The following is a 57,671-nucleotide window of genomic DNA, read 5'->3' on the forward strand; positions in this document are numbered from 1 at the left end:
GACGACCATCCCGGCCTCGAACTTCTTGACTTGGCGAACCTGCGTCGCCTGATCTTCGATCGAAAGATTTTTGTGGATGATGCCAAGGCCACCGGCCTGCGCCATGGCGATAGCCATCGCGGATTCGGTCACGGTATCCATGGCCGAGGACAAAAGCGGGATACCGAGCTCGATCTCGCGTGTCAGACGCGTGCGGATATCGACGCTGCCTGGCAGCACCTCGGAATAACCGGGTTCCAGTAGGACGTCGTCGAAGGTGAGCGCTGTCTCGATTTCGGCTGCCGACATCGGACTTTGCCGGTCGATCCTCAGCTCGTTGCTCGTGCTCGTCATGCGCACCCACCCATCCCAACTCAGATTTGGAGTGCGCTGCGATATAACCCAGGCGTCATCACAGCGCAAAAGACTTCCATGGATGGCTGCCATCCATGGAACTGTTCGACTAATGCGAACAGGTCTAAGAAGTGACCCATAAACGAGTTTAATGCGCTTCCCAGGAGGCTTTTAAAGTGTCGGACGGCAAGAAACGGCTGCGCTCGCAGGATTGGTGGCTCGATTATCACGAGCCCGATATGACCGCCCTTTATCTGGAGCGATATCTCAATTTCGGGCTGACGCGCGAGGAATTGCAGTCCGGCCGCCCAATCATCGGGATCGCCCAGACCGGATCGGACTTGGCACCTTGTAATCGTCACCATATCGACCTTGCCCACCGGGTCAGGGACGGCATTCGTGACGCTGGCGGCATTCCCTTCGAATTTCCGTGCCACCCGGTGCAGGAGACCGGCAAGCGGCCGACGGCCATGCTGGATCGTAACCTGCAATATCTGGCGCTCGTCGAGGTGCTCTATGGCTATCCCCTGGATGGCGTGGTTCTGACGACCGGCTGCGACAAGACCGTGGGTGCGCTCGTCATGGCGGCCGCCACGGTCGATCTACCAGCGATTGTCCTCTCAGGCGGGCCGATGCTGAACGGCTACCATAAAGGTGGCCTTGCCGGCTCGGGCACGATCGTCTGGCATGCAAGGCAGCTTCTGGCCAAGGAAGAGATCGACCTTGCCGAGTTCATGGACATGGTCTGTGCCTCGGCCCCGTCGGTTGGCCACTGCAATACGATGGGCACGGCGAGTTCGATGAATGCCATGGCCGAGGCGCTGGGCATGAGTCTTCCGGGCTGCTCGGCAATTCCAGCCCCCTATCGCGAGCGGCCGCAGATGGCCTATCTCACAGGCAAGCGCATCGTCGACATGGTGCGTGAGGATCTGAAGCCCTCGAAGATCCTGACCCGCAAGGCTTTCGAGAACGCGATCAGCGTCGCCGCCGCCGCCGGCGCCTCGACCAACTGCCCCCCACACGTGATTGGCATCGCCCGTCACATGGGCGTCGAGCTCGACATCAAGGACTGGGAGATGGGACGCGACATCCCGCTCCTCGTCAACATGCAGCCGGCCGGCGAGTATCTGGGCGAGGAATTCCATCGTGCGGGCGGCGTACCTGCCGTAATCAAGGAACTGATCAAGGCAGGCCGCTTCCATACCGATGCCCTGACATGCACGGGCAAGACGATGGGCGAGAACCATGAGGCGATCCCCTTCTCGGCCGACCGCAACGTCATCCGTCCCTACGAGGATCCGCTGAAACCGGAAGCCGGCTTCGTCATCATGAGCGGCAACATTTTCGATTCGGCCGTCATGAAGACCTCGGTCATCACGCCCGAGTTCAAGGCGAAATATCTCGAGCACTCGGATCATCCGGGCCTTTTCGAGGGCCGGGCGGTCGTCTTCGAAGGGCCGGAGGATTATCATAACCGCATCGACAGCGACGAGATCGACATTGACGAGGACTGCTTCCTCTTCATCCGCAATGTCGGCCCGGTCGGCTATCCGGGTGCACCCGAGGTGGTCAACATGCGGCCGCCCGCCAAGCTGATCGAGAAGGGCATCAAGGCGCTGCCGACGATCGGCGATGGCCGGCAGTCGGGGACATCGGAGAGCCCCTCGATCCTGAACGCCTCGCCGGAATCGGCCGTGGGCGGCAATCTCGCCATCATCCAGACGGGCGACAAGGTCCGCCTAGACATGGAGAAAGGCCGGCTTGACGTACTGATCGATGCCGAGGAGATCGAACGCCGCAAAGAGGCATGGCGGCGCAATCCGCCCAAGATGCCGCCTTCACAGACCCCCTGGCAGGAGATCTACCGCCGCGATGTCGGCCAACTGGCGACCGGCGCATGCCTGGAGCCGGCCGTTCTCCATCTCAAGGTGATTGAGACCCACGGTACGCCAAGGCGCAACCACTGATGAGCAAGGTTGCGATCGTCACCGGCGCATCCGCAGGGATTGGCCGGGCCGCGGCCGTCAAGCTGGCCAAGGCGGGGTGGTCGGTCGTCCTCAGCGGCCGTCGTCAGGCCGAGCTCGAGGCCACCGCCGCCGAAGCCGGCGGCACGACGCTGGTAGTGGCCGGCGACCTTGCCGACCCGGAGGCGGTGGAAACCCTCTTTGCCAGGACCAAGGCGGCTTTCGACCGCCTGGACCTGCTCTTCAACAATGCGGGCATGGGCGCCCCAGGCATCCCGCTCGAGGATCTGACGCTGGCCCAGTGGCAGGCGGTCGTGAACATCAATCTCACGGCCCCCTTCCTCTGCACCCAGGCCGCTTTCAGGATCATGAAGGACCAAGATCCTCGCGGCGGCCGGATCATCAATAACGGCTCCATCTCGGCGCATGCGCCAAGGCCGCTCTCGTCGCCCTACACGGCAACCAAGCACGCGATCACGGGGCTGACGAAATCGACGGCGCTGGATGGGCGCGCCTATGACATCGCCTGTGGCCAGATCGACATCGGCAATGCCGACACGTCCATGGGCGGCAAGATGAAGGATGGCGTGCCGCAAGCGGACGGCAGCAACCGCCCCGAGCCGGTAATGGATGTGCAGCACGTGGCCGATGCCGTCCTGCACATGGCAAGCCTGCCACTGGATGCCAACATCCTCTTCATGACGGTGATGGCTACCAAGATGCCGCTCGTCGGCCGCGGCTGATATGGTGCTCCGGGACGGGCGGCGCTGCCCGCCCGGGCCCTATTTCTCCTAGGCGGGAAAATCGGTATCCACGCCGACTTGGCGCCAGCGCTCGATCTGGTCGAGAGATGCTTTCAGTTTGCTGGTGACCGCGTCGACGCCGAAGGCACCCAGGACAAGATGAAGCGGCGTCTCCTCGCCCACAACCGCATCGATGATCGCCTGCGAGGCGCGCACCGGATCGCCGGCCTGCTTGCCGCTGATTCCAGCCGTCGCCGCCATGCGCGCGGCCGCTGTGTCCTTGTAGTCCTCTATCTTTGAGAGGGTCTGCTTCAGCGAGCGCCCGGCCCAGTCGGTCCGGAAGGGGCCGGGCTCGACGCACATGACCTTGATGCCCAATGGCGAGACTTCCTTGTCCAGGGCGTCGGAGATGGCGTTCACGGCATGCTTGCTGGCGGCGTAATAGCCAGAACCGGGAAAGCCGATGAAGCCAGCCACCGACGAGATGTTCACGACATGGCCCTGACGTCGCTCGCGCATGCCGGGCAGGACGGCCCGCGTCATGGCGGCCAGCCCAAAGACGTTGGCATCGAACATCGCCTTGATCTCATCGGCGATGCCTTCCTCGATCGAGGACTGGTAGCCATAGCCGGCATTGTTGACGAGAACGTCAAGCCGGCCGAAGCGAGCTTCGGTGGCCGTCACAGCGGCATCGACCTGATCCTGCTTCGTGACGTCCAGGGCAAGAGCGAGCGCGTTGTCCTTGCCATCGACCAGGGGCTTCAGCTTGCCGACATCGCGCGCCGTGACGACGGTCGGATAGCCTGCATCGATGAGCAGCCGGCCGAGCTCGAAGCCAAAGCCGGTCGAACAGCCGGTAATGAACCATACGGGCGGGGTTGCGTAGGCCATGAGATCTCCAGAGAACTGCGAGTCGCGTACGGGCTACTGCCGGCGACGAGGTGAGAAAGGGGTTATATCCCGATCGTCAGGTCGCCAACCCGAAATGTTCGACGAACGCCGATTAATGCTACGGCGCCAATCATCGCGCCATCCGCCTCGATCACGCCGGCTGGGCTGACGGGAAACCTTAGTGGGACGGCGGTGGTTGCGATCGAACCCTAGCGCCCGGCCTTGAGCGCCTCGGCCCGGATCTCGCTGAGGCTGGCACGCGGTGTCAGCGCATCCGGGTCGAGCTTGAGCTCGATCAGGCATGGCTGGCCGGAGGCCAATGCCGCCTCGAAAGCGGGCGCGAAATCGTCCGTTTGCGTCACCGTCCAGCCATTTGCCCCATAAGCGCGGGCAAGGGCGGCGAAGTCCGGATTGCACAGGTCGGTGCCGGATACGCGAGTTGGGAACTCACGCTCCTGATGCATGCGGATCGTGCCGTACATGCCATTATTGACGACGATGACAATGAGCGCCACCTCGTGCTGCACGGCCGTGGCCAACTCCTGCCCCGTCATCATGAAGCACCCATCGCCAGCAAAGCAGACGACCGCTCGGTCCGGATGGACGAGCTTGGCCGCCAGCGCTGCCGGCAACCCATAGCCCATCGACCCGGAAGTCGGCGCGAGCTGACTCCTAAATTGCCGATAGCTGTAGCCGCGATTGACCCAAACGCAGTAATTGCCGGCGCCGTTGGTGACGATCGCGTCAGCGGGCAGCGTCGTACGCAAGTAGCGAACGATCTCGGCCATCTGCACGTGGCCGGGCCCCGGCCTTGGATCCCGCCAGGCCAGATAGCTCGCGCGCTGAGCCGCATTCAGGGACGCCCAGGGACGGTTGGCGACGGTTAGGCGCGCCAAGCCTGCGGCGATCGCGGGCATCGTTGCATGAATGGGCAGATCGGCCTCATAGACGCGTCCCAGTTCGGCCACGTCATTGTGGATATGAACAAAGTGCTGGGCGGGACGCGGGATATCGAAGAGCGCGTAGCCTTGCGTCGTCATCTCCGAGAGACGGGTGCCGATGGCGACGACCAGGTCGGCCTCCTTAATCCGCCGCACGAGGTCGGGATTGGGACCGATCGCGATATCGCCCATGTAGAGCGGATGCTCGTTGTCGAGGAGATCCTGGCGCCTGAAGCCACAGGCGACCGGCAGGTCGTTCGCCTCGACGAAATGGCGGATGGCCTGCACCGCCTCCGGGGTCCAGCCGCCGCCGCCCAGGATGACGAAAGGACGGCGGGCGCGCGACAGATAGGCCTCGAGCCTGGCCAGATCCGCCGGGTCGGGATGGCTCTCGACACGCCGCCAGGGCCGGGCATCCACGACCTCGCTCCGTCGCAGCAGCATGTCCTCCGGCAGTGCCAGGACGACCGGGCCCGGACGCCCGCTCGTGGCCGTCATGAAGGCGCGATGCACGAATTCTGGAATACGCGCGGCTTCCTCGATCTCGGCCACCCACTTGGCCATGCCGCCAAACATCTGCCGGTAGTCGACCTCCTGGAACGCGTCCCGCTCACGCGTGGCGCTGGCGATCTGGCCGACGAAGAGGATGAGCGGCGTCGAATCCTGCTGGGCCACATGAACGCCGGACGCGGCGTTCGTCGCCCCCGGGCCACGGGTCACGAAGGCGATGCCGGGCCGGCCGGTCAGCTTGCCATAGGCCTCGGCCGCCATCGCCACCCCGCCTTCCTGGCGGCAAATGACGTAACGCAGATCTTCCTGGTCGTAGAACGCATCGAGGACGGCCAGATAGCTTTCGCCCGGGACACCGAAGCAGAGCTCGACACCATGCAGGCGCAGCTGGTCGACCAGGATCTGGCCGCCCGTTCGAGTATTGGCCAAAGCGCCCTCCCTGTCCTTGCTCAACGGCCGCATTTATGCCGGCCGGAATGCCCCGGACGGCAAGCTAGGCGCAAGGATGGCCGGCCTTCAACCCCGCCCGTCCGTCCAGCGCCAGGGATGAGCATGGGCCGACCCTGTCAAGGTTGCGCAAACGGGCTAGAATGGGCCGGCAAGGCATGAGGAACAGAGCGCATGACGACCATCGATCTCCTCTACGGCAAGGGGACTAAACGGGTAACCCCCCCGCCCCAGGCCCGTCCCTACGTCATCAAGAAGCGGCAAATGCCCATCCTAGAGGATCCGGTCCTGGCCATTCGCCAGGCGCTCGAGGCTCCCTTGGGCGCGCCGCCGCTGGAGACGCTGGCAAGGGGCCGTGCCACCGCCTGCATCCTGATCTGCGACATCACGCGGCCCGTGCCCAACGGGCTTTTTCTCCGTCCCCTAATCGAGACCCTCATGCGTGCCGGCCTGAGGCCGTCCAACATTAAGGTGCTGGTGGCAACCGGCCTGCATCGGCCGAACGAGGGCCAGGAGCTGGATGAGCTCGTGGGCGACCCCTGGGTCACCCAAACGGTCGAGGTCTTGAACCATTTCGCCGAGCGCGACGAGGACCATGTCGACCTCGGCCGGACCCCTGTCCGTGGCACCGTCGTGCGGATCGACAAGCGTTTCGTTACGGCCGACATCAAGATCGCGACCGGTCTGGTCGAGCCCCATTTCATGGCGGGCTGGTCTGGCGGACGGAAGGTCATCGCACCCGGCATCGCGCATGCCGAGACGATCACCACGTTTCACAACTCGACCTTCATGGCGCATCCGCGCGCGGCCAATTGCGTGCTCGAAGGCAATCCCCTGCACGAGGAACAGCTGGAGATCGTCAAGCTCCTGGGCGGGGCCCTGGCCCTCAACACGGTGATCGACGAGGAGCGCCGGCTGGCTTTCGTCAATTTCGGCGAGATCGTCCAGAGCCACCTGGCCGCCGTCGACTTCGTGCGCAACTACGCCGCCGTCGAGGTTCCGCGGAAATTCAAGACGGTCGTCACGAGCGCTGCCGGCTACCCCCTCGACAAGACCTATTACCAGACCGTCAAGGGCATGGTCGGCCCCATGGATATCCTCGAGCCGGGCGGCGACCTGATCATCGCCTCGGCCTGCTCGGAGGGCATCGGCTCGCGTCATTTCGCCGAGGCCCAGCGGCGCCTGGTCGAGCTCGGGGTCGATGGCTTCTGGCAGAGCATCGCCAAGAAATCGCATGCCGCGATCGACGAATGGCAGACGCAGATGCAGCTCAAGCCGATGCGCATCGGCCAGGTGCAGCTCTTCACCGACGGGCTGGCGAAGGACGATCTGGCGCTGACAGGTGTGGAGGTAGTGGACGATCTGGACGCCGCGATCGCGCGCAGCATCGAGCGCCAAGGCTCGCCGGACGTGGCTATCGTGCCTGAGGGACCCTATGTCGTGCCGGTCACGGCCGCTTGACCATGGCAACGCCATGACCCACGAGCTTGCGGATGCCCAGCTTCGTCTCGAGGCAGCATTGCGCCGGGAGGGGCCGCTGGCGATTGCTGTCAGCGGCGGCGTCGACAGCATGACGCTGGCCTATCTGGCGCACCGCGTCGACCCAAAGGCAACGCTGATGGTCCATGCCGTCTCGGCCGCTGTGCCGGGCGAGGCCACCCGTCGCGTCGAAGTCTATGCCGCCAGATGGGGCTGGACGTTGCGCCTTATCGATGCCGGCGAGTTCGCCGATCCTGACTATCTGCGCAACCCGGTCAATCGCTGCTTCTTTTGCAAGCGCAACCTCTATGGAGCGATCGCCGCCGTCGCAAGGCGGCGTATCATGGCCGGAACCAATCTGGATGATCTTGGCGATTACCGGCCGGGGCTCGAGGCCGCCAGCCAGCACGATGTGCGCCACCCCTATGTCGAGGCGGGGATCGACAAGAAAGGCGTGCGGGCGCTGGCGACGGCGCATGGGCTGGACGATCTGGCCGAATTGCCGGCGGCACCCTGTCTTGCCAGTCGGCTCGAGACAGGCATCGCCGTCACGCCATTGAGCCTGCGGCTGATCGAGGCAATCGAGACCCGCCTTAAGCGTAACCATCCTGGCCACACGCTGCGCGCGAGGCTGCGGGCAGGCGGTCTGGTCGTCGAGCTCGATCATCGCCTCGATCCGATGGCTATCGAGAATGCGCTTGGCCAGGAGATCGCCGACATGGCACGTGGCTTCGACGAAAGACGGCCCATTCGCTATGAACGCTATCGGATGGGCTCGGCATTCGTCGGCCGCAAGGACGGGGTTGCGTGAGCGCCTTCGTGCACGACGCGGATCGTCTCGCACGCCTCGGCCTGACCGAAGCCATTTTCTGCGGCAGCAAGAGCGCGGCCCAGATCGAGCATATCCTGGATAGCGTCGGCCCGACGCTGCCGCTGCTCCTTACCCGGCTGGAGCCAATAAAATTCGACGAGCTTCCGGCCCGGCTGCGCCACCAGCTCGATTATGACCGCCTCTCGCATACGGCCATTCTGGCGGGGCCGCCACCGCCCACGGGCGACGCCGCGATCGCGATCGTCTCGGGCGGAACCAGTGATGCGCCCGTCGCCCAGGAAGCGGGGCGAACCCTGGCCTTCCATGGCCATGCCTGCACGATGATCGAGGATGTGGGCGTGGCCGGACTATGGCGGCTCTTGGAGCGGCAAGCCCTTATCGGCCGCCACCGGATCATCATCGCCGTGGCCGGCATGGAGGGCGCCCTCTTTTCCGTATTGGGCGGTCTGGTGGCCCTTCCCATCATCGCCGTGCCGACATCGACCGGCTACGGCGTGACTACGGGAGGCATGACTGCCTTGCATTCGGCGCTCGGCAGCTGCGCACCGGGCCTTACGGTCGTCAATATCGACAATGGCTACGGCGCTGCCTGTGCCGCCATCAGGATCCTGAACAGCCAACGGGCGCGCAAGGGTGATGGTCAGGGCTGACCACTGGCCCGATTTCGCTACGTCCCCAGCAACCGGCCGAATTGGGCTGGCGCGCTAGCAAATAAAGGTCGCTAAAAGGCCGAAGGGCCGCTCCCTTGCGAGAGCGACCCTTCCATTGCCTGACCGCAGGTCTCTCGACCCTGTCCTAGAAGGACATAACGGACTTCCCGGCTACGTGCGTCAGGACGCGATGCCGCCGAAAGTGGAAATCCAGGTCGAGACTGTCCCCTGCGGGACCAAACAATGAGACACTGGATCACCTCCTTTCAATCTTGTTGCTGCCACGCACAAAAGGTGGCGGCTAACAGACTGTCGCACAAGCCCTAAAGCGGCTTGCTCGTTATTTTTCCGCCACGACGCGCCAGATCGTGTCGCCGGCATCGTCGGCGACCAGCAGGGAGCCGTCCGGCAGCTCGAGCAGACCGCACGGGCGGCCATGCACGCTGTTGGGATCATCCTGCTTCGTGAAGCCCGTCAGGAAAGGTTCCAGGGCTCCGCTCGGCCGGCCGCCCGAAAACGGCACGAAGGCAACCTGATAGCCCGAGAGCTCTGCCCGATTCCAGGAGCCGTGCTGGCCGATGAACATGCCGCCGCGATAGCGCTCCGGGAAGGCCTGGCCCCTATAGAAGAGCAGGCCCAGGGAGGCGGTGTGCGAGCCCACCGCGAGATCGGGACGGATGGACCGCGCCACGAGGTCCGGACGCTGTCCGGCCAGGCGTGGATCCTCGATGCTGCCGAAATAGCTATAGGGCCAGCCGTAGAAGCCACCCTCCTGAACGGTCGTCACATAGTCTGGAACCAGCTCGTCACCCAGTTCGTCGCGCTCATTGACAGCCGTCCAGGGCTGACCGCTCACCGGCTCGAAATCGAGGCCGACGGGATTGCGCAGGCCGCTCGCATAGAGCCGCTCATTTCCGCCATCGAGGTCAATCTGGAGGATGCAGGCGCGGCGATGCTCCTCCTCGATACCGTACTCGGCGACGTTGCTGGCCGAGCCCACCGTAACGAAAAGGCTCTTGCCGTCCGGGGCCGCCACGACGTTGCGCGTCCAATGATTGTTGTAGCCGCCAGCCGGCAGCTCAAGGATCTTCCGGCCCGGTCCTCTCAGCGAGGTTGCACCCTGCTGATAGTCGAAGACGACCACGCCATCCGTATTGCCGACGAAAAACTTTTCCCCGACGAGCGCCATGCCCAAAGGCTGGTTCAGGCCGCCAAGGAAAAGGCTGCGGGTCTCGTAGATGCCGTCGCCGTCAGCGTCACGGAACAGCGTGATGCGATCAGCGCTCTTGCCCAGCGAGCGAGCGCGGATCTGGCCCTCGACGCCCGGATCCTTGGGATCGTGACGAGGGAGCAACTTGGTGCGCGACTCGGCAATGAGAACGTCGCCGTTGGGCAGAAGGTGAAACCAGCGCGGATAGTCGAGGCCGGTTGCCCATTTCGTCACCTTGAAGCCCGAGGGAGCCTTGGGCGACAGGCCCTCCGGCCAGCCGGTGACGGTGGCGAAATTCACGACCGAGGGGGTGGCATAGGGGGCAGGCAGATCCGGCATGGCCGGCGCCGCGAATGACTGGGTCTCGCTCATCACGCATCCCGTTATGCTTGGGTGGCGCTACGAGTAGCGGTAAAATTTCGTCTTGTCGAAGGCGCCCCTCAAAGATGGCCGGGAAAGCGCGGTATGATCGTTTCGCGCTGCGCGTCGACTGCCAAGGTGAGCCCGAAGCCCATGAGGACGGTCAACATGGCCGTGCCGCCATAGGAGACCATGGGCAAAGGGATGCCCACGACCGGGACGAGGCCCGTCACCATCGCCACGTTGATGCTGACATAAAGGGCGAGGTTGCAGCCCATGCCCATCGCCACCAGCCGCCCGAACTGGCTTTGCGAGCGGATCGCTATGCGAAGTGTAAGGAAGAGCATCAAGAGGAAAAGCGACAGCACGACGACGCAGCCGACGAAGCCCACCTCCTCGCCCATCATCGTGAAGGCAAAGTCAGTCTGCTTTTCAGGCAGAAAATTCAGCTGTGCCTGACTGCCATTCAGATAGCCCTTGCCCCAGAACCCGCCCGAGCCCAGCGCAATCTTGGATTGGATGATGTGGTAGCCCGTGCCAAGTGGGTCTTCCTCGGGGTTGAGAAAGGTCAAGACGCGCTGGCGCTGATAATCGTGCAAGCGCGACCAAAGGATTGGCAGGGCCGCCGCCCCCGCCGCCCCCACCAGGAGGAATTGCCAGATCGGTACGCCCGCCAGGAAGAGAAGGGCCGTGCCGGCTCCAGCCAGCATCGCGGCCGTGCCGAGATCGGGCTGAAGCAGCACGAGAACGACCGGCGCGGCGATCATCAAGAGCGGTGCGATGAGAACCAAAGGACGCCTGACATCCTCGATCCGTCGGCCGTGGAACCAGCGCGCCAGTGCCATGATCAACGCCAACTTCATGAGCTCGGAAGGTTGGATCTGGATGATGCCCAGATCGATCCAGCGCTGTGCGCCTTTACTGATCTCGCCCATCACGTCAACGCCCAAGAGCAGCGCAAGGACGATGGCATAGAAGGGAAAGGCCAGATTGAAGAGCCAGCGAATATCGGTAACCGCGATCATCAGCATGATGACGACCCCGACGCCAAGGCGCATGGCGTGCCGCCAGGCCCAAGGATCGTTGCTGCCGCCCGCCGCCGAATAGAGCACGCCGTAACCGACCAGCCCCATGAGGACGATGAGGCCGATCAGCGGCCAATGCAGGCCGGAGAACCGAGCACCCAGCGATGGTAGCGGCGGCCGGATCACGCGGGCTCGTCCGTCTTGCGACCGGCGGTTGTCAAAGGCCCATTTAAATGGTCGAGCTCGATTGCCTTCATGATCAGGTCGCGTGCCACCGGGCCCGCCACCTTGGCGCCGCCCTCGCCATGCTCGACGATGACGCCGGCCGCGTATTTGGGGTCGTCGAAAGGAGCAAAGGCGACGAACAGTGCATGGTCGAGCTCTTCCCAGGGTCGATTCTTGCGCTTGTAGGCACCGCTCAGGCGCGAGGCCATGCTGATGCGCCGCACCTGGGCGGTGCCGCTCTTGCCGGCGAGGCGTATGCCCTGAAAGATGCCGTTCTGGGGAATGGCGGCTCCCCTGCCCGTGCCGTAGTTGGCGTTGACGACATCGAACATGCCCTGCAGCACAAGCTTCAAATTCTCGGGCTTGAGGCCGAGCGAGTTCGCGTTCCCGCCAGTTCCTTCGGCCACATGGGCATCCTTGCCCCTGACCAGCCAGGGATGAACCTCGCGGCCGCCATTGGCGAGACGCGCCGTCATGACGGCGAGTTGCAAGGGAGTCGTCAGCATGTAGCCCTGACCGATGCCGGTGATCAGTGTCTCGCCTCGCTGCCAGGCCTGGCCAAAGCGCTTCTTCTTCCAGGCGACCGTCGGAACAATACCACCCTGCTCGCCCGGCAAATCGATGCCCAGTGGCGCACCCAGGCCAAAGCGATGCGAGGTCTGTGCTAGCGTGTCGACACCTACGCGCCGCGCCATCTCGTAGAAGAACACGTCGCAGGAATGGGCGATCGCCTGCACTATGTTCAAGCTGCCATGGCCGCCCTTGCGCCAGCAATGGAAGGTCAGATTGCCCAATTGCATCGAGCCCGGGCAATTCACACGCGTCTGCGGCGTCACGACGCCGGCCTCCAGCGCGGCCAGTGCCGTCATCATCTTGAAGGTAGAGCCCGGCGGGTATTGTCCGCGAACACATTTATTGATCAGCGGATGGGCCGGATCGTCCCGCAAGGCCGCCCAGACATCGGGGGGCAGCGGATTGGTGAAGGTGCCGGGGTCATAGCTTGGCACTGAGGCCATGCAACGCACGGCGCCCGTCGCGATCTCGACGATGACGGCTGCCGCCGCGCGATGCTCGGAAAGCCTTTCAAAGGCGTAACGTTGTAGGTCGAGATCGATGCTGAGCGTGAGGTCGTCACCCGAATCGCCCTCGATATTATCCAGCTCACGGATCTCGCGGCCGATCGCGTTGACCTCCAGGCGCTCGATACCGGCCTTGCCGCGCAGTTCGGCGTCATAGGCGCGCTCGATGCCGGCCTTGCCGGTGCGAAAATCAGGCAGCCGAAAAAGGGGATCGGTCTCTCGCTCGATATCGTCGCGCGAGGCCGGCCCGGTATAGCCCAGGACATGGGAGAAAAGATCACCCGCCGGATAGGAGCGCAGGAGGCCCTGATCGAGGAGGACGCCGGGCAGCTCGGGCGAGTTGACGGCGATCTTGGCCACCTCGTCGAAGGTCAGGTCGTTACGAACCTCCGTCGGCAGGAAGGCGCGCTGACGCGCGGCCCTGGCAACGATCTCATCGATATGCGCTTGGTCCAGGGCAATGAACCGGGCAAGATTGGCAAGGACCGCCTTCAGATCGCGCGCCTGCTCGCGCACAACCCGGACGCGGTAGGTCGGGATGTTTTGCGCCAGCGGCCGGCCGCGCAGATCGAGAATCCGGCCGCGCGGGGGCACAATCAGGCGCTCGTTCGCCCGGTTATTCTCGGCCAGCAGGCGATATTGCTCGTTCTCCTTCACCTGCAGTTGCCAGAGGCGACCGGAGAGCATGCCGAACAGGCCGAGCTCGGCGGCACCTACCAGGCAGGCCCGGCGCGTGAAGCTGCGCGCGCGCTCAGTTTCCTGTCGCATGACGCTTCTCATCGATCTCGACATTGGCACGGCCCAAGAGCAGGGCCACGGGCGGGTAGCACAGAATGGTCAGGACGCTCGAAACGAGGACAGTGTCGATGGGAAAGACGTGCAGGGCATAGAGGCAGGCCAGAAACCAACGCAGGAATTGCACGCTGAGTGTGACGAGCGCAAGGCCGAGCCAGCCACCCAAGAAGGAGCGCGCCAGGACGATCCGCTGCGGCACCATGACCATCGCACGGATGCAGAGCAACATGAGCGCGGTCATGCCGATGGGCATCCCGGCAACGGCGTCGGCTACGAGTCCCAGTAGAAAAAGGACGATCGATCCTAGTAGATCGGGGCGATAGAGCGTCCAGAAATAGACGGCCACGATCGTCAGCGAGGGCCGCACGGCATCCGAGGCCAGGGTCGTGAGCGGCAAAAGATCGAAAAGGAGCGTGATCGCCACTGTAAGGAAAGGCAGAATGCGACGGGCCAGATGGTCGAGCGTCTGGACGACCACTTGCATGGCCGCTATTCCGCCCTGCCGCCCGTCCGCGCGGCCGGTCCGCTTTGCCCGCGCGTTGGCGCCCGCTCGACCGGCTTGGCTACACCCGCCGCCGGCGCAGAGACAGCCGCGTCACTGGCCGGCAGCGGCAGTTCCTCCGGCGTCGGTAAAGGCTGGCGCACCAGCACCGCCACATAATCGAGCCGGTCCCAGTCGACATAAGGCGTGACGACGACATGCTGGTCGCGGATCTCGCTGATCTTACCGATGCGCAGGCCCTGCGGCAGGACGCCGTCGCGCCCCGATGTCAGCACCTGATCGCCCACCTTGAAGCTGGGGTTCATCGGCAAGAAGCGAAGCTCCGGCTGGCGTCCGTTGGTGCCCTCCAGTACGGCCTCGTCGTGCGAGCGATCGATCAGGACGGGAATGCGGGAATTGAGGTCGGTCAGCATCAAGATGCGGGCACTCCTGGCGCCCACGTCGACGATACGGCCTACAAGGCCGTGATCGTCGACGACCGCCATGCCGTTTTGCACCCCGGCATCGGCACCGGCGTCGATCAGGGCTGTGTTGACGAAAGGACCGCCCGGGTCGGCGACGACGCGAGCAGTGAGCCACAAAGGGGCGCCCGGATGCGGGGGCATCTTCAGGCTGCGGCGCAGCGCGTCGTTCTCGACGGCTAGCCGCGTGGCCTCGGCCTGCCAGACGAGAAGCCGCCGGTTATCCTCGCGCAGACGCTGGTTTTCCTCGCGTAGCGCCAGAATCGACCCCATGGCATTGGCCATGTCACGCAGGGTCGAGAGTGGCTCCTTCAAGGTGGCCAACGCAGGTGCGGCGATGTCGCCGGCACGCCGGACGATGGTGTCGTAGATCTTGACGTCCGCCTTGCCGAGCACGATCAGTCCGAGCGACAGGGCCATGAGCACCACAACGCCATAGCGCACGGCCAAGGCGCGTGCCGCCAGGACCATCTTGCCCCATTCGCTCGAAAGGCTGTCGCCGCGCCTCACGGTACCGCTGCGCAAGACACTGTTTCTCCTCCATCATCGCCCTAACCTGCAACAAGGCGGCCGTTAATAGGAGGTCTGAAGCACGTGCTTAAGCGTGCTCATCTCTTCAAGGCATCGGCCTGTGCCGATTGCGACACAGTTAAGCGGGTCTTCCGCCAGGCTGACGGGCAGGCCGGTCGCATGCCTTAGGACGAAGTCGAGATTGCCTAAAAGAGCACCCCCACCGGTCAGGACGATGCCCTTGTCGACAATATCGGCGGCAAGTTCGGGGGCCGTGTGTTCGAGCGCTGTCTTCACCGCCTCGATGATCGCATTGACGGGCTCGGCGGTGGCTTCGGCAATCTGACGTTCACTGACGACGATTTCCTTGGGCACGCCGTTCATCAAGTCGCGCCCCTTGATCTCGATCACCTGACCGCTGCCATCCTCGGGAAGGCAGGCCGAGCCGACGCGCTTCTTGACGCTCTCCGCGGTGGCTTCGCCGATCAAAAGATTATGGTTACGGCGGATATAGGAGATGATGGCGTCGTCCATCTTGTTGCCGCCGACCCGGATCGACTGGGCATAGACGATCGAGCCCAACGAAAGGATCGCCACCTCCGTGGTCCCGCCGCCAATGTCGACGACCATGCTCCCCGTGGGCTCGGTGACCGGCAGCCCGGCACCGATCGCCGCCGCCATCGGCTCCTCGATGAGAAAGACCCGCCGCGCACCGGCACTTTCGGCGCTTTCCTGAATGGCGCGGCGCTCGACCGGCGTCGAGCCCGAGGGCACACAGATGATAACGCGTGGGCTGGCCATGCCACGCCTGCCGTGCACCTTGCGGATGAAGTGCTTGATCATCTCCTCCGCGATCTCGAAATCGGCGATGACACCATCGCGCAGCGGGCGGATCGCCTCGATATTGCCTGGGGTGCGCCCGATCATGAGCTTGGCCTCCTCGCCGACGGCAAGGATCTGCTTGCGACCCCGAACGGTGGCTATCGCCACGACGGAGGGCTCGTTGAGCACGATCCCCCTTCCCTTGACATAGACCAAGGTGTTGGCCGTCCCGAGATCAATGGCCAGATCCGAGGAGAAAAGGCCTAGGAGGCGAGCAAGCATGGGCAGGTAGCGGCTCCGAGACGACCAGAGGCGGTCAATGTTGGACGAATAATTCGCTTACCATTCGCATAGACGGCAAGGCCATGTACTGCCTTGCATCGCCGCCCGCAACGCCCATGCGGTACATAGTAGGCCAGATCTCGGGGCGAGCCCAGAAAACAACCTTGAGTTAGGTTGACGGCTCTTGTTTTAATCTTGGATCGATCGCGCCGCGGGCCGTCCCAGGCGCGATCGATCTGGCTGGAGTCAGGCAGAGAGGGCGGCTGGAGCCGTGCGTTCGCGCTTCACCAACAGCTTGTTCAAGGCCGCGACATAAGCCTTGATCGAGGCGACGACGATATCCGTGTCGGCCGCTTGGCCGACCACGCTCTTGCCGCCCTCGGCCAAGCGGACCGTCACCGTCGCCTGGGCGTCGATGCCCTCGGTGATAGCGTTGATGGTGAAGACCTCGAGCTCCGCCTTGTGGGCAACGATCGACTGGACGCAGCGAAAGGCCGAATCGACGGGGCCGTCGCCGTCAGCACTGGCGACATGATCCTGACCGTCGACCTCGAGCACGATCTCGGCATGCGGCCGGCGCTTCGTACCGCAGACAATATCCAGATCCTTGATGCGGATGCGCTGGCTCTCGCCGGCGATCTCGTCGTCGACGAGGGCCACGATGTCCTCGTCGAACACTTCCTTCTTCTTGTCCGCCAGCGCCTTGAAGCGAATGAAGGCCTCGTTGAGGGCATTGTCGCCCAAAACATAGCCCAACTCTTCCAGCTTCTTCTTGAAGGCATGCCGTCCGGAATGCTTGCCCATGACGAGGCTGGTCTTAATGAGGCCCACATCCTCGGGCTTCATGATCTCGTAGGTCGCGGCATTCTTGAGCACGCCATCTTGGTGGATGCCGCTCTCGTGGCTGAACGCGTTGGCACCGACGATGGCCTTGTTGGGCTGCACCTTGAAGCCGGTGATCGCCGAAACCAACCGCGAGGCCTTCATGATGTCCTGGCTGACGATCCGGCTCTTGAAGGGCAGGAGGTCGCCGCGCGTCTTGAAGGCCATGACGACCTCCTCCAGCGCGGTGTTGCCGGCCCGCTCGCCGATACCGTTGATCGTGCACTCGATCTGGCGGGCACCCGCCTTGACCGCCAGGATGGAGTTGGCGGTCGCCAGACCCAGATCGTTGTGGCAATGGACCGAGAGGACCGCTTTGTCGATATTGGGCACGTTGTTCAAAATGGCCCGGATGAGATCGGCGAACTCCTCAGGATAGGCATAGCCCACCGTGTCCGGGATGTTGATGGTCGTGGCACCGCAATTGATCGCGGTCTCGACGCAGCGAAAAAGATAGTCGTGCTCGGTGCGCGATGCATCCATGCCGCTCCACTCGACATCGTCCGTGTAGCGTCTGGCGCGCGACACGCTGTCGATTATGCGCTGATGTACCTGCTCCTTATCGAGTTGGAGCTGGAACTCGCGATGCAAGGGAGAGGTACCGATAAAAGTGTGGATGCGCCGGCGCGCGGCGGGCTTCAGCGCCTCAGCCGCCCGGTCGATATCGCCGGCGGCCGCGCGCGCCAGCCCGCAGACCACGCTTTCCTTGATGCGCTTAGAGATCTCGTTAACCGCCTCGAAATCGCCCTCGCTGGCGATCGGAAAGCCCGCCTCGATGACGTCGACGCGCATGGCCTCGAGCGTCTCGGCGACGCGGATCTTCTCAGGCGTCGTCATCGAGCAGCCGGGCGACTGCTCCCCATCGCGCAGCGTCGTATCGAAGATGACGACATTGTCGTCGATGGCCTCACGGATGGAGGCAGCGGGATGGGCCTGGGTCTGGTTGGACATTTGGGTAGTTCCGTCAGATGCAAAATCGGGAAGAGCGAACGACGAACCCCTGAACGACGTCGCACGATCCTTGATCGTGCCGAGCGAGGCTCAGGGGCCGATAAGTCGAAGCTCTAGGAGCGCGGAGCGGATGCGAAGGGCAGCAAGGTTCAGGACCGCTTCGGCCCCTTCCCATCCCTGCCCCGTCCGCACCGGCATCGTCATCGCGCCAACATCACCCTTGCATCCGCCCTTTCGACCGACGTCGACAACGCGATGTCCGACTGAAGGCTTCCTTGAGGTACTGTTCCGTATGCACGATTATCGTGCTCTTGCCAAGCCTATTGCTTGGCACCCTGCAGCACCGGGCGCTTCTCCTCGATCAACCGGCGATAGACCTCGAGATAGTCCTCTGCCATGCGCTTGGCCGAGAAGCGTTCCTCGAAGCGCTTCCTTATCTGCGACCGTGGCGGCAACTGGTCGAGCTTCTTGACGGCGGCGGTCGCGGCTTCGACACCGGTGGCGATGTAGCCGGTCAGTCCGTCTTCCAGGACCTCGGGCACCGAGCCCGCCTTGTAGGCCACGGTCGGAATGCCGCAGGCCATGGCCTCGATCATCACGAGACCGAAGGGTTCCGGCCAGTAAATCGGCATCAAGAGCGCCTTGGCGCCGCTCAGGAACTCGGCTTTCTGGTGGTCGGCAATCTCGCCGATATACTCAACATGCGGCCGCTTGAAATGCTCGGCCACCTGTTCCTCGTAATAAGTGCGATCTGCCCGATCTATCTTGGCGGCGATCTTGAGCTTCATGCCGGCGCGATCGGCGATCTCGATCGCCTCGATGACGTTCTTCTCCGGCGCGATGCGCCCAAGGAAGGCCAGATAGTCTTGCGACTTCTCCACGGGCCTGAGCAGATCGAGAGGCAGGCCGTGGAGGACGGTGGCGACAAAGTTGGCCTGCGGCAGGGGTATCCGCTGCGAATTCGAGATCGAAACGATCGGCACGTCATTGAAGATCGTGTAGACAGGTTGCAGTTCCTCGAGATCGAGCCTGCCGTGCAAGGTGGTGATGAAGGGAACGTCCTGGCGCCCGAAAAGGGAAAAAGGCAGATAGTCCAAGTGGAAATGCAGGATGTCGAACTCGTGAGCGCGTCGATAGACCTGCTCGAAAAGATAGGCATGCGGTGCGTTCTGGTCGCCCACCTGCGAGAGACGCAGCGCCTGGGGCCACATGGGCTCGAGCTTGGCCTTGGTCTTCGAATCGGCACTGGCAAAAAGGGTGACATCGTGGCCCAGGGCCACCATCTCCTCGGTCAGGAACGACACGACCCGCTCCGTTCCGCCATAGAATTTGGGCGGCACAGCCTCGTAGAGCGGGGCTATCTGAGCGATCTTCATCCGTTTGCGTTCCCTTTGCGTGAGCGATCGTTGCCGGCTGGGCCCCATGTGCCGGACACCCTGCCATGGCGCAAGATATCCGCAACGTTTGAGGCGCGCGCTGGTTGCCAATACCGGGCGCAAGGGGATCGGGCGCCGCACTTGGCGAAAAGAAGTGTACAAAAACCTATCGAGATCACACCTGGCGAAGACACCATGGTGACGGATGGATTGCGAACCTGTAGCTAACAGGATCGATCTCAACGATGCGTTTTTGTGGTGGAGCCTTGGCTTGCCGATGATCGTTGGGTTCTGTGGTGAACCGGGTTCGGTTCCATCGCACGTCGTTGTTGATGAAGGAGCGACTCACGGATGATTGGCGGCGAGGACCGGCCCACCCAGGGTCGCCGGAGCGATGACCGCGCCGACGCAAGCGGGACGGATCTAACCCAGTTCGCCGGCCATCCCCTGCGCTTCATGCTCCATTATGTTCGCCGGCGGCCACGGGCGCATTTCTTCGTCTTGCTCGCGGTCCTGGCAGCGGTCGGCTGCTCGGTCGGCTCGCAATACGCCATCAAGACCCTGGTCGACGTGCTCTCGAGCCCGGATGCCAAGAGCCTGATCTGGTGGGCCTTCGTCTTCCTGGCCCTCTTGATCGCCGCCGACAATCTGCTCTGGCGCGTGGCCGGATGGATCGGCGCATCGATGTTCCCGGCCGTGACCGGTGATCTTAGGCGCGATCTCTTTGACCACCTCACGGGGCACAGCCCCCGCTATTTTGCCGACCGCTTGCCCGGCACCCTGGCCAGTCGCATCACGGCCACCTCGAACGCGGTCTTCCAGGTCGAGAACATGTTCTGCTGGAACGTGCTGCCGCCCTGTGTGGCCGTGATCGGCGCCATCCTGATCCTCGTCTCCGTCAACCCGCTCATGGGCCTGGGCTTGGTGGCGATCTCGGCCGCCATGGCGTTCATCATCGCCCGCCTCGCCATCAAGGGCGGCGGCATGCATCACGAATTCGCCGCCAAGGCCGCGGCCGTCGATGGCGAACTCATTGACGTCATCGGCAACATGTCGCTGGTCCGCGCCTTCGGCGCGATCGGTCGTGAGCGCCGGCGTTTCAGCCAGACGGTCGAGATGGAGGTGGGCGCCCGCGAGCGCAGCCTCAAATACCTGGAAAAGCTTCGCCTTCTGCATGCGATCATGACGGCAGGCCTCACCGCCGTCGTCCTCGCCTGGTCGATCATTCTCTGGGAGGCCGGCAAGGTGACGACCGGCGACGTCGTCCTGACCTGCACGCTGGGCTTTACGATCATGCACGGCACGCGCGACCTTGCCGTGGCCCTGGTCGACGTCACGCAGCATGTGGCAAGGCTGGCCGAGGCGGTCACGACGCTGCTTGTCCCGCACGACCTGCCAGACCATCCAAAAGCCACCGTTCTGGCCTCGAGGCGAGGCCAGGTGACGTTCGATCACGTCACCTTCAATTATCCGAACGGCGGCGAGGTCATGCGGGACTTCTGCCTCGACATCCCGGCCGGCCAGAAAGTGGGCCTGATCGGCCGCTCGGGTGCCGGCAAGTCGACGGTCATCGCCCTCCTACAGCGCTTCTACGATGTCGATGGTGGCCGAATCATGATCGATGGCCAGGAGATCAAGCTGGCAACGCAGGAGAGCCTGCGCGCGACGATCGCCATCGTGCCGCAGGACGTTTCACTCTTTCAGCGCTCGATCATGGAGAATATCCGCTACGGCCGACCGGACGCCAGCGACGAGGATGTCATGGAAGCGGCCCGTGCCGCCTCGGCCTTCAGCTTCATCGAAGGCCTGCAGGACGGGTTCGATACAGAGGTCGGAGAGCGTGGCACGAAGCTGTCGGGCGGCCAGCGCCAGCGTATCGCCATCGCCCGGGCCTTCCTTAAGGATGCGCCGATCCTCATCCTCGACGAGGCGACCTCGGCCCTGGACAGCGAATCCGAGTCGCAGGTGCAAGAGGCCCTGGAGCGGCTGGTCAAGGGCCGCACCGTCATTGCCATCGCCCACCGTCTCTCGACGCTGCGGAACTTCGATCGCATCGTCTCGATGGACAAGGGTCATGTAATCGAGGATGGCTCGCCGCTCGAGCTCATGCATCGTCCGGGCCTCTATCGCGAGCTACTCGATCTGCAGGCGGGACGCCAAGCAAACCCTAGTGACCCCCGCATTGCTGCATGACCGAGCGCATGCCGCTGCCCCGGCGCCCTCGCGGCGACCGGGCGATGACGGCTGGGCACACGGTCGCCCTTCTTTGGCCTGACCTACCGGCTAAAAGAAGCTCTGGGGGTCAATGTCGACGGTCAGCATGACCTTGGAGGAGAATTTCTGCGCGCCCAGCCAGCCGCGGAGATAGGCCTGCAGGTCGACCTCGGCCGACGCCTTGACGAGCAGGCGCTCGCGCCACCGACCGCGCAGGAGCGCTATCGGCGCCTGGGCCGGCCCCAAGACCCGGATGTCGGGATCAAAGGGTGCCGCCCGCGCCAGCTCACGCGCGGCCTTTTCCACCAGGGGTCGTTCGGGACCTGAAAGGATCAACGCGGCAAGGCGGCCCAAGGGCGGCATGCCCGCCTCCTGGCGCTCGGCCAGCTCGACTTGAAGGAAGCGGTCGCGGTCGCCAGACGCCAGCGCCTGGAGGACGGGATGGTCAGGGACATGGGTCTGGACGAGAACACGGCCGGCCCGGGCCTCGCGTCCGGCCCTGCCCGCCACTTGGTAAAGGAGCTGGAAGGTACGCTCCGAGGCGCGAAGGTCGCCGCCGGCCAGGCCCAGATCGGCATCGATGACACCCACGGTCAAGAGATCGGGAAAATGATGGCCCTTGGCCACCATCTGCGTGCCGATCAGAATGTCCACTTCGCGGGCGGCCATGGCCGCCACCAGAGCCTCGGCGGCATTGGCCGTGCCGACGGTGTCGCTCGTCATGACGGCGATGCGGGCCTCGGGCAGCAGCTGGCGCACCTCCTCGGCGACCCGCTCGACGCCGGGGCCCGAAAGCGCCAGCGAATCCACCGTGCCGCAGGAAGGACAATGCGCCGGCTCGGGCATGCCATAGCCGCAATGATGACATTGCAGCCGCCGCCGCAGGCGGTGAGCCGTCAGCCAGGCCGAACAATTGGGGCAGCGGAAGCGGTGGCCGCAGGCGCGGCAGAGCGCCAAGGGCGCGTAGCCGCGACGATTGAGGAAAAGGAGCGACTGCCCATCGCGCTCGAGCGTATCCTGGAGGGCCTGGCGCAAGCGGACTGAGAGAAAAGCGCCGCGCGGCGGTCGCTGGCGCCGCAGATCGATCAGTTCCAGGGCGGCCGCGGGCGCGGTACCGTGGCGGGCCGGCAGGTGCAGATGCCGCCAATTCGCCTCGGGCTCCACGTGGCCACCGAGACCGGCCGCAAGGATCGTCTCCAGCGAGGGCGTGGCGCTGGCCAGCACGATCGGGCATCCCTCGATCGCCGCCCGGCGGATCGCCATGTCGCGGGCGTGGTAGATGCCGCCCTCCTCCTGTTTGAAGCTCTGGTCGTGCTCCTCGTCGACGACGATGAGGCCGAGGTCGGTGAGGGGCAGGAACAAGGCCGAGCGGGCGCCGACGACGACCTTCGCCTGGCCGCGCGCGATCCAGCGCCAGCGATCGCGTCGCTGCGCCGAAGTCAGGCCCGAATGCCAGGCGACCGGCACCTCGCCGAAGCGGCGGACGAAACGCTCCAGCCACTGCGCGCTCAGCGCGATCTCGGGCAGAAGCACCAGGACCTTGCGCCCGGCCCTGAGAGCGGCCGCCACCGCCTCGAAATAGACTTCCGTCTTGCCCGAGCCGGGCACGCCGTCCAGGAGCGCCACGCCGCTCTTGGCCTCGACCATCGCCACGAGCTCGGCCGCCGCTACCTCTTGCTGCGGATCCAGGGCCAAAGGCGGCCGCTCGGGGTCGGGCGACGCCGGCCCACCGTCGGTGTCGACCTCGACCGCTTGCAGGAGACCGTCCAGGGCCAGCTGGCGCAAGGCCGCCGCCGAGGCCTTGGCGCGCTTGCCGAGCTCGGCTGCCACGATCGGCGCCTCGCCCGGAACCTCGCCGACTGCCGCCAGGACGCGTGCTGTCACGATGCTGGGCTTGACGGGCATGGGCGCGGGACCACGCCGGTAGGCGAGCTTCAAGGGTGCGGGGGCCAGCGCACTCGTCGAGGCGATGGCGAGCCGCAATACCTGACCCAAGGGGGTCAGCGTGTGGTCCGCCACCGTCTGCATGAAAGCAAGGAGCGTCGGTGGCAAGGGCGGTGTGTCCAGCACCGTCTGGACGCTTTTAAGCCTGGCGGTAGCCACCGGACGCGGGCTGCGCCTGGACCAGACGATGCCCAGCAACTCCCGCGGACCGAAAGGTACGACGACGAAGCTGCCAGGCGACGGCGCATCTCCGTTGGCGAGAAGATAGTCGTAGGGCTGATCGAGCGGCAAAGGCAGCAGGACCGGAACGATGACGGGTACCGGGAACGCCATTCTCTCTCCAGGCAATGACGTGCTGGCGATACCATGCGGGACCGGCCTTGACCTAGGGTATGCTGGCCGATCTTTGGCTGTGACCGCTCCCCATGCACACAGCCAAGGCGCGCAAAGGGCGACCAAATCGCCACGCTCGTACCACCATCGCGCAACCCTGCCCGCCGTTCGCGCTTCCGTCGACCCCGACGATCCGCTAACCCTTCAGGAACCTCCTTGTCTTAATGAGAGGAAATTCCTTTGCTGCTTTTGCATGCCGCCGACGATCTGGCCCAGCTGGCAAAGGCCTGGCTGGACAGCCTGCGGCATGAACGACGGCTCTCGCCCCGCACGCTCGCGGCCTACCAAAGTGACCTCGCCGATTTCGTCGGCTTCATGCAGGAGCATCTGGCCGAGGAGGTCAGCGTGGCGTCGCTGATGGCGTTGCGACCGGCCGATTTTCGCGCCTGGCTGGCAAAGCGGCACAATGAGGGGCTGGCCAAGAGCTCGACGGCGCGCTCGATGGCCGGCGTGCGCGGCTTCTTCGCCTGGATGGACAAGCGCCACGGGCTGCACAATCCCTCCTTGAAGGCAATCCGCACTGCCAGTTTCCGCCGGCCGCTGCCGCGGCCGCTCGCAGCCTCGCAGGCGATCGCGGTGACGGAGATGGCGGGCGATCTTGGCGCTACGGGCTGGATCGCCGATCGGGACCGGGCGGTCCTGGTCCTTCTCTATGGCGCGGGGTTGCGCATCGGCGAGGCGATCGGCCTCGATCGGCGGGCCGTGGGCGTCGATCCCACGGCCCTGGTCGAGCTCAGGGTCGTCGGCAAGGGGCAAAAGGAGCGCATCGTCCCGATCCTGCCGGTGATCGCCGCCGCGATCGCGCAATATCTTGCGAGCTGCCCCTTCGTCCTGCCGGCAGATGGCCCGCTTTTCGTCGGGGCTCGCGGCGGTCGCCTCCAGCCTTCCCTGGTGCAAGCCCAGATGCGCCGCCTGAGGCAGCATCTGGACCTGCCCGAGACGGCGACTCCGCATGCGCTTCGCCATAGTTTCGCAACTCACCTGCTCAGTGCCGGCACGGATCTTCGCGCGATCCAGGAACTCCTAGGTCACAAGAGCCTGTCGACCACCCAGATCTATACGGCCGTCGACGGCAGCCGCCTGCAAGCGGTCTTCGCCAAGGCCCATCCACGCGCGTGAGAACGTTCCTCTGGTGCCTCGGCCTGCTTCTTGGCCTCGCCGCCTGCGGGATCGCGGCCCTGCCTCTGGTGATCGACAAGGACGCCATCCGCGATATCGTGCAAGCGCGGGTCCAGGCACGCTTTGGCCAGGACCTGACCATCGAGCATGGCCTGTCCTTGCGCCTCCTGCCGACGCCTGTCCTCTCGCTGCATGACGTGCGCTGGACAACGACGCTGGAATCGGGCGCGCCGATCGAGCTCGAGGCACCGCGCGTCGACCTGCATCTCTCGCTTCTGCCCTTGCTGCAGGGCCGCATCGGCATCGAACGACTGACCGTGCAGCGGCCGGATCTCGAGCTCGGCCAATTGGCGCCGCTCGACCTGCTGCGCTCGCTTGCCGACACGATTGCCAGGACAGACGATGTCGACCGCGTGACGATCGAGGATGGGCAGATCCGGGCACCCCTGGCCCTCAATGTCGGCGACGTGCCCGGCAACAACGAGGCGCAAAGCGAGAATGCCGATCTGGCCGAACGCCAATTCCTCTTGGATTCGATCGTTGGCGATTTGTGGCTGGACCGGGCCACAGGTGCGATCGAGGCCAGGATGAGCGGGGCGCTGGCGGGGCAGCAACTGGATGCCGAGGTTTCGAGCGTGCTACGCGTCGCCCCCGGCGTTCCCATACCCTTTCGCGGCCGGCTGCGGGCGTCGGGTGACCGCCTCGACATGCGATTTAGCGGCAGCGCCACGGCGCAGCCGTCGGGCCTCGGCGCCGAGCTCGACCTGGATGGGAGAGCCCCGGACCTTGCGGCTCTCGTCGTCTTGCTAGAGCCGCTCCTGGACGACTCCTGGGCTGCCGCCGACTTCCCGACCGTAGATACGCGCCTGAAGGCGCATTTCTCCATGGACCCAGCGGGCTGGCGCCTGAGTGACATGGCCTTGGCCCTGGCTGGCACCAGCATGACGGGCAGTCTAGGTCGCGCCTGGAGCGATGGCGGACTTTCGGTCGATCTCGAGGCGGCACGACCGGACTTGGCTGCTGGCGCGCCCTTGCGGCACATTCAGGCGGGGCCGATTGGCCGGGCATTGGCCGCGATACCGGCACAAGGCACCTTGCGCGTGACCGACCTTGCCTGGGGTGGCCAGACCCTGCGCGAAGTCAAGACGGGCTTTGCCTGGACGCCCAATGGCACGCTGACGCTGGAGGGCATGAGCGCAACGCTGCCTGGCAATAGCCGGTTGGACCTCGCCGGCACGTTGAAGGATCGCCAACTGCAAGGGCGGGTGACTTTGGCCACGGCGGATCTGCCTGCACTTTTGGACTGGCAGGGACTGAAGCTGCCGGGGCTGCCAGAGGGTCGGCTGCGCATTGCCTCCATCGAAGGCGCCATTGAGGCGGACTCCGAGCACGCCGTCGTCGAGGGCGCGCGCCTGCGGCTGGATGCCGCCCAGGGCAGCGGTCGGCTCGAATGGCGATTTGGTCAGCCGGGCACGCTCAACCTGCAGGCCGCACTCGACCGGCTGGATTTCGCCTTCTATCGGTCCCTCCTGCAATCAGCACCGGCCGGCTTCGGCCTCGACCTTTCGATCGACCGAGCAAGCCTGGATTCAATCGGCCTCGGCCGGGTCCACCTGGTGATCGACGGGATCAAGGGACAGCAGGAGCTTAGCGCGCTGACGATCGAGGACGCGGCCGGACTGCATCTTGCCATCGGCACGCCGGAGGCGGATGGCGCCCAGGCGGTCAGCCTGGCGGTCGACCGGCCTGCCCGCCTGGCCGCTGCCTTCGGCCGGGACCGGCTGGCGGACCTCCTGGTACGCGCCAGCGCCCTCGCCTTTCGTGGCTCGCTTCGTCAGGATGGCGGGGCGATTCGCCTGACGCTTGCGGGTGGACAAAGCTCTAGCGGTCCTGCCGGCTGGCAGGCAGATATCTCCGCCGAGGCGGATGCCCTGGCCGATCTTGGGCGTGCGCGACTGAACCTGGCGCTTCGTGCCCCTACGGCGGCAATCCTGCTGGACGAGTTCGGCGCGCCTGTCGCAGCACTCGGGCCAGGCAATGTGCTGGCGACGGCGCCGCTGGAGGCCAATCTCGCTGTGACTCCGTCCGAGACCGGTTCAGGCCGGAGCCTGGAGACGTCGCTGACCCTTGGGCCGATGACCGAACCGACCCGTCTTGTCAGCCATGCGCCGCTCAGGCTCGAGGAAGACGACCAAGGGCGCCTGACCGTCACCGGCGGCCTCGATCTTGTCGACCTGGGTCCGGCGGGACCGCAGATGCTGCGGCTGGCGGCGGCATCGACGTCCCTGCCGACCGGCCCGGCCGCAGCATGGCTGGGAAGCTGGCCGACCAGCACCTTGACGGTCGATTGGGAGGACCTGCCTGTGCTGGCGCTCGGTCTCGACGGCGTCGCCAGCATCAAGACGCTGCGGCTTGGCCCCGAGGGGCTGGCGATCGAGGGCATGGACGTGCCGCTCATGGAGGGTCGCCTGGGCGGCGGTTTCCAGGTGACGCCGGACGACGGTGCCGGACTTGCGCTCGCGGCCGATCTGCGGCTTCGCGCCGTCGAGGCACGCTCGCTTCTGGCCTCGGCCGACCTGACGGAGGCCCTTGCCGGCCGCATCGACCTCGACATGAGCCTCAAGGCAAAAGGCCCGACGCTGGCAGCCCTCGTCGCCAGTACCGAGGGCAAGGGGCACGTGGACGGCGTGGATGGCACGCTCCTCCTGGGTCCGGAGGCACCCGTTTCCTATGGCGGGCTCGTCGGCGGCATCCTGCTCAACCGGGGCATTCTCAGCCTGCAGGAAGGCGGCCTGGCGCTGGGCGGGGAACCGCCTTTGCCGCTCTCGGCCCGAATCGACCTGCCGGCCTGGCTCCTCGATCTGAAGCTGGGAGATCGCGAGGTGAGCGGAACGCCCAGGAGCGCCTACCTGCAATAGGCGCTCCCGCGGATTCAGTCGGAGGGGCCCAGCATCTTTTCCGGCCGCACCCATTCCTTGAACTCCTCGGCCGTCAAAAGGCCCAGCGCCATGGCGGCCGCCTGGAGGGTCGTCCCCTCTTTATGCGCCTTCTTGGCGACCTTGGCGGCATTGTCATAGCCGATCTTGGGATTAAGCGCGGTCACCAGCATGAGGCTCTCATGCAGCAATTTCTCGATCCGCTCCCTGTCCGCTTCGATCCCGCTGACGCAGTTCTCGACGAAGCTCCGGCAGCCATCGGCGATCAGGCGAATGGAGTGGAGGACGTTGTGGATGATGACCGGCTTGAAGACGTTAAGCTCGAAATGGCCGTTGGCGCCGGCCACCGTCACGGCCACATGGTTGCCCATGACCTGGGCTGCGAGCATCGTCAGGGCCTCGCACTGGGTCGGGTTGACCTTGCCCGGCATGATCGAGGAGCCGGGCTCGTTCTCCGGCAGCTTCAATTCGCCAAGGCCGCATCGCGGCCCGGAGCCCAAAAAGCGGATGTCGTTGGCGACCTTCATGAGTGAGGCCGCGATGGTATTGAGAGCACCGGAGAGCTGGACCAGCGCGTCGTTGGCGGCCAGTGCCTCGAACTTGTTGGGAGCCGTGACGAAGGCCAGGCCCGTCAGGGCCTCCATCTCGGCGGCGAACGCCTCGGCGAAGCCCTTCTTGGCGTTGAGGCCGGTGCCGACCGCCGTGCCGCCCTGTGCTAGCTGCAGGATGCGCGGCATCGCCGCCTCGACCCGTTCGATTCCGTAGGCCAGCTGGGTGGCATAGCCGCTGAACTCATCGCCGAGAGTCAGGGGCGTCGCATCCTGCGTGTGGGTCCGGCCGATCTTGATGATGGACGCGAACTCGGCGGCCTTGGCCTCCAGCGCGTCCTTCAGTTCCTGCAAGGCCGGGATGAGATTGGTCGCCACCTCCTGGGCGGCGGCCACGTGCATGGCGGTCGGGAAGGTGTCGTTGGAGGACTGGCCGCGATTGACGTGGTCGTTGGGATGAACCGGCGTCTTGCTGCCTCGCGGCGCGCCCAAAAGCTCGTTCGCCCGGTTGGCGATGACCTCGTTGGCGTTCATGTTGGTCTGTGTGCCGGAGCCTGTCTGCCAGACCACCAGTGGGAAGTGCTCGTCGAGTTCGCCGTCGGCCACCTGACGGGCGGCGGTCTCGATCGCCTCACCGACCTTCGCATCGAGTTGGCCAGTCCGGACATTGACGCGCGCCGCCGCCAGCTTCACGAGGCCCAGTGCATGGACCAGCGGTAGAGGCATCCGGTCGCCGCCGATCTTGAAGTTCTGCAAGGAGCGCTGCGTCTGCGCGCCCCAATAGCGTGACGCCTCGACCTCGATCGGACCGAACGTGTCGGTCTCGGTGCGCGTCTCCGCGGGCTTCTCGCTCATCGCCTCTCTCCGCTTCGCCTCAAGCGCGGGCTCACCCCGCTGGCTGCGGACAAATGACGCATGCGGAAGGCTTGTCAATCGCCCCAGGCGATGATCGGGCGCCCACCTGGGGCATGCCGCCCCCCGAGCGAGCCGACTATTTCTTGCGGAACCGGTCGAGGGCCACGACCTTAGCGCCGTCGTCTGGCGCCCCCTCGTTCTCCTCGGCCTCGTTTTTCTCGTCGGCCGTATCGGCGCTCGGCGGCGCGCCGTCCTTGAACCCATGAACGATCGCATCACGCGGAGCAGTTGGCAGGCTCACGACCTGTTGGTCGGGCTCGATCGTGAATTGCAGGCCAAACTCGGCCCCGGGGTCGGCGAAGACCTTGATGGCGCTGAAGGGGATGCGAAGGCGCTCGGGCTGGTTGTTGAAGCTGAGCGTGACGGCAAAGCCCTCGTCGTCCACTTCCAGCTCCCAGAACTGGTATTGAAGGACGATGGTCATCTCGCCCGGATAGCGCTCCTTGAGATAGTCGGCGATGTCGACACCAGGATCGCCCGTGCGGAAGGTGATGTAGAAATGATGCGAGCCGACCATGCCCTCGGCGGCCACGCGCTGCAGCACGTCGCGCACCACGGTCCTGAGCGCTTGCTCCACCAGCCGTCCATATTCGAGTTGCCGCTTCGACATCCCGGCCGAACCACCTTTAGCTGCTGACAACGGCCCCCATGTCGGCATCGACGAGGAGGCGCCATCCCTTCTGCGACATCCAAGCCCTGGGCCGGTCACGGCCATGAGGGTTCGGCAACGAGTGGGGGGCTTCTGTTGCCCGGCGCCCCCCGAGCCGCGCTTTTCACTGCTGATTAGGCAGCGAGAGCGGTGACCGAACGGTTATCGTTGGCACTTGTATTCGGCCCGATAACGGCGGAACCATGCCGGGCAAAAGCCGTCCCTTTACCACGCACGTCGATCCTAATTCGCCCCCTCGGTCCCAGCCGAGCAATCACCTCGGCCTCAGTCAAGGATGGTGGAGGCGCCGGGCTCTGCCCCCGGGTCCGTAACGCTTATTCTGAACGGCGTTTATCGCCATAGCCGGAGCTACCGGCGTCTTTGAATATAAGCGGTTCCGAGGTGCATGCAACGGCCGTGGTACCGCATGGGGCGTCAGGCTATCCAACTCTCGACGTCCGGCCTCGCGATGGCCTAGTAGAAGGGCCGCATTGCTCATTTCTCACAACCGGAGATAATCATGGCGTTGGACGCGCAAAAAGAGGCCGAGATCGACGCGCTCCGCGCGGAGAGCCAGGAGACCAGGCGCGCCACCGTCCCAGCCCTCGAGGCACTGCTCTACAAACCTCTGCCCGTCCTCGACCACGGTTTCATCCGCGTCATCGACTATATGGGCGACGATCCCGGCATCGTACAGGCTGCCCGCGTCAGTTACGGCCGCGGCACCAAACAGGTGAGCAATGACAAAGCGCTCATTAACTATCTCATGCGTCGTCACCACACCTCGCCCTTCGAGATGTGCGAAATCAAGCTGCACGTGAAGCTGCCGATCTTCGTAGCCCGGCAGTGGATCCGCCACCGCACCGCCAACGTCAACGAGTACTCGGCGCGCTATTCGGTCCTGGATCGCGAGTTTTACGTGCCCGACCGGAAGTTCATGAAGCTCATGCAAGTCGAGCGCCAGCAGCAGAGCAACCAAGCCGGCCTCTTCGGTGCCCTGGACGCCGCTACGCCCGAGCACACGGCCCAGCAATCGACCACCAACAAGCAGGGTCGCGAAGCAGTTCTTGAGAGCGAGGCAGCGGCCCAGGTCCTGCGCAACATCAAGCGCGTCTCCGAGAGCAGTTTCACGGCCTACGAGAAGCTCCTGGGCGAGGATGGCGAAGGCGGCGTCGAGGGCTTCGGCATCGCCCGCGAACTTGCGCGCATGGTGCTGCCGCTCAATACCTACACCCAGTGGTATTGGAAGATCGATCTTCACAACCTCTTGCATTTCACCCGCCTGCGCGCCGATGGCCACGCGCAGTACGAGATCAGGGCCTATGCCGACCGCCTGATCGAGATCCTGCAGGCTTGGGTCCCGCTGACCTACGCGGCCTTTGCGAACTATCGCAAGGACGCGGCCGTCCTCTCGTCCAACGCGCAGGAATTGCTGCGCCGTCATCTGGCCGGTGACACGAATGTCACATTTTCGGATGTGGGCATGACTAAACGGGAGTGGCTCGAGCTGGTCACATTGTTTCCGGCGCTGGACAAGACCGCGAATACCTGACCGCCAAGGTCTTCGCGCACACCTTTGCCACGTTCTATTGGCGCGTTCAGGCAACAGGCCGGTGCTTTTCCATCCACTCCACGTGGAACTTGGCTTGCCGCGCAAGATTAAACCTCGCACATGAGGCGGGACGGCAGACCCATCGCGTGGTCCTCGCGGGCCTTGAGGTGGACTGCTGAATGATTGCCCGCTCGGAAACCGACGAAGGTCGATTGTATTGAAAGAGCCGACGCCATGCCTTCGACAGACTTTCGCCCTTGAGGCGAAAATCGACAGGCCATGCATGGAGTCGATCGTCCGGCTTGAATTCGAGTCGCGATTGAGGGGGCCTTGTCCTGTGATCTTTATAACCTCGCTTTGAAAGAGGGGAGCTCTGCTGCGATGAAGAAGCTTCTGTCCACCGTCTCGGTGATGAGCGCGCTGACGCTCCTTGCTGCTTGCGGCAGCCAGCCGCCGGGCTACACCAACCTGTTCGGCAAGTGGGGCATGCAGTTTCCCGCCGACCGCGACTACAAGGAAGCGACGGCGGCCGGCAGTTCGGTCTCGGGTGGCGCCTATAATGAGGCTCTCTACAAGGAGACCATGGAGAACGCCGCCTACGAGCATGACAAGATGCAGGACTGGCGGAGCACTATCATCTACTCCGATCAGGCCAAGAACGTCGCGGCTGGCGGCACCTACGAGCCTTTCGTCCTTAGCGAGTGGCAGCTTCCCGCCGACAAAGTGGACGAGCTCTCCTCGGCCCGTGCGCGCCTCGTGACGGCGCTTGCCAACGGCTCGACCACCAGCAAGCCCGACGCGGCCGCCCGCGCGCTCGCCAAGTTCAATTGCTGGGTCGAGCAGCAGCGCGAGAACTTCCAGCCCAAGGACATCGCCTATTGCCGCGATGCCTTCCTGGCGGCTCTCGAGCAGATCGAGACCCAGAAGTCCGAGTTCCCCGAGGTTGTCTCGCTGAACGCCGACGTGTTTTTCGACTTCGACAAGTCGAAGATCCGCTCCGACGCCCTGCCGGTCCTGAACGACGTCGCCAAGATGCTGGTCGAGGACACCAGCACCCAGGTCTTCGTCTGGGGCTTCACCGACACGGCCGGCTCGGCGGCCTATAATCAGCGCCTCTCGGTGCGTCGCGCCCAGTCCGTCGCCGGCTACCTTGAAAAGCAGGGTGTCACGGCCAACCGCCTGACCATCCAGGGCTTCGGCGAGACCCGTCTGGCCGTACCCACCAAGGACAACACGCCCGAGCAGGCCAATCGTCGCGTGGAAATCCGTCGCCGCTGATCCTTGCGGCCGTCGTGGCCTGGAACCGCTCATGGGCGGCACCGGGCCACGACGGCACGAGGACGGAACTCTCGTCGCGGCGATCAAGGGTGCTTTTCATCAAGCACCCTTTTTCTTTGCCCGCCGGCTGGCCGATCTCAGTTTCTTCGCTCGGCGCCGGGCCGTCCTCAGTCGAAGCGGCCATGCACCACCCAGCCCCCCCAGGCGAGGCTTTGGCTCGCATCCTCGCGACAAAGCCAGAAGCGGCGCCCGTCGCGCAGGATCGCCACGACATAGTCCCTGGGAGGCGCCGTCGCGTCCTCCGGCCGCCACCATTCGGGCAGGATTCGCTCCGGCCCCTCCAAAATCCCCACCTCTTCCGGCCGCAGGCCCAGCGCCTCAGGCCTTGGGCGGGCGGCTAACAGCCGAAGCGGCCGCGGCGAAAGAGGAGGCCAGGCGGTCGCCGTCGCAGGCTCCGCCAGCCGCCGCTGCCGCACCGCCCGCTCTGGCACGTGGCTGGCCACAGGCTCGAGCCGCACCACCCGGTCAGCCCCCAGCCTGAGCTCCAGTTGATCGGCCAGGCGCGCCAGATCGGCCGACCTGTCCACACTCTCGCCGGTCCCTCCGGTCTGCGCGGGCTTGAGCGGCATCATCTCCATGATCTGGAGTTCCAGCCTCTCGATACCCTCCTCCGAGCGCAGCAGCAGGTCCTCCAGTCGTAACCGCAGGAGGCGGCGCAGATGCGCCAGCTCCCGCGTCGGCCGGCCGAGCCCGATCTCCAGCCGTTTCGCCTGGCCGTGTGGCCGGGTCAACACCAGCACCAGCCGCAAGGCCCCCTGTTCGGCATGCTCGAGCCGCTGGCAGAGAAGCTCCAAAAGCCCCAGCGCCACCGCCTCGATATCCTCCGTCCGCCCGATCGGCTGGGCAAAATTCCTGGCCTCGGCCAGAGCGAACGTCTCGGCCACCGGCCGCAGCGGCCAGGGTCGCCGACCTTCGAGCTGATCCAGCCGGTGCACGATGTCCGCCCCGTAGCGCCGCGCCAAAGCCGCGCGCGGCATCGCCATGACCTGTGCCAGCCGGTGAAAGCCCAGCCGGTGCAGGGCCCGCCCGGTCCTGGGCTGCAACCGCAAGGCCGCCAGTGGCAGATGCTGCAGCCGCGGATCGGCGGTCTTCAGGATCCGGCGATCACCAGCACCGAAACGCGCCCAGGCCCAGGCGGCCAGGGGATCGGCCGCCAGGGCGACCCGCGTCGTCAGGCCCCGCCGTGCCAGAACATCTTGAACCTGCCAGAGCAAGGCGCGCGCACCGCCAAAGAGATGCAGACAGCCCGCCATGTCGAGGAGCAGGCTGGCACCGCCGCCTTCCTCGCGGGCCTCGATCGCCGCATCCGCCACGACGATAGGCGACCAGCGCTGGCACCAGCGCGCCAGGGCCTCCAATCCTTCCCGCTCGACCTGCAGGTCGGCCTCGGCGCTAACCAGCGCCGGGCAGAGCCCGTAGGCATCGGCCAGCCGCATACCGGGCCGCAGCCCCGCCGCCCGCGCGCCGGCATCCACCGCCCGCAGGACCGGCATGCCCGCCTCGGGGGCTACGAGGACAAAAGGCGCAGGCTCGCCCGGCGTGCCTTCAAGTGCGAGCGAAGCTTTGCCCGTCCTCCGCCGCCTTTGCCACAGCTCCAGGGACCAATGGCGAAGCCAGATCGAAAGCCAGGGTCCGCTCATTCCAGCTTACCGTCCAAAAGCTCGGCTGGGCACCTTTGGCCCGCCACAAAGAGAGCCGGAAGGACGGCCCGCGCGGCCGCAACCGCCAAGGAGCCGGATCGTCCGCCGCCAGGATCGCCCTCGGCATCGGCTCGGCCCAAAATCGCGTCAACGCTGCATTGGGCGCGCTCTCCAGCGCACCATGCCGCAAAACCAGCCCGGCCCCACCGCCTGATTCCAGGGCTATCTGCAGCCTTCGACTCGTCACCAGATCGAACGCCTCCGTCTCGACGACCGTGCACGCCACCGCCTGCGAGCGCATCGCCATCGACGCCGCCCAGAACGTCTCCTCGGCGTCCCGTGCACGGATATGGATGAGCCTTGCCGGATCGATCCCGTAGGGCCGCAGGCCCGGCCCATAGAGCTCGCCCTGCAGCCGCGCCAGCCCGTCGCTGCGGCACCAGACCAGGGCACCCTTGCGATCCAGGAAGCGGCGCGCCATGCCGGCCGTAACGGCGGTCGCCGACGGCCCCGCCACCTCGTGCAGCGCCATGGTCGGCAGCCCGTTCCAAGGGAGCGCCCGGTCGATCGGCGCGCCCAGCCTCGCCACCGGCCGTCCATCCACACGGTGGGCCACGCCGCCGCCGCCTTCGATGGCACGAATCCGCGCCTTCAAACCCTCGAGGTCGACGGCCTGTCCGCATCCATCCCTCTCTTTGGCATTGGCAGCATGGTCATGACCCGAAGGACGGTCATGACCGGCGAAGCGATCATGGAACGACTCTGTCGACATAGGCTCCAGCCTCATGGAAGAGGAATATCCCGGCGAATGCCCGGTTAATGTTCTCCTTTTGTTCTATAAGCCTTGATAAGAGTCAAGCACCTCGGACGACCGCGGTCTGCCCGCCTGCCAGGAGCATGTAGCTCGAAGCCGCCATGACTCAGGGCGGCCGACCCGCCCGACCCAGTGCGGTCGACAGCCCTGCCCGCAGATCGGGCGGCCAAGCTGCCGCATTGAGGTCGACTGGCCGGCCTTCCCGTGCCTGGCGCCGCAAGGCTTCAAGTCGCCTGGCGGCCGCAAAACCGCCCTCAGGATCGGTCTGCGCCCGTCGTGCCACGGCGTCGAGCAAAGCAAGATCGCAGCCTTCCGCCGTTCCGATCCGCTCTGCCTCGTTCATGACGAGATCGCGCAGGCGACGGGCCGCCTGGCCGAGCACGCTCGCCTCGCGGCGCGCCGCCCGGCGGATCACGCTGCATGCGAGCTCGGGCGAGGCGCAGGTGCCGGCCCACCAGCCGAATTCACCCTGGCCCTGCCGCTCCTCCATCTCGAGAAAAGGATCTGGTCCCTCCGGAACCGCTCCCATGGCCGGCGCGTAAGGCGCGAGCCTTGCCGCCTCGGCGACATCCGCATCCTGCTGGCGCCGCCATCGGCGCTCCAGCACCTTGGCCGATGGCGGGCGCCGGATCGGCGGCGGATCGGCGGCCATGGCCCTCATCTCGCCGGCAACCGCTTCGGCCAGTTCCGTCGCCGGATGCTGCCCAGCCCTTACCGCGCCCAGCACGAACGTGACGGCGCGAAGATCACCTCCCGCCACGGCCAGTTCCAGCATCTCCATGGCCAATTCCGCCAAACGGGCCAGACGCTCGGCCGCCGGCAAGGCCAGCATGGCGCGATAATGGCTGACGAGGTTGGCAAAGCCACGGTCACGCAAAAGGGCACTTATCGCATGCGGCTCGGCCCGTTCGATAGCGCCCACCTCGGCCGGTGTCGCGCCAGCCGCCAGCCGCACGGCCATGCGCCGGCGATCACCGCGTCGCCTGAAGGTGTAGTGCCGCATGCCGCAACTGCTCGAGGACCAAGTCATACAGGAATGTTATAGGAAATTGTTCCTAATTACAAGCGGCGAACTTAGCCCGTTGCCGGCGCTAGGATCCCACTCTTCTAGCGGCTGGCACCTCGAAAGGCCCATGCCCCATGGCTTAACGCCAGGGCCACGGGCGACGAGTGCGAAGTCCGGCCAATCTCCCACATTGAACCCGCAGCGTCGTCCCGATTGGCAGGCGCCGACGCAGGTGACCCCTTTGCCGCCCTAGCCCTTCGGGGTGCGCACCAGCCGATAGCCGTCAGGCTCGGTCACCAGAATTGTCACCGTCCCGGCCACGGGCTCGATCTTCTGCCGCAGCCGGTAGACGTGCGTTTCGAGCGTATGGGTGGTCACGCCGGCATTATAGCCCCAGACCTCGCCCAGGAGCGTCTCGCGCTTCACCGCGCGATCGCCCGCCCGGTAGAGATATTTCAAGATCGCGGTCTCCTTCTCGGTGAGATGGATCCGCTTGCTGCCCTGGGTCAGCATCTTGGCGGCCGGCCGGAAGCTGTAGGGACCAATCTCGAAGCTCGCATCGTCGGAGAGCTCGAATTGACGAAGCTGGGCGCGCAGCCTCGCCATCAATACCCCCAGCCTGACGGGCTTGGTAATATAGTCGTTGGCGCCGCTATCGAGCCCTTCAATCTGGTCGGCGTCGCCGTCATGCCCGGTCAACATGATGATAGGGGCCTTGATTCCCGTCTGACGGAGTTCGCGGCAAAGGTCGCGGCCGTCGCCATCGGGCAGACCCACATCGACGACAATGCCGTCATAGGGATCGCGCATGAGGTCGCGCGCCTCGGCACAGCTGCCGGCCTGGTCGACTGCGAACCCTTCCGTCAAGGCAAGCTGGCCTGCGAGTTCGGCACGGAAAGGCTCGTCATCGTCGACGATGAGGAGACGGTACTGAATAGCCATCTTTTTTTTCGCGCCTTCAGACTGGTGCTACAATTCTTGACCACAGCGATCTGGCAGGCCGCAGGCATGTGTCGCCAGGCAATAATTCCTTAAGCAACACTATCTGGACGGCACACACCAGATCAGGCTGATCCAAAAGTGGTTGAGAACCGCTTTGGTGCCACAAAAACATCAATTAGAATCCCTTGAGAAGGAGTGTTGCACGCACTCGCCTTGACGATGCCGCATGTTTGTGGCGGGCGTTCTTCATGTTCGGCGCGCAATCGTGGGCGCGCTTGGTGAACCGTTCTTTGTTGCGACGACGATGCAAGCGTCGTCTCCTGAGAGGCTCGATGTTACTGGATCCAATGTTGCGCCGGCTTATCAAGATCGGCGATTTGACCGTGATCGATGCCGAAGGCGCCACGCACCGCTTTCAAGGCGAAGGTGGCCCCAAGGCGACGATCAGGCTGCACGACAAGGCGCTGGAGCGTGAAATCCTGCTCCGCCCCGATCCGACCGTGGGCGATGCCTATATGGATGGCCGGCTCACGATTGAGGAGGGCGATCTTCTCGATTTCATCATGATCGCCTTCGAGAACAGCCAGCGCATCAACTGGAATTTCGGCGGCGTGGCCGGCGCAAAGTCCTTTCTCGACCGATTGTTGCGGCGTTTCCACAGTTGGAATTCCAAGCGCGCTGCGCAGAACAATATCAGCCGGCACTACGATCTTTCGGGCGCGCTCTACGAGCTGTTCCTCGACGAGGAGCGGTCCTACACGATGGCCTATTTCCCGACCGGCCGAGAGACGATCGAGGAGGCGCAGCGGAACAAGGAGTTGCATCTGGCCTCGAAGCTCGCCCTCAAACCCGGCCACTCGGTCATCGATCTCGGCTGCGGCTGGGGCACGCTCGGCCTCTTCCTCGCCCGCAACTACGACGTCGAGGTCACCGGCGTAACGCTCTCGATCGAGCAGTGCCGCTGGGCGAACGACCGCGCCCGCGCACTTGGCCTCGAGAAGCGGGCCCGCTTCCTGCACCAGGATTATCGCGACGCAGAGGGCCGCTTCGATCGCGTCGTCTCGGTCGGCATGCTCGAGCATGTGGGCATCAGCGACTTCCCCACTTTTTTCAGCAAGACCAGGGACCTCCTCAAGGATGACGGCGTCGCCGTCATCCACTCGATCGGCCGGGCCGCTGGACCGGGTTTCACCAGTCACTGGATCAGGAAGCACATCTTCCCCGGCGGCTACATACCGGCCCTCTCGGAGGTTGTACCCTCGATCGAGCGCCTGGGCCTTTGGATCACCGACGTCGAGATCTTGCGGCTGCATTATGCCGAGACGCTGCGCCTCTGGCGGCAGAAATTCCACCAGAACGAGGACAAGGTCAAAGCGCTCTACGACGAGCGCTTCGTACGCATGTGGGATTTCTACCTCGCCGGGGCCGAAGGCTTCTTTCGCGCCCAGGACGGCATGAATTTCCAGATCCAGATGACCCGGGAGCGCAGCACCCTGCCCCTGACTCGCGACTACATGCTGGACCATGAACGCAGCCGCCTGCGCCAGAATGGGGCCCCGGACGTGCGCGTCGCCGCCGAATGACCGTCGAACTCGCGAGCCGGGCCTTCGGGCCCGACGATCCGGGGCTGCCGCTGACGTCGATCCTGCACGGGCTGCTCGGCCAGGGCCGCAACTGGCAAGCGATCGCCAAGCGCCTGGCGCATGGGCGTCGCGTCCTCGCCGTCGACCTGCGCAATCACGGCCACAGCCCGCACGATCCCCTCATGACCTACGAAGCCATGGCCGGCGACCTCGCGGCCCTGATCGTCAAGTCGGGCGGCAGGGCCTCGGTCATCGGCCACAGCATGGGTGGCAAGGTCGCCATGATGCTGGCGCTGACGGCTCCCGAGCGCGTGGATCGCCTGGTCGTCATCGACGTCGCGCCGGTCACCTACAAGCACCGGGAATTCGCGCATTATCTGAGCGCCATGGCAAAGATCGACCCCGCCGGTTTTTCCCGCCGCGCCGACATCGAGGTGGCCCTGGCCGAGGTCGATCCCGACCCGCGCATCCGCGCCTTCCTGGCCTCCAACATCGAGGGCGCGCCCGGTGCGATGCGCTGGCTTCCCGACCTCTCGGCCCTCCAAGCGGGTCTGGACGACATACTGGGCTTCACACCGCCCGCCGGAGCAAGCTTTACCGAACCTTGCCTTTTTCTCGTCGGCGGCAAATCCGCCTATGTCCAGGAGCAACAGCGCGCGGTAATCCTGGATCTGTTCCCCAAGGCCACCATCAAGACGATCGCCGATGCCGGCCACTGGGTGCATGCCGACAAGCCGGCCGAGGTCTTGGAAGCACTCGAGGGGATCCTGCCTAGCGCCAACTGAGGAGCCGCTTATGGCGACTGAACTCGATCACCTCGTCGTCGGGGCCTCAAGCCTCGAACAGGGCATCGCCTACGTCGAATCGCAGTTGGGCGTCCAGGTCCCGCGCGGCGGCCGCCACGAGGCGATGCTGACGCACAACGCCGTCATGAGCCTGGGCCCCAACAATGTCTATTTCGAGATCCTAGCCATCGAGCCCGGCGCACCCGCCGCCGATGCGCCGCGCTGGTTCGGCATGGACGACCCGGCACTTGCCAGCCGCCTGGCCGAGCGCCCGCGCTTGATCGCCTGGGTAGCGCGCACCGACGAGCTGGCGATGCGCCTTGCCGCGGCCGGCGGCCGGTTCGGCCAGCCGGCCGATTTTCGCCGCGACTCGCTCTCCTGGAAATTCGGCTTGCATCCGACCGGCCTGAACGAGGGTGCGCCCGCCACGCCGGTCCTCATCGAATGGCCAGCCAACGTCCACCCGGCGCCGGGCCTGGCCGACCTTGGCGTCAGGCTCGAGGAGATCATCCTCCATCATCCCGATCCGGCCTGGTTGCGCTCTGAACTCAATGCCCTAGATTTCGATGATGCGGTCACGATCGAGGCAGGACCAGCACCCGCGCTCAGCGCCCGCTTCAAACGGCCCGACGGCTCAACCATCCTCATGGATTGAGGGATTAGCCAGCCGAAACAGCCGGTGCGGCCGCAGGGGATGCCCTTCGGGCACCATAGGCATGGCAAAATCGTCCTTGGGATCACGGCGCATGCCCAGATGCCGCATCAGCCCCTGCGAGGGCTCGTTCAAGGCCGCGGTGAAGGCCACGATCTCGGATAGCCCCAACTCGTTAAAGCCGAAGGCCAGGGCCGCCCGCGCCGCCTCGCTGGCCAGGCCTTGCCGCCAATAGCGCCTGGCCAGCCGCCAGCCTATCTCTACGCAGGGCGTAAAATGGGCGGTGAAACCCGGGTATGAGATCCCGACCATACCGATCAAGGGCGCCACACCCACATAGTCGACAGCCCAAAAGCCGAACCCGTTTTTCTCAAAGCCCGCCTCGATCCGCTCGATGATAGCGTCGCTGGCGTCAGCACCTATCGGCCCCAAGAGATAGCGCGTCACTTCGGGGTCCGCGTTAATGGCAGCAAACGGCGCCCGATCCGCCGCCGTCCAACGTCGAAGGCGGAGTCGTGATGTACGAAGTTCGGGCCCGCGGCACACCGTTCCTTAGACTTCCAGCTCTATCGTGACTGGCACATGGTCGGAGGGTTGCTCCCAGCCCCGCGCCTCGCGCTTGACCTCCATGCCCCTGAGCGCCGGTGCCAGCGCCGGCGACAGCCACACATGGTCGAGCCGACGCCCCCGGTTCGAGGCCGCCCAGTCCCGATTACGATAGGACCACCACGTATAAAGGCGCTCTTCGGGCGGGACGATCGCGCGCATCGCGTCGACAAATCCGTAGGCCGCCTGCAGGCGCTTCAGGCCGTCGGTCTCGACTGGCGTGTGCGAGACGACGTCCAAAAGCTGCTTGTGGCTCCAGACGTCGGTCTCGAGCGGCGCGATGTTAAGATCGCCCACCAGGATCATCTTCTTCCCGTCGCCCTCGCGCGCGCCATAAAAACCGGTCAGAGCCTCCAGCATGTCGAGCTTATGCTTGAATTTCCGGTTGACCTCGGGGTCGGGCACGTCGCCGCCCGCCGGCACGTAGAGATTATGCACCTCAATCCCGCCCGGCAATTCAACCACCGCATGCCGGCAATCATCGACATTGCACCATTTATGCGCGCGCGGCGCCTCCAGCGGCAGTTTCGACAGGACGGCCACGCCGTGATAGGCGCGCTGACCGTGGATATAGGCGTGATTGAAACCCAGCTCATGAAACAGGGCCATGGGGAAGAGCCCATCCTCGACCTTCGTCTCCTGCAGGCACAACACGTCGGGATTGATCTCCGCCGCGATGCGCCGAAGCAACTGGCCACGGATGCGGACGGAGTTGACATTCCAGGTAGTGAGCTTCAGCCGCAAGATCGCCTGTCCTCCTTCATAAGCCCGAGCGGCATAAAGGAAGAGCCCCAATAGGGCCAGCGCACGATGCGCTCAGGTCGGACGACGCCGCGCCGTTCGCAAAGATCGAAGAGTTCGCATCGCCGGCAGACAGGCAGTCGCGTCCGACAGACCTGCTTGCCGTGATTGAGGAGCCAGATATGAGCCACAGTCGCCAGGCCGCGGGAATGCAGTACGCCAACTGGTCGGCTACCCGCGCCGCGCTCCGGTCCCTTACGAGACCGAGCCGGCCAACCACGCGAAAGACATGCGTGTCGACCGGCACGACCGGCTCCTCCAGACGAAGCGCAGCATGATGTCGGCACATTTGCGCCCTATGCCCGGAAGACTGATGAGTTGCGCGCGGGTGCGCGGCAGCCGGCCGTCGAACCGCTCCTCCAGGGTTTTGAGCATCCGGCGAATGTTCCAGGCCTTCAGGCGATAAAGCCCAGACGGACGGATCAGCAGCAGCGGTGTCGCGATCCAGGGCCTGGGTATTCAGCATACAGGCTCGCAGACTTTCCCAGGCTTCATCCTTGATCTCTTGATCTTGACGCCCACCTGGGCGCCCCGCCGGATCGATACATTCTCCTCAGGCGCCTTGGCGGCTAGCCGCGCAAGAACCGTCTCGATCACCGTCTCAATCAGCGCCTCGGTCATATGGCGCGGCCGACTGCACGATGTTGAGCAGCGCCACGTCCAGCTTCGTCGCGATCATGCCCGGCCTCGTAGCGATGAGCCACAACTATGAAGGACGACAAAGCGACGGGGCGGGCGATCGTTCGGCCAAGATCGCCGACGAGCCCCGTCGTCTAGGCGTCGCGGCAGAGATTGCTGCATCGCGGTGCGCCAGCCGAGCTTTCCCGGCGTCGGCCTTGTCGGCGACACGCGAATGCTCTTGCATGCCGCTATCGATTCTCTCACAGTTGTCCTGGTGCCCGACGCATGCCAGGCACGACAAAGGGTCGTTGATCCGTCGACCGGATCGGGAGGTCCGCCGATGCAGTGTGCCGATCTCGAGCGCTACCTCGAGGCCTATCTGGACGGCCGGCTTGGCCGCACCCGGGCGGCTCTCTTAAGGCGGCATCTCAATCATTGCGGTCATTGCCGGCAGCGTGTCGACGAGCTCAGGCAATTCGAGCACGACATGCAGATTCGCATCCAGGCTCGGCAGCCGGCGATGTCGGTCTGGAGCGGCCTCGACCTCGACCTCGTGCGCACGCATGTGGTCCCGCAAGGCGGGATGATGCCGCCAACCCGCTTTTTCCAGCCGCCGCCGCACCCGACCAACCTCGTCAATGGCCTGGGCATCGCGTCACGCCTGCCCATGCAGGCGTCGCCCGCCAAGGCGCACATGGCGAGCCGCAGGCTGATGCCCAAGATCATTTTCGCCATCGTTGCGCTGGCCACGGCCGGAACCATGGTCATGAGCGCCGTGCGCCTGTTCAAGGCGCCTCCGCCCATCGGCTCGGCGGCGTATCGCATGATTGTCGAGACCGACGAGCCCCTGCCCTTGCAAAGCAGCGACCCCGTGCGATTGCAGCATTGGCTGACCTCGCAAAGCGGCCTGGCGATTCCGGCCCTGCCGCTGCCGGCGGGCTTCGCACTAGCCGGGGCTCGCGTCGAGCGCTCGGATGGCCAGGCGCATCCCGTCATCGTCTACCGGCAGGCCGGCAAGCCCCTGCTTTTGACCCTGACGCCGCTCCCCGACGCCGCGTCCGCGAGGAAGCCGGATATGGCCCCAATATTCATGCACGAGGACGGCTTCACGAAGATGACCTGGCGCGCCGACGGGTTCATCCACGAGGTGATCAGCGAAGCTTCGCCCAGCCAGCTCATGCCTTTTGATTCGAACGCGCCCGCAAGCTTGACCCCGCTTTAACCGGGACCAAGCAGTGCAAGGCGCGGTAGCCTCAGGCGAAGCCGTGTTCAGGCAGGGAGCGGCCCGGTCCCGTCTGAGGGATTTTACTCAGCGACGCGCCGAAAGACGGTCCAGGTCGTCGATGCGGCGTCCCAGCAAATCGCGGCGACCGGCGTTCAGGCCGCGCATGGCCTTCATCGCCTCATCAAGCTTGCGCTCGGCCAGAAGCGCTTCCTGATCATAGGCATCCCATGCGGTCCTGAATGCCAGGATGGCGTCGGCGAGCTCGCGGGCGTTGCGGCCGACCTCAAGCGCCCCACTGGTCTGGCGGATGACCGACAAGACCGCAAAAAGGGTGAGCGGCGCCGCCAGCACGACACGTTTGGCCAGTGCTTCGTCGAAGAGCTGAGGCGCGGTCTCGGCGATGACCTCGAAGACCCGCTCGTTCGGGATGAAAAGGATGGCCAGGTCGAGCGTGCCTTCCTCTGGCGCGATATAATTGCGCCCCGCCACCTCGGCGATCCTTGCCCGCACGTCGCGGATGAAGGCCTGGGCGGCCCTAGCCCGGACGTCCGCCTCCGGCGCGTCCTGGCTTTTCTGATAATTGTCGAAAGGAAACTTGACGTCGATGTTGAGGCGATAGTCGCCCGGCAGGAGGATCGTGAAGTCCGGCCGGCGACCATCTTCGGCGGCCTGCTGCCGCCTGAAGCTTATTCCCTCGACCAGACCGGCGCCACGCAGCACGTCTTCCGCCAGTCGCTCGCCCCATTGGCCCCGCGCCCGGGCACTGGCCAGCGTGCGACCCAACTGATGCGTGGTGGCGATCAGCGCCTGAGCCCGCTCGCCGGCCGTGCGCAGCTCTGCCTCCAGCTTGGCGAACTTGCCCTCACGGTCACGTTCCAGTTGCTGGACGAGTTGCCGCATGCGCTCCATCTGCTCCAGCACGGTACGCAGTCGCGCATCCAGTTCCCCACGCTCGGCTGCTTGTTGATGGCTCTGCAGCCGGCGTTCGCTCGACAAGGCGGTCGAAGTCTGCTGACCCAATTGTTCGGCCAGGCGGGCGAAGGTATTGAGCGAGATATCGCCAAAGGCCAACTTCACGCCGTCCAGGAGGGCCTCCGTCTCGGCCTGGCGCTGCCGCTCCGCCTCCATGAGCATGGCACGGCTTCGGGCGGCGACACTGCGCCGCCATATCCCCACCGAAAGCCCCCCCAGAAGGGCGCCCAGGAGGAAAACCGTGCCAAGGAGGAATGCCAGTCCGCCCGCGGTCGCCGTGTTCAAGCCCAGAACGATCAAACGCCGCCTTCCCGGTTAAGGCCACGAGAAGGGCTCCTCATAGCCGAGAAGGTACGCCAGGGACATTCTCAGCCCCGCCGCTACCTCCGGTGGAGGTCGCTTTCATTTCGCGCTGGCTACCAGGTGCGCGACGCGATCACGCGCTTTGGCAACGGCCTCGACGGACGCCGGACCCTGGTGGCGGGATCGACCCTAGCCGGGCTGGTCCACGCAGCTTGTCATCGGGTCGACCTGGAAGACCATTGGCCCATGGTCGCCAACTTGCTCGATGGTCGGCCGCGAGTTTGGAAGAACCGCCGATTTACGGGTAGCCCGCGAGTGAGACCGGCGGGTTCCCCGGCGATCTCGCTGGAAGGACTGGGGCGAGCGATGGGGATCGAACCCACGACCTCCAGTGCCACAAACTGGCGCTCTAACCAACTGAGCTACGCTCGCCGCAACGCGGGCGGTTTCTGGCGCAAACCGAGCCCGAGGTCAAGCATGGGGACATGGACCGTTGACAAGGGGTCACCTTGGCGCACCTGAAGGAACAAGAAGGCGCGAAGGACGGGACGACTGCCGATAAAATAGGCTTTTTGCCCATTTTATGGACTGATTGATAAGGGTCTACCGTTCGCCTAATCAACAGGCAGGAGAACATGGAGGATGGACCTCCTTGGCACGCTCCCTGCATCCCCGGCATAGAGGTCAGTGATGCTGCCTTGGCCTCTGGCAGGCAGTGCTGACATGACCAGGAGATCGACGCGAGATGAAGAAGATCGAGGCCGTCATCAAGCCGTTCAAGCTTGATGAAGTGAAGGAGGCTCTCCAGGAGGTCGGCCTCAAGGGGATGACCGTGACCGAGGTCAAGGGTTTCGGGCGTCAGAAAGGCCACACGGAACTCTATCGTGGTGCTGAGTACGTCGTCGACTTCCTGCCCAAGGTGAAGATCGAGATCGTCGTCGAGGAAAGCGTGGTCGAGCGAGCCGTGGAAGCAATCCAGCAGGCCGCCAAGACCGACCGCATCGGCGATGGCAAAATCTTTATCTACAATGTCGAGGACGCGATTCGCATCCGTACCGGCGAACGTGGCGGCGACGCCCTCTAAGGGAGCGCAACTGGTGGCTTGAACCGAAAGGCGGCCTTCCGGCCGCCGGCGGTGCGTCCTGACGAGCCCGAGAGATTGACCGGCCGGTGCCGAAAGGGCGATACGGGTGCGAAAGCGCCCGGTCGTTGCCCAACGGCACGGCCGGTTTTCGGTTTCTCGGGCCAAAAGCCGACCTACCTTTCATCGGCGGTCGGCACTAATGGGAGGCAAGGTCGGCCATGACATTGGGTTGCAAGACGTCTGCGGACGTCATCAAGGCGATCAGGAGCGAAGCCGTCGACATGGTCGACGTGCGGATGACGGACATGCTGGGCGCCTGGCAGCATATCTCCTACCCTGCCAAGTTCTTCGAGCAGGATCAGATCGACGAAGGCCTGGGCTTCGATGGGTCCTCGCTGCGGGGCTTTAAGGAGATCAACCAGTCCGACATGCTCCTTATGCCGGACCCCACCACCGCCTTCATCGATCCGTTCCTCAGCCGCAAGACGCTGGTGATGATCGCCGACGTCAAGGATCCGGTGACGGGCGAGCTCTATAACCGCGACCCGCGCGGCGTCGCCAAGAAGGCGCGCGACTATCTAAAGAGCACCGGCATCGGCGATACCGCTTATTTCGGCCCCGAGGCCGAATTTTTCGTCTTCGACGACGTTCGCTACGGCACCGGCCAGCATTTTGCCCATTTCGAAGTCGATTCCGCCGAGGGCCATTGGAATACCAATCGCGACGAGGGGCCCAACCTCGGCTACAAGATCCGCGCCAAGGAGGGCTATTTCCCCTGCCCGCCCACGGATACGCTGATGGACCTGCGTTCCGAGATGGCGCTGGAAATGATCAAGATCGGCCTCACGGTCGAGTGCCAGCACCACGAGGTGGCAACGGGCGGCCAGTGCGAGATCGACATGAAGTTCGACGAGCTGCTGGCGATGGCCGACCATCAGATGAAATACAAATACGTCGTCAAGCAGACGGCGCGTAAATTCGGCAAGACCGCCACCTTCATGCCGAAACCGCTCTTTGGCGATAATGGCTCGGGCATGCACTGCCACCAGTCCATCTGGAAGGGCAAGACGCCGCTTTTTGCTGACAGTGCCGGCTATGCGGGCCTCTCGGACATGTGCCGCTGGTATATTGGCGGCCTGCTCAAGCATGCTGGCGCCATCCTGGCCTTCGCCGCTCCCACCACCAACTCCTATCGCCGCCTGGTGCCGGGTTACGAGGCACCGGTCAATCTCGCCTGGTCCTTGCGTAACCGCTCGGCCGCCTGCCGCATCCCGATGTATTCCGACAGTCCCAAGGCCAAGCGCGTCGAGTTCCGCTGTCCCGATCCCTCGGCCAATCCCTATTATGCCTTCTCGGCCATGCTGATGGCGGGCTTGGACGGCATTAAGAACAAGATCGAGCCGGGCGATCCCATCGACAAGAACATCTACGACCTGCCGCCCGAGGAAGCAGCCCTGATCAAGACCGTGCCGGGCTCCCTGGCCGACGCCCTGATCGAGCTCGAGAACGATCACGAGTTCCTGCTCGAGGGCGACGTCTTCACCCCCGACCTGATCGAGACGTATATCGCCTATAAGCGCGCGAACGAGCTCGATCCGATCCGGCTCCGCCCGCATCCGCACGAATTTTTCATGTATTACGACTGCTGAGATCAGGCGAGCGTCAAAAGGGCGCTCTCCTTGCATGTGCCCCCCGCTTCGACAGGCGGGGGTTTTGTCTTTCCGCCAAGAGCTGGCTACGGGAGCATGGCCACCCACTTGGCCCTATCCCACCTGTTGGTTAAAAAGCCATCCGGCATCATCCCCACGCCAGGGGACTCAAACAGGCTAGACGCATCATGAGCCACGCAGAGAGCATCATCGAACGCCTGCAGGCGGAAGGGGTGCGAGTGGTCGATTTCCGCTTTACCGACCTGGCTGGGCACTGGCGACACACCTCGATCGATGCCGCCAGCCTCGATGCCCGCCAACTCGAGCAGGGCTTCATGATCGACGGCTCTTCCATACCCGGCTGGCGCGATCCCACCGAGGCCGACGTGGCGCTCAAGCCCGATCTCACGTCGGCGCGCCAAGATCCCTTCGCCGCCCAGCCCACCTTGATCCTCTTGGCCAACGTCGTCGATCCGGCGACGGGCCAAGGCTATGAGGGTTGCAGCCGCTCGGTCGCCGCACGAGCGGAGGCCTGGCTTGCGGGTCATGCCGCGGCCGACCGGATGACCACCAGCGTGGCGACCGGCTATTTTATCTTCGACGATGTCCGCATCGAGACGAGTGCCGCCCGCAACGCCATCGAGATCAATGGCAGCGAGAGCGAAGCCGCCGGCGGCCAGGCCTATGCGAGCGGCAATCCAGGCCACCGGCCTCAGCCCTGCGCCGCCCGATATGCGCTCTCCCCGGCCGACCACCAGAGCGACATCCGCGCCGAGATCACAAGTATCCTCGCCAGCCTGGGCTTTACCGGCATCCGCCATGACCATGGCCAGTCGCCCATGCAGGGTCGCCTCGCCTTCAAGGGCGACCACCTGACCGGCACGGCCGATCGCATCCAGCTCATGAAATATGTGGTGCAGCACGTGGCCGCCTCCTACGGCAAGAGCGCCAGCTTCATGCCTCGCCCCATGCCCGAAAGCATGGGCAGCGGCATGAGCCTGCAGCACAGCCTCTGGAAGCGGGGCAAGCCGGTCTTCGCCGGCTCGGGCTATGCCGATCTCAGCCCGCAGTGCCTTTCCTTCGTGGCCGGCATCATGCGCCATGCCCGCGCTCTCAATGCCTTCACCAACCCGACAACCAACAGCTATCGACGGCTGCGCAAAAAGGCGAGCGAGCCCGTCTATCTAGCCTATGCCGCCTATAATCGCTCGGCCGCGGTCCGCATTCCCTTCGCCGCCGAACCGGCCGCGAAAACCGTCGATATTCGTTTCCCCGATCCGGCGGCAAACCCTTATCTGGCGCTCGCCGCCATCATGATGGCCGGTATCGATGGCATTGAGCAAAAGCTTGAGCCCGGCGACGCCATGGATCGTAATCTCTACGATCTGGGCCCGGACGAGGTCGATGACCTGCCAACCGTTGCGCTCTCGCTGCGCGAGGCTCTGGACGCGCTGGAGCACGATCAGGATTTCCTTCTGCGCGGCGACGTCATGAGTGAGGATCTCATCGCCAGCTATGTCAGCCTGAAACGCCAGGAGATTGAGCGGATCAGCCAGGCCGTCATCCCGCTTGAATACGAGCTTTATTACGGCAGCTAGATCTGCCCGTCCGGCCGTGGCCTGAAGAAGAAGCCGCCACGATCGAAATGCCTGAACCCGGGCCCGCCCGGCCGGCTCCAGCCGCCATCGTTGCCGCTCCAGCCTCGTGGCCGTCCCCAGCCGCGGCTGCCGCCCCAGCCCTGCCCGCGACTATCATGGCGGCGGTCATTCCAGCCATCAAAGCCGCCGCCCCTCTCGCGGCCACGCCGGCCATGAGAATGTCCGCCCAGCCGATCGTTCCGACTGCGGCCATCTCGCCTATCATTGACCGGCCGCCAGTCATGAGGCCAGCGACTGTCGTGAGCCGCGTGGATGCCGTCGAGGCGCAATGATTCGGCGCTGGCAGGCAGGCACACGGGTCCGAGCAATCCACCCAGAAGAATGAGCACCTTCAGATGGTGCCGCATGGCCCCGCGCCTCCAATCGCTGTTGGACTTTTTAACACACCAGGGGGCCAGGAAGGTTCACGCCATGTCTTGACGCGCAGGGCCAAACGGCACCTAAAGCGCCATCGGCTGCACCTTGGTGCAGCGTCGTCCACCGGTGAGGAAGGAACCGCGGCCATGACCAGGCAAGCCATCATCATCGATACCGACCCCGGCCAGGACGATGCGATCGCCATCCTGACGGCGCTTGGATCGCCCGAGGCAATCGAGATCCTGGGCATCTGCGCCGTGGCCGGCAACGTCCCCCTGGCACTCACCCTCGACAATGTCCGCAAGCTCCTGGAATTGGCCAATCGGCGCGACGTGCCCGTCTTTGCTGGAGCCGAGGCCCCCCTGACGCGCCCATTGGTGACGGCTGAGCATGTTCACGGCATGACGGGCATGGACGGCCACGATTTTCCACCGCCTACCATGCCCGTACAGGACCGGCATGCGGCGACCTTCATCGTCGAGGCGGTGATGTCCCGGCCAGCCAAGTCGGTCACGATCTGCGCCCTGGGGCCCGCCACCAACCTCGCTCTGGCGCTGGCCTTGGAACCGCGCATCGCCCAGCGCCTGCGCGAAATCGTCTGGATGGGCGGGGCGGCCGTCGAGGGCGGCAACATTACTCCCGCCAGCGAATTCAACGTCCATGTCGACCCCGAGGCGGGTGCGAAGCTCCTGGCATCGGGGGCCGAGATCGTCATGATGCCCCTGGACGTCACCCACAAGGCCCGCGTCACCCATGCCTGGATGGAAGAGATCAGGGCAATCGGCGGTCCCGTCGGCATCGCGCTTGGCAACCTCATGACGTTCGCCAAGGGTGCTGACGAACGCAAGTTCGGCAAGGATCGCTCGCCGCTGCATGATCCGACGACGATCGCCTACGTGCTCCAGCCGGAGCTCTTCGCGGGCCAGCGCGTCAATGTCGAGATCGAGACGGGCGGCTATTACACTCGTGGCATGACCGTAGTCGACTGGTGGGGTGTAGCCGGCCGACCGGTCAACGTCACCTTTATGCGCGACATCGATGCCCCAGGGTTTTTCGCCCTTCTCACCGACAGGCTGCGCCGTCTGGCGACCGATCTTGCCGCCACGGCCTAGACCACGCCTGAACGAGGGCGGTCGGGATCAGGCGGCAGGCGGCAAGGGGCGCGGCTTGCGCTCCTCGGTCAGGGCCACATAGATAAAGCGGCCTTCGGTGACCCGCACGGTCTCGCCGGTCCGCCCCCGCATCGCCCAGGCCTCGATATCGATGGTCAACGAGGTGGTGCCGGTCTTGACGATGTTGGCATAGAAGCTGACGAGGTCGCCCACGAACACGGGTGCCTTGAAGGTCATGGCCTCGATGGCCACTGTCGCGATTCGTCCCTCGGCCCGCTCATAGGCGAGCACGCCGCCCGCCAGATCCATCTGCGACAGGAGCCAGCCGCCAAAGATGTCGCCGGTCGAGTTCGTGTCCGCCGGCATCGCCACGGCCTTGATCGCGGGTACCCCGCTTGGAAGGTCGCTCATCAAGCAGCAACTCCTGTGGTAGAAGACGGAAGCGGACTTGACGACGGGGCAGCCACTCGCCATCGAACCTGATGAGCAAACGGACGGCCGCCAGTCGTGCTGGATGTAACCATTCCAGGGTGGCTCATGAAAGGCCGATGACTGGGACGCATCGACGCTGCGTATCCCGAGGGGCGGCTGAGGCCAATCGTGGCTGTCTCTTGGAATGAAGAAAAGCAGGAACGACGAGCGGCGGCGGCAGCCTCTCGCACTCATCTTGGAGTTGGGATGTCGGATCTTTTGGACCTCGCGGGTGGGAATGCTTCCGCCAAAAGCTATACGGCGGAAGATATCGAGGTCCTGGAGGGACTTGAGCCGGTAAGGCGACGGCCCGGCATGTATATCGGCGGCACCGATCTGCATGCCATGCATCATCTGGTGGCCGAGATTCTCGACAATGCGATGGACGAGGCGGTCGCCGGCCACGCCAGCCGGATCGAGATCGAGCTCGAGCAGGGCAATCGAGTCACGATCCGCGACAATGGCCGCGGCATCCCCGTCGACCCGCATCCGCGCTTTCCCGACAAAAGCGCACTCGAGGTCATCATGACCACGCTGCATTCCGGCGGCAAATTTGGCGGCAAGGCCTATGCGACCTCGGGAGGCCTGCACGGCGTCGGCGTATCGGTCGTCAACGCGCTCTCGGCCGATCTCCTGGTCGAGGTGGCGCGCAATCGCATGCTCTGGCAGCAGCGCTTCGAGCGTGGCCAGCCGCTGGGGCCAGTTGAGGCCGCTGGAGCGGCACCCAACCGTCGCGGCACCACGGTCATCTTTCGGCCCGATCCCGAAATCTTCGGAACCGACAAGGAGTTCAAGCCCGCACTCCTGCATCGGATGGCGCGCAGCAAGGCCTATCTCTATCGCGGCGTGGAGATCCGCTGGAAATGCGATCCCGCTCTCCTTGATCCCAAAGACGGTGTGCCGGCGAGCGATACCTTTCATTTTCCGGCCGGGCTCGAGGATTTCCTCAAATCGCTGCTCTCCGAACGCGAACTCGTGGTCGATGAGCTTTTCACTGGCGAGGCCGAGCTCGAGCAGGGCGGCCGGGTGGAATGGGCGATCGGCTGGCCGCTGGATGAGGAAGGCTATCAGGGCTGGTACTGCAACACGGTGCCAACACCGCTGGGCGGAACGCATGAGAACGGCCTGCGCAATGCACTGGCCCGCGCCTTTCGTGCCCATGGCGAGCGAACGGGCATGAAGAAGGCGACCACGCTTACCGCCGACGATGCCTGCGGTGGTGCTGCCATCCTGCTCTCGCTTTTCATCCGCGAGCCGCAGTTCCAGGGCCAGACCAAGGAAAAGCTGGTCAATACCGAGGTGACGCGCATCGTCGAGGCGGCCATCAAGGACCGCTTCGAGCTCTGGCTCGGCGAACATGGCGGCACGGCGACCAGGCTCTTGGAGCATGTCGTCAACCGGGCGGAGGAACGCCTGGCCCGTCGGAAGGCCAAGGAGGAGGTCGGCCGCAAGTCGGCGACCCGCCGGCTCAGGCTGCCCGGCAAGCTCGCCGACTGCTCCAACGACGAGCGCCAGGGGACCGAGATCTTCCTGGTCGAGGGTGACAGCGCGGGCGGCTCGGCCAAGCAGGCACGCCAGCGCGAGATCCAGGCGATCTTGCCGCTGCGCGGCAAGATCCTCAATGTCGCCAGCGCCACGGCCGACAAGCTCAAGGAAAACAAGGAGCTCCAGGACCTGACGACGGCGCTCGGCTGCGGTGCTGGCAAGCATTTCCGCTCGGAGGACTTGCGCTACGAGCGCGTGATCATCATGACCGACGCCGATGTCGACGGGGCGCACATCGCAGCGCTCCTCATCACCTTCTTCTATCGCGAGATGCGGCCCTTGATCGAACGCGGCCATCTTTATCTGGCCCAGCCACCGCTCTATCGCCTCGCACATGGTGGCACGATCGCCTATGCGCGCGACGAGCGCGACCGGCAGCGGCTGACCGAGACCGTCTTCAAGGGCAAGAAGAATATCGAGGTGGGCCGGTTCAAGGGCCTGGGCGAGATGAACCCCTCGCAGCTCAAGGAAACCACCATGGACCCGAGAAAACGCCAATTGCTGCAGATCAGGATCGAGGATGTGGAAGGCAAACCCACCTACGAACTGGTCGACGATCTCATGGGCAAGAAGCCCGAGCTGCGGCTGGCCTTCATCCAGGACAATGCCAAGCTGGCGCCCACCCTGGATGTGTAAGGAGGAGATCTCGCATGGATGACAGCGATTGGCCGCATGGCGCACCCGCCCATCCCGAACTGCTGCGCCTGCGCGACAGCATCGACAATATCGACGCCGCGCTCATCCATCTCCTGGCGGAGCGCTTCAAATGCACTCAGGCCGTGGGTGAGCTCAAGGCGAGAGAGAAGCTTCCTCCCGCCGATCCGGCCCGAGAGAAGATCCAGGTCGAGCGCCTGCGCAAGCTAGCCCTGACGGCCAAGCTCGATCCGGCCTTCGCCGAAAAATTCCTGGCCTTCATCATCGAGGAGGTCATCCATCACCATAACCGGATCGCGAAGAGCGACGGTCAGTCGCCCAGATAGAGCGCAAGGAACGGAGTGCCGGCCGAATGCCGGCCGGGGCAAGAGGGACGGCGAAGACGCATCCCGGAGGAATTGCCCATGCCCGCCTTTCGCTGCCTGCCGATCCCGAGCGAGACCGCCGCGCGCTTTCGCGAGACCGATCGAGACGATCGAGGCCAGGCGCTGCGCCGTCTGGTCGCCGATGGCGGCAGCGGCTACCCCTGCCGCCATTGCCTGGACCTGGGCAAGCCCGGCCAGACCATGCTGCTTGGCTCCTACAACCTGCCACGGCCGCTCGGGATCTATTGGACGCCCAGTCCCATCTTCGTCCACGCGGATGACTGCAGGGCTTTCACCGCGACGAACGCAATCCCCCCGGCCCTGAGCGCGAACGGCCTCGTTTCGATCCGCGCCTATGATGCCGACGATCAGTGCCTCTACGAACTGGGTCAGGTTTGCACCGGCTCGGCCATGGAAGCTCCCCTGCTACGCGCGCTGAGCGCGCCGCGTACTGCCTTCGTCAACGTCCACACCGCCCGGCCCGGGTGCCTGCTTGCCGCCGTCCGGTTGATCTAGATCCGACGCAGCGCGTTCGCGAGGACGAGACCCAGGACTGGACGCGGCACCGTGGCGTCGTCCAGGCCACGTACCAATCGGGCTGCCGACTTACGGACCAGGAGAGCGGGCAGCAAAGCCGGCATGGCGCTTCGCGGCGGCCTACGGCCGCGCAGGCCCGCTGCATCGAGCAGGGCTAGTGCCCGCCCGACCAAGGGCGCGGGGTCCGGTCGCTGTTCCTCGGGCACGGCGTGCCGGCCCGCCAAAAGCCCATGCGCCGTGCCGACCGCGATGGCCGCATCCAACCAACGGCCCTCGTGCGTACCGGCGGCCTCGGCCAGGAGGCGATGAAGAAGCCCGCTGGTCGCCTTTGCATAGGCCTCGGGCTGGGCTGCAACCTCGCTTTGCACCCGCTCCATTTCCGCTTCGTGAGCGTCGATCAAGGCATGCAAGGAGCCCGAATCGATGCGGCCTGCGCGCAGCGTGGGGGCGAGAGCACGCAGGACAGGCTCCTGGCGCGCCTGGCCAGCCGCGATCTCGGTTATCGCATCCCGCCACCATTGATAACGGATATAGCCCGCCATGGGCTGGGTGATCAGCCTCGGCACCCTGGCTAGTTCGCTGTCCAGCAGCAGGAGGGCCAGGAGAGGCTGGCGCTCCTTTTTGGCGCCCAGGATGACGCAAATAGCCCGGCCCGGATCGCGTGTGCGGACCTCGTCCAGGAGGAAATCCACTGGTTCGAGAGCATTCAAGGAGAATGAGAGCCTTTCTTCGGACGCCAAGCGCCCCTATCTACGACAAGCAAGCGGAATTATTCGCGTGTCACGACTACAAGGCTAGAGGACACCATGGCTTTCACCCTTCCCGACCTGCCTTACGCTTATGACGCGCTCGGCCCGTATATGAGCAAAGAGACGCTCGAGCTGCATCACGACAAGCATCATCAGACCTACGTGACGAATCTCAACAACCTCGTCACGGGCAAGGATTACGAGGGCAAGTCGCTCGAGGAAATCGTGAAGCGCTCTTACGGCAACAGCGCGGACCAGGCTATCTTCAACAATGCCGGCCAGCATTGGAACCACAACCTCTTCTGGCGGATCTTGAAGAAGGGCGGTGGCGGCAAGCCCGGCGGCGAAATCGCCAAGCGAATCGATCATGATTTCGGCAGCTACGACGCCTTTGCAGAGCAGTTCAAGCAGGCGGCCGTCGGCCAGTTCGGGTCCGGCTGGGCTTGGCTCGCCCTCGATGGCGACAAGCTCAAGGTCCTCAAGACCCCGAACGGCGAGAACCCGCTGATCTACAACATGAAGCCGATCCTTGGCATCGACGTCTGGGAGCACGCTTATTACGTGGACTACCGCAACAGGCGTCCCGACTATGTTGCGGCCTTCTTGAACAACCTCATCAATTGGGAAGAGGTCGAGGCCGAGCTCGCCAAGGCCTGAACCTTTCGTCTCTTCGAGATCGAAGCGGGGCCGGTCCAATGGACCGGCCTTTTTCCTTCTATCGCGGCCGCCAATAATGGATGAAGCCCGAGCGCTGGCCGATCCGGTCGTAAAGGCGCTGTGCCGTGGCATTATCGCCTTCGGTCAGCCAGTAGACATTGGTGGCTCCGGCAGCATGGGCCGCATCGTAGACATGCTGGATCAACGCCCGGCCATATCCCCCGCCTCTGGCCTCCGGCGCCACGAAAAGGTCTTCCAAATAGCAATAGAAGGTGGGTGACCAGGTCGAAAGATGGTGCAGGTAGTGGACGAGGCCAACAGGCGTATCGGCCGGGCCGATCGCCACCGCACCGAAAACCGGCAGGCCGGGGTCCAGGAGGCGGGCAAAGGTCAGCGACGTCATCTCCTCGGTGAGACTCTTCCGGTAGAATGTCAGGTAGCCCGCCCACAGACGTCGCCAGACATCCTCGTCCTTAGCCTCGATCATCCGAACTACGATCTCGCTCGCCACGTTTCCCCGCTCGCCCGACTATCGACTGGCCAAGGCTAGCGCCGAAGAAGCGCTTCCTGCGAGCGAATTCGCGGCAGACGGCGGACAGGCTCTTCCTTAAGCGACCGCGATCAGGGCGGCGGCGACGCGACGATCCTCGGCCAAAAGGATGTTATAGGTACGGCAAGCAGCCGGCGTCGTCATCATGTCGAGCCGCAGCCCCTTGTCCTTCAGTGCCGCCTGCAGCGCCCGGTCGGGCAAGACTGGCAACGTACCGCAGCCGAGGAGAAGGATATCGAGCGCGCCAGCATGCTCAAAGAGCGGCACGAAGGCCTCCAGCGCCAGACCGCTCAAGGCAGCAACGGGCCAATCCTGGACGGCCGCCGGCAGGATGATCTGCGAGCCCTGGCGACGCTGGCCACCGATACGAAAGCCGCCTTCGCCATAGCCCTCGATGAAGAGCCGTCCCTGGGGTCGCGACGTGGCGGCGAGTTCGCTTGGCATTATTGAGCCGGATGGGCCAGCGACTTGCCCTTGGTCTTGTCCTTGCCGGCACCCTCACCTGCCTTGGCCTTTTGCGCAGCGCTGCGCAGGTTGAAATAGATGAGGACGGGTGCCGCGATGAAGGTCGTTGAATAGGTGCCGATGAAGACCCCCCAGAGCATAGCGACCGTAAAGCCACGGAGCACCTCGCCGCCGAAGATCACCAGCGCCAGGAGGGCCAGGGCCGTGGTGGCCGCGGTCATCATCGTCCGGCCCAGCGTCTCGTTCAGGCTGCGGTTCAGCAATTCCTCGAGCGACATCGCCTTGTAGAGGCGCAGATTTTCGCGAATCCGGTCATAGACGATGACCTTGTCGTTCAGGGAATAACCGACAATCGTCAGCACCGCCGCGACCGAGGAAAGATCGAACTCGATGCCGGTGATGGCGAAGAAACCAACCGTGGCCGCGATATCGTGGACGACCGAGATCATCGCCCCCAGGCTGTACTGCCACTCGAAACGGAACCAGACATAGGCCGTGATCAGCGCCAGGGCGACGACGGTGGCGAGAATGCCGTCGTGCAGCAGTTCGCTGCTCACCTGCGGACCGACAAAGTCCGCACGATCGAACTGGATATCCTGCCCGAGCCGCCCCGTCAGCGCGCCCTTGATGCGATCGATCTGCACCTGCGCCTCGCTCGCGACCTCGCTTGGTGCCGCGATCCGGACCAGGACATCCGTCGGATCGCCGAACTGCTGCAGTCTGATGCCGTTGGCACCCGTGCTCTCCAGGGCCGCACGCATGGCGGCGAGGTCGGCCGCCTGCGGCGTCTTCACCTCGAGGACGATGCCGCCCTCGAAATCGACGCCCCAATTGATGCCCTTGATCGCGACCAGCCCGATCGAGGCCAGAATCACGATGATCGAGGCCACGAGGGCCGCCATGCGAAACCGCATGAAAGGAAAATTGGTGTTGTCGGGGACAAGGCGCGGATGACGCATGGGAGGCAGCCTAGAGCGGGATGGTGGCCGG

General features: G+C 64.6%; 50 protein-coding genes, 1 tRNA gene and 1 other RNA gene (2 of these 52 running past the window's edge). 22 read left to right on the plus strand and 30 right to left on the minus strand.

The window, feature by feature from the left end; genetic code table 11:
- A protein-coding gene (gene guaB / locus CFB17_RS03850) for an IMP dehydrogenase (RefSeq protein ID WP_088560243.1) crosses the window boundary here: on the minus strand, positions 1-288 show its beginning. The gene continues 1,182 nt to the left of window position 1, outside the view; 288 of the gene's 1,470 nt are visible here — the first part of the coding sequence; it begins with the start codon at positions 286-288; its stop codon lies off the left edge, out of view.
- A 221-nt stretch (positions 289-509) separates the two neighbouring features.
- Between guaB and CFB17_RS03855 the strand changes: the two genes are divergently transcribed.
- Together CFB17_RS03855 and CFB17_RS03860 are read left to right on the plus strand one after the other, a co-directional pair.
- Positions 510-2,300, plus strand: a complete 1,791-nt coding sequence (locus CFB17_RS03855; protein ID WP_088560074.1) for an IlvD/Edd family dehydratase — start codon at positions 510-512, stop codon at positions 2,298-2,300.
- Positions 2,300-3,040 (plus strand): SDR family oxidoreductase, encoded by a 741-nt coding sequence (locus tag CFB17_RS03860; RefSeq protein WP_088560075.1) that lies wholly within the window; start codon positions 2,300-2,302, stop codon positions 3,038-3,040. Before CFB17_RS03855 ends, CFB17_RS03860 begins: the two co-directional genes overlap by 1 nt.
- Positions 3,041-3,088: 48 nt before the next feature.
- Here CFB17_RS03860 and CFB17_RS03865 read toward each other — a convergent pair whose 3' ends face one another.
- Complete coding sequence (locus CFB17_RS03865; RefSeq protein WP_088560076.1) at positions 3,089-3,931, minus strand: oxidoreductase; 843 nt, start codon at positions 3,929-3,931, stop codon at positions 3,089-3,091.
- A 209-nt stretch (positions 3,932-4,140) separates the two neighbouring features.
- On the minus strand, positions 4,141-5,811 hold the full coding sequence (locus CFB17_RS03870; protein ID WP_322112122.1) for a thiamine pyrophosphate-binding protein: 1,671 nt from the start codon (positions 5,809-5,811) through the stop codon (positions 4,141-4,143).
- 192 nt (positions 5,812-6,003) lie between these two features.
- Between CFB17_RS03870 and CFB17_RS03875 the strand changes: the two genes are divergently transcribed.
- From CFB17_RS03875 to larB, 3 genes are read left to right on the plus strand one after another with little or no spacing between them, the layout of a single operon-like run.
- Positions 6,004-7,290 (plus strand): nickel-dependent lactate racemase family protein, encoded by a 1,287-nt coding sequence (locus tag CFB17_RS03875; RefSeq protein WP_088560078.1) that lies wholly within the window; start codon positions 6,004-6,006, stop codon positions 7,288-7,290.
- A gap of 13 nt (positions 7,291-7,303) precedes the next feature.
- Entirely contained in the window at positions 7,304-8,119 is an 816-nt protein-coding gene (locus CFB17_RS03880) for an adenine nucleotide alpha-hydrolase family protein (protein WP_088560244.1), read from the plus strand.
- Positions 8,116-8,790 carry a nickel pincer cofactor biosynthesis protein LarB gene (gene larB / locus CFB17_RS03885; protein ID WP_088560079.1) on the plus strand — a complete coding sequence of 225 codons (675 nt, stop codon included), beginning with the start codon at positions 8,116-8,118 and terminating at the stop codon, positions 8,788-8,790. Before CFB17_RS03880 ends, larB begins: the two co-directional genes overlap by 4 nt.
- A 340-nt stretch (positions 8,791-9,130) precedes the next feature.
- Here larB and CFB17_RS03890 read toward each other — a convergent pair whose 3' ends face one another.
- The 8 genes from CFB17_RS03890 to CFB17_RS03925 all read right to left on the minus strand — a co-directional run bounded on the left by CFB17_RS03890 (position 9,131) and on the right by CFB17_RS03925 (position 19,270).
- Positions 9,131-10,372, minus strand: a complete 1,242-nt coding sequence (locus tag CFB17_RS03890; protein WP_088560080.1) for a PQQ-dependent sugar dehydrogenase — start codon at positions 10,370-10,372, stop codon at positions 9,131-9,133.
- Between the two features lie 68 nt (positions 10,373-10,440).
- Positions 10,441-11,571 carry a rod shape-determining protein RodA gene (gene rodA / locus CFB17_RS03895; protein ID WP_243389715.1) on the minus strand — a complete coding sequence of 377 codons (1,131 nt, stop codon included), beginning with the start codon at positions 11,569-11,571 and terminating at the stop codon, positions 10,441-10,443.
- Complete coding sequence (gene mrdA / locus CFB17_RS03900) at positions 11,568-13,457, minus strand: penicillin-binding protein 2 (protein WP_165769410.1); 1,890 nt, start codon at positions 13,455-13,457, stop codon at positions 11,568-11,570. The genes rodA and mrdA overlap by 4 nt, the downstream gene beginning before the upstream one ends.
- On the minus strand, positions 13,441-13,968 hold the full coding sequence (gene mreD, locus CFB17_RS03905; protein ID WP_088560082.1) for a rod shape-determining protein MreD: 528 nt from the start codon (positions 13,966-13,968) through the stop codon (positions 13,441-13,443). The genes mrdA and mreD overlap by 17 nt, the downstream gene beginning before the upstream one ends.
- Before the next feature lie 5 nt (positions 13,969-13,973).
- Positions 13,974-14,972: a rod shape-determining protein MreC gene (gene mreC / locus CFB17_RS03910; RefSeq protein WP_088560083.1), complete on the minus strand. Its 999-nt coding sequence runs from the start codon at positions 14,970-14,972 to the stop codon at positions 13,974-13,976.
- Between the two features lie 48 nt (positions 14,973-15,020).
- Complete coding sequence (locus CFB17_RS03915) at positions 15,021-16,061, minus strand: rod shape-determining protein (RefSeq protein ID WP_088560084.1); 1,041 nt, start codon at positions 16,059-16,061, stop codon at positions 15,021-15,023.
- 246 nt (positions 16,062-16,307) lie between these two features.
- A complete protein-coding gene (locus tag CFB17_RS03920; RefSeq protein ID WP_165769411.1) occupies positions 16,308-17,894 on the minus strand; it encodes a 2-isopropylmalate synthase in 1,587 nt (528 codons plus the stop codon).
- Between the two features lie 320 nt (positions 17,895-18,214).
- A complete protein-coding gene (locus CFB17_RS03925) occupies positions 18,215-19,270 on the minus strand; it encodes a glycosyltransferase family 4 protein (protein WP_088560085.1) in 1,056 nt (351 codons plus the stop codon).
- A 351-nt stretch (positions 19,271-19,621) separates the two neighbouring features.
- On the opposite strand from CFB17_RS03925, the gene CFB17_RS03930 reads away from it, so the two are divergent.
- On the plus strand, positions 19,622-21,463 hold the full coding sequence (locus tag CFB17_RS03930; RefSeq protein ID WP_088560086.1) for an ABC transporter ATP-binding protein: 1,842 nt from the start codon (positions 19,622-19,624) through the stop codon (positions 21,461-21,463).
- A gap of 90 nt (positions 21,464-21,553) precedes the next feature.
- Here the strand turns inward: CFB17_RS03930 and CFB17_RS03935 are convergent, their stop codons facing one another.
- Positions 21,554-23,761, minus strand: a complete 2,208-nt coding sequence (locus tag CFB17_RS03935; RefSeq protein WP_088560087.1) for a primosomal protein N' — start codon at positions 23,759-23,761, stop codon at positions 21,554-21,556.
- 240 nt (positions 23,762-24,001) lie between these two features.
- On the opposite strand from CFB17_RS03935, the gene CFB17_RS03940 reads away from it, so the two are divergent.
- Together CFB17_RS03940 and CFB17_RS03945 are read left to right on the plus strand one after the other, a co-directional pair.
- Positions 24,002-24,940: a tyrosine recombinase XerC gene (locus CFB17_RS03940; RefSeq protein WP_243389716.1), complete on the plus strand. Its 939-nt coding sequence runs from the start codon at positions 24,002-24,004 to the stop codon at positions 24,938-24,940.
- The gene (locus CFB17_RS03945) at positions 24,937-27,858 is read left to right on the plus strand and encodes an AsmA family protein (protein ID WP_088560089.1); all 2,922 of its coding nucleotides are present in this window, start codon (positions 24,937-24,939) and stop codon (positions 27,856-27,858) included. The genes CFB17_RS03940 and CFB17_RS03945 overlap by 4 nt, the downstream gene beginning before the upstream one ends.
- A gap of 14 nt (positions 27,859-27,872) precedes the next feature.
- Here the strand turns inward: CFB17_RS03945 and fumC are convergent, their stop codons facing one another.
- The 3 genes from fumC to ssrA all read right to left on the minus strand — a co-directional run bounded on the left by fumC (position 27,873) and on the right by ssrA (position 30,404).
- Positions 27,873-29,279 carry a class II fumarate hydratase gene (fumC, locus tag CFB17_RS03950; protein WP_088560090.1) on the minus strand — a complete coding sequence of 469 codons (1,407 nt, stop codon included), beginning with the start codon at positions 29,277-29,279 and terminating at the stop codon, positions 27,873-27,875.
- 136 nt (positions 29,280-29,415) lie between these two features.
- Positions 29,416-29,949, minus strand: coding sequence for an SspB family protein (locus CFB17_RS03955; RefSeq protein ID WP_088560091.1), 534 nt, complete (start codon positions 29,947-29,949; stop codon positions 29,416-29,418).
- A gap of 120 nt (positions 29,950-30,069) precedes the next feature.
- Positions 30,070-30,404, minus strand: a transfer-messenger RNA (tmRNA) gene (gene ssrA / locus CFB17_RS03960).
- 104 nt (positions 30,405-30,508) lie between these two features.
- Between ssrA and thyX the strand changes: the two genes are divergently transcribed.
- Together thyX and CFB17_RS03970 are read left to right on the plus strand one after the other, a co-directional pair.
- A complete protein-coding gene (gene thyX / locus CFB17_RS03965) occupies positions 30,509-31,540 on the plus strand; it encodes an FAD-dependent thymidylate synthase (protein WP_088560092.1) in 1,032 nt (343 codons plus the stop codon).
- Positions 31,541-31,921: 381 nt separating this feature from the next.
- The gene (locus tag CFB17_RS03970) at positions 31,922-32,818 is read left to right on the plus strand and encodes an OmpA family protein (RefSeq protein ID WP_088560093.1); all 897 of its coding nucleotides are present in this window, start codon (positions 31,922-31,924) and stop codon (positions 32,816-32,818) included.
- A gap of 167 nt (positions 32,819-32,985) precedes the next feature.
- Here the strand turns inward: CFB17_RS03970 and CFB17_RS03975 are convergent, their stop codons facing one another.
- The 4 genes from CFB17_RS03975 to CFB17_RS03990 all read right to left on the minus strand — a co-directional run bounded on the left by CFB17_RS03975 (position 32,986) and on the right by CFB17_RS03990 (position 37,280).
- Positions 32,986-34,518, minus strand: coding sequence for a Y-family DNA polymerase (locus CFB17_RS03975; RefSeq protein ID WP_088560094.1), 1,533 nt, complete (start codon positions 34,516-34,518; stop codon positions 32,986-32,988).
- Positions 34,424-35,290 carry an ImuA family protein gene (locus CFB17_RS03980; protein WP_088560095.1) on the minus strand — a complete coding sequence of 289 codons (867 nt, stop codon included), beginning with the start codon at positions 35,288-35,290 and terminating at the stop codon, positions 34,424-34,426. Before CFB17_RS03980 ends, CFB17_RS03975 begins: the two co-directional genes overlap by 95 nt.
- A gap of 148 nt (positions 35,291-35,438) precedes the next feature.
- Positions 35,439-36,335 carry a hypothetical protein gene (locus CFB17_RS03985; protein ID WP_088560096.1) on the minus strand — a complete coding sequence of 299 codons (897 nt, stop codon included), beginning with the start codon at positions 36,333-36,335 and terminating at the stop codon, positions 35,439-35,441.
- A 252-nt stretch (positions 36,336-36,587) separates the two neighbouring features.
- On the minus strand, positions 36,588-37,280 hold the full coding sequence (locus CFB17_RS03990; protein WP_088560097.1) for a response regulator transcription factor: 693 nt from the start codon (positions 37,278-37,280) through the stop codon (positions 36,588-36,590).
- A 332-nt stretch (positions 37,281-37,612) separates the two neighbouring features.
- On the opposite strand from CFB17_RS03990, the gene CFB17_RS03995 reads away from it, so the two are divergent.
- Genes CFB17_RS03995 through CFB17_RS04005 form a run of 3 tightly spaced genes read left to right on the plus strand, consistent with a single transcriptional unit; the run spans position 37,613 to position 40,303 of the window.
- Complete coding sequence (locus tag CFB17_RS03995) at positions 37,613-38,863, plus strand: SAM-dependent methyltransferase (protein ID WP_088560098.1); 1,251 nt, start codon at positions 37,613-37,615, stop codon at positions 38,861-38,863.
- Complete coding sequence (locus CFB17_RS04000) at positions 38,860-39,648, plus strand: alpha/beta fold hydrolase (protein ID WP_088560099.1); 789 nt, start codon at positions 38,860-38,862, stop codon at positions 39,646-39,648. The genes CFB17_RS03995 and CFB17_RS04000 overlap by 4 nt, the downstream gene beginning before the upstream one ends.
- A 10-nt stretch (positions 39,649-39,658) precedes the next feature.
- Positions 39,659-40,303, plus strand: a complete 645-nt coding sequence (locus CFB17_RS04005) for a VOC family protein (RefSeq protein ID WP_165769412.1) — start codon at positions 39,659-39,661, stop codon at positions 40,301-40,303.
- Here CFB17_RS04005 and CFB17_RS04010 read toward each other — a convergent pair.
- Both CFB17_RS04010 and xth read right to left on the minus strand, forming a co-directional pair.
- Positions 40,283-40,846, minus strand: a complete 564-nt coding sequence (locus CFB17_RS04010; protein WP_088560100.1) for a GNAT family N-acetyltransferase — start codon at positions 40,844-40,846, stop codon at positions 40,283-40,285. The two genes, CFB17_RS04005 and CFB17_RS04010, sit on opposite strands and share 21 nt — an antisense overlap.
- A 6-nt stretch (positions 40,847-40,852) precedes the next feature.
- Positions 40,853-41,644: an exodeoxyribonuclease III gene (gene xth / locus CFB17_RS04015; RefSeq protein WP_088560248.1), complete on the minus strand. Its 792-nt coding sequence runs from the start codon at positions 41,642-41,644 to the stop codon at positions 40,853-40,855.
- 1,024 nt (positions 41,645-42,668) lie between these two features.
- Here xth and CFB17_RS04025 point away from each other — a divergent pair.
- Positions 42,669-43,550 carry an anti-sigma factor family protein gene (locus CFB17_RS04025; protein ID WP_165769413.1) on the plus strand — a complete coding sequence of 294 codons (882 nt, stop codon included), beginning with the start codon at positions 42,669-42,671 and terminating at the stop codon, positions 43,548-43,550.
- 87 nt (positions 43,551-43,637) lie between these two features.
- Here the strand turns inward: CFB17_RS04025 and CFB17_RS04030 are convergent, their stop codons facing one another.
- Both CFB17_RS04030 and CFB17_RS04035 read right to left on the minus strand, forming a co-directional pair.
- Complete coding sequence (locus tag CFB17_RS04030; RefSeq protein WP_088560103.1) at positions 43,638-44,825, minus strand: DNA recombination protein RmuC; 1,188 nt, start codon at positions 44,823-44,825, stop codon at positions 43,638-43,640.
- 358 nt (positions 44,826-45,183) lie between these two features.
- Positions 45,184-45,260, minus strand: a tRNA-His gene (locus CFB17_RS04035).
- 313 nt (positions 45,261-45,573) lie between these two features.
- Here CFB17_RS04035 and CFB17_RS04040 point away from each other — a divergent pair.
- From CFB17_RS04040 to glnA (CFB17_RS04050), 3 genes are all read left to right on the plus strand, one after another.
- Positions 45,574-45,912, plus strand: coding sequence for a P-II family nitrogen regulator (locus tag CFB17_RS04040; RefSeq protein WP_088560104.1), 339 nt, complete (start codon positions 45,574-45,576; stop codon positions 45,910-45,912).
- Positions 45,913-46,130: 218 nt separating this feature from the next.
- On the plus strand, positions 46,131-47,561 hold the full coding sequence (gene glnA / locus CFB17_RS04045) for a type I glutamate--ammonia ligase (RefSeq protein WP_088560105.1): 1,431 nt from the start codon (positions 46,131-46,133) through the stop codon (positions 47,559-47,561).
- Positions 47,562-47,749: 188 nt separating this feature from the next.
- Positions 47,750-49,159 (plus strand): type I glutamate--ammonia ligase, encoded by a 1,410-nt coding sequence (glnA, locus tag CFB17_RS04050; RefSeq protein ID WP_088560106.1) that lies wholly within the window; start codon positions 47,750-47,752, stop codon positions 49,157-49,159.
- On the opposite strand, the gene CFB17_RS04055 is transcribed toward glnA (CFB17_RS04050), so the two are convergent.
- On the minus strand, positions 49,156-49,566 hold the full coding sequence (locus CFB17_RS04055; RefSeq protein WP_088560107.1) for a hypothetical protein: 411 nt from the start codon (positions 49,564-49,566) through the stop codon (positions 49,156-49,158). The genes glnA (CFB17_RS04050) and CFB17_RS04055 overlap by 4 nt on opposite strands.
- Positions 49,567-49,722: 156 nt before the next feature.
- On the opposite strand from CFB17_RS04055, the gene CFB17_RS04060 reads away from it, so the two are divergent.
- A complete protein-coding gene (locus tag CFB17_RS04060) occupies positions 49,723-50,688 on the plus strand; it encodes a nucleoside hydrolase (protein WP_088560108.1) in 966 nt (321 codons plus the stop codon).
- Between the two features lie 27 nt (positions 50,689-50,715).
- On the opposite strand, the gene CFB17_RS04065 is transcribed toward CFB17_RS04060, so the two are convergent.
- A complete protein-coding gene (locus CFB17_RS04065) occupies positions 50,716-51,099 on the minus strand; it encodes an acyl-CoA thioesterase (protein ID WP_088560109.1) in 384 nt (127 codons plus the stop codon).
- Positions 51,100-51,366: 267 nt separating this feature from the next.
- Here CFB17_RS04065 and parE point away from each other — a divergent pair, with 267 nt between their 5' ends.
- From parE to CFB17_RS04080, 3 genes are all read left to right on the plus strand, one after another.
- Positions 51,367-53,340, plus strand: coding sequence for a DNA topoisomerase IV subunit B (parE, locus tag CFB17_RS04070; RefSeq protein WP_088560110.1), 1,974 nt, complete (start codon positions 51,367-51,369; stop codon positions 53,338-53,340).
- Between the two features lie 14 nt (positions 53,341-53,354).
- Positions 53,355-53,684, plus strand: a complete 330-nt coding sequence (locus tag CFB17_RS04075; protein WP_088560111.1) for a chorismate mutase — start codon at positions 53,355-53,357, stop codon at positions 53,682-53,684.
- A 78-nt stretch (positions 53,685-53,762) separates the two neighbouring features.
- Complete coding sequence (locus tag CFB17_RS04080) at positions 53,763-54,239, plus strand: DUF1203 domain-containing protein (protein WP_088560112.1); 477 nt, start codon at positions 53,763-53,765, stop codon at positions 54,237-54,239.
- On the opposite strand, the gene CFB17_RS04085 is transcribed toward CFB17_RS04080, so the two are convergent.
- The gene (locus CFB17_RS04085; RefSeq protein ID WP_088560113.1) at positions 54,236-55,000 is read right to left on the minus strand and encodes a squalene/phytoene synthase family protein; all 765 of its coding nucleotides are present in this window, start codon (positions 54,998-55,000) and stop codon (positions 54,236-54,238) included. The genes CFB17_RS04080 and CFB17_RS04085 overlap by 4 nt on opposite strands.
- A 66-nt stretch (positions 55,001-55,066) precedes the next feature.
- Here CFB17_RS04085 and CFB17_RS04090 point away from each other — a divergent pair, with 66 nt between their 5' ends.
- Entirely contained in the window at positions 55,067-55,666 is a 600-nt protein-coding gene (locus CFB17_RS04090; RefSeq protein WP_088560114.1) for a superoxide dismutase, read from the plus strand.
- A gap of 58 nt (positions 55,667-55,724) precedes the next feature.
- On the opposite strand, the gene CFB17_RS04095 is transcribed toward CFB17_RS04090, so the two are convergent.
- From CFB17_RS04095 to secD, 4 genes are all read right to left on the minus strand, one after another.
- Positions 55,725-56,177, minus strand: coding sequence for a GNAT family N-acetyltransferase (locus CFB17_RS04095; protein WP_243389717.1), 453 nt, complete (start codon positions 56,175-56,177; stop codon positions 55,725-55,727).
- A 96-nt stretch (positions 56,178-56,273) separates the two neighbouring features.
- Positions 56,274-56,660 (minus strand): Mth938-like domain-containing protein, encoded by a 387-nt coding sequence (locus tag CFB17_RS04100; protein WP_088560116.1) that lies wholly within the window; start codon positions 56,658-56,660, stop codon positions 56,274-56,276.
- Entirely contained in the window at positions 56,660-57,640 is a 981-nt protein-coding gene (gene secF, locus CFB17_RS19430; RefSeq protein WP_207761925.1) for a protein translocase subunit SecF, read from the minus strand. The genes CFB17_RS04100 and secF overlap by 1 nt, the downstream gene beginning before the upstream one ends.
- Positions 57,641-57,650: 10 nt before the next feature.
- Positions 57,651-57,671 carry the final stretch of a protein translocase subunit SecD gene (secD, locus tag CFB17_RS19435; RefSeq protein WP_207761926.1) on the minus strand. Its footprint extends 1,566 nt past the window's final position, so the window shows 21 of its 1,587 coding nt (coding positions 1,567-1,587); its start codon lies off the right edge, out of view — the gene reads right to left on this strand; the stop codon is at positions 57,651-57,653.

The sequence above is a fragment of the Arboricoccus pini genome, assembly GCF_900187945.1.
In the GTDB taxonomy this organism is placed as follows: domain Bacteria; phylum Pseudomonadota; class Alphaproteobacteria; order Geminicoccales; family Geminicoccaceae; genus Arboricoccus; species Arboricoccus pini.

Coding starts and splice junctions, on each gene's coding strand:
- CFB17_RS03980 (WP_088560095.1), bottom strand. CDS start 35,290: ATGTCGACAGAGTCGTTCCATGATCGCTTCGCCGGTCATGACCGTCCT.
- mrdA (WP_165769410.1), bottom strand. CDS start 13,457: ATGCGACAGGAAACTGAGCGCGCGCGCAGCTTCACGCGCCGGGCCTGC.
- mreD (WP_088560082.1), bottom strand. CDS start 13,968: ATGCAAGTGGTCGTCCAGACGCTCGACCATCTGGCCCGTCGCATTCTG.
- CFB17_RS03930 (WP_088560086.1), top strand. CDS start 19,622: ATGATTGGCGGCGAGGACCGGCCCACCCAGGGTCGCCGGAGCGATGAC.
- secF (WP_207761925.1), bottom strand. CDS start 57,640: ATGCGTCATCCGCGCCTTGTCCCCGACAACACCAATTTTCCTTTCATG.
- CFB17_RS03990 (WP_088560097.1), bottom strand. CDS start 37,280: ATGGCTATTCAGTACCGTCTCCTCATCGTCGACGATGACGAGCCTTTC.
- CFB17_RS04090 (WP_088560114.1), top strand. CDS start 55,067: ATGGCTTTCACCCTTCCCGACCTGCCTTACGCTTATGACGCGCTCGGC.
- CFB17_RS04100 (WP_088560116.1), bottom strand. CDS start 56,660: ATGCCAAGCGAACTCGCCGCCACGTCGCGACCCCAGGGACGGCTCTTC.
- CFB17_RS04055 (WP_088560107.1), bottom strand. CDS start 49,566: ATGCGGCACCATCTGAAGGTGCTCATTCTTCTGGGTGGATTGCTCGGA.
- CFB17_RS04005 (WP_165769412.1), top strand. CDS start 39,659: ATGGCGACTGAACTCGATCACCTCGTCGTCGGGGCCTCAAGCCTCGAA.
- CFB17_RS04075 (WP_088560111.1), top strand. CDS start 53,355: ATGGATGACAGCGATTGGCCGCATGGCGCACCCGCCCATCCCGAACTG.
- CFB17_RS04060 (WP_088560108.1), top strand. CDS start 49,723: ATGACCAGGCAAGCCATCATCATCGATACCGACCCCGGCCAGGACGAT.
- CFB17_RS04065 (WP_088560109.1), bottom strand. CDS start 51,099: ATGAGCGACCTTCCAAGCGGGGTACCCGCGATCAAGGCCGTGGCGATG.
- CFB17_RS03865 (WP_088560076.1), bottom strand. CDS start 3,931: ATGGCCTACGCAACCCCGCCCGTATGGTTCATTACCGGCTGTTCGACC.
- thyX (WP_088560092.1), top strand. CDS start 30,509: ATGGCGTTGGACGCGCAAAAAGAGGCCGAGATCGACGCGCTCCGCGCG.
- CFB17_RS03860 (WP_088560075.1), top strand. CDS start 2,300: ATGAGCAAGGTTGCGATCGTCACCGGCGCATCCGCAGGGATTGGCCGG.
- parE (WP_088560110.1), top strand. CDS start 51,367: ATGTCGGATCTTTTGGACCTCGCGGGTGGGAATGCTTCCGCCAAAAGC.
- CFB17_RS03875 (WP_088560078.1), top strand. CDS start 6,004: ATGACGACCATCGATCTCCTCTACGGCAAGGGGACTAAACGGGTAACC.
- CFB17_RS04040 (WP_088560104.1), top strand. CDS start 45,574: ATGAAGAAGATCGAGGCCGTCATCAAGCCGTTCAAGCTTGATGAAGTG.
- CFB17_RS03985 (WP_088560096.1), bottom strand. CDS start 36,335: ATGCGGCACTACACCTTCAGGCGACGCGGTGATCGCCGGCGCATGGCC.
- CFB17_RS03890 (WP_088560080.1), bottom strand. CDS start 10,372: ATGAGCGAGACCCAGTCATTCGCGGCGCCGGCCATGCCGGATCTGCCT.
- CFB17_RS04025 (WP_165769413.1), top strand. CDS start 42,669: ATGCAGTGTGCCGATCTCGAGCGCTACCTCGAGGCCTATCTGGACGGC.
- CFB17_RS03925 (WP_088560085.1), bottom strand. CDS start 19,270: ATGAAGATCGCTCAGATAGCCCCGCTCTACGAGGCTGTGCCGCCCAAA.
- CFB17_RS03975 (WP_088560094.1), bottom strand. CDS start 34,518: ATGAGCGGACCCTGGCTTTCGATCTGGCTTCGCCATTGGTCCCTGGAG.
- glnA (WP_088560106.1), top strand. CDS start 47,750: ATGAGCCACGCAGAGAGCATCATCGAACGCCTGCAGGCGGAAGGGGTG.
- CFB17_RS04080 (WP_088560112.1), top strand. CDS start 53,763: ATGCCCGCCTTTCGCTGCCTGCCGATCCCGAGCGAGACCGCCGCGCGC.
- CFB17_RS03935 (WP_088560087.1), bottom strand. CDS start 23,761: ATGGCGTTCCCGGTACCCGTCATCGTTCCGGTCCTGCTGCCTTTGCCG.
- CFB17_RS03995 (WP_088560098.1), top strand. CDS start 37,613: ATGTTACTGGATCCAATGTTGCGCCGGCTTATCAAGATCGGCGATTTG.
- CFB17_RS03880 (WP_088560244.1), top strand. CDS start 7,304: ATGACCCACGAGCTTGCGGATGCCCAGCTTCGTCTCGAGGCAGCATTG.
- CFB17_RS03955 (WP_088560091.1), bottom strand. CDS start 29,949: ATGTCGAAGCGGCAACTCGAATATGGACGGCTGGTGGAGCAAGCGCTC.
- CFB17_RS03915 (WP_088560084.1), bottom strand. CDS start 16,061: ATGCTTGCTCGCCTCCTAGGCCTTTTCTCCTCGGATCTGGCCATTGAT.
- CFB17_RS04000 (WP_088560099.1), top strand. CDS start 38,860: ATGACCGTCGAACTCGCGAGCCGGGCCTTCGGGCCCGACGATCCGGGG.
- CFB17_RS03920 (WP_165769411.1), bottom strand. CDS start 17,894: ATGTCCAACCAGACCCAGGCCCATCCCGCTGCCTCCATCCGTGAGGCC.
- fumC (WP_088560090.1), bottom strand. CDS start 29,279: ATGAGCGAGAAGCCCGCGGAGACGCGCACCGAGACCGACACGTTCGGT.
- glnA (WP_088560105.1), top strand. CDS start 46,131: ATGACATTGGGTTGCAAGACGTCTGCGGACGTCATCAAGGCGATCAGG.
- CFB17_RS03970 (WP_088560093.1), top strand. CDS start 31,922: ATGAAGAAGCTTCTGTCCACCGTCTCGGTGATGAGCGCGCTGACGCTC.